This window comes from Actinokineospora globicatena (assembly GCF_024171945.1).
GTDB classification, from domain to species: domain Bacteria; phylum Actinomycetota; class Actinomycetes; order Mycobacteriales; family Pseudonocardiaceae; genus Actinokineospora; species Actinokineospora globicatena.
Map to the genome: position 1 here is coordinate 57,672 of NZ_JAMTCR010000007.1, position 57,671 is coordinate 115,342.

The 57,671-nt window shown below is 70.5% G+C and carries 54 protein-coding genes and 1 pseudogene (2 of these 55 cut by a window edge); 30 read left to right on the forward strand and 25 right to left on the reverse strand.

All coding sequences use genetic code 11. The annotated features are described in order from the left end of the window. The 3 genes and pseudogenes from LV79_RS31425 to LV79_RS31435 all read left to right on the forward strand — a co-directional run. Window positions 1–321 carry the final stretch of a carbohydrate ABC transporter permease gene (locus tag LV79_RS31425; protein WP_253841941.1) on the forward strand. The gene continues 528 nt to the left of window position 1, outside the view, so only the last 321 of its 849 coding nucleotides appear in the window; its start codon lies off the left edge, out of view; the stop codon is at window positions 319–321. 148 nt (window positions 322–469) lie between these two features. Continuing rightward, window positions 470–1,219 (forward strand): iron-containing redox enzyme family protein, encoded by a 750-nt coding sequence (locus LV79_RS31430; RefSeq protein ID WP_253841942.1) that lies wholly within the window; start codon window positions 470–472, stop codon window positions 1,217–1,219. A gap of 366 nt (window positions 1,220–1,585) precedes the next feature. Then, window positions 1,586–2,353: pseudogene (locus LV79_RS31435) on the forward strand (LysR family transcriptional regulator); the annotation flags it as partial. Between the two features lie 171 nt (window positions 2,354–2,524). On the opposite strand, the gene LV79_RS31440 reads toward LV79_RS31435, so the two are convergent. After that, complete coding sequence (locus LV79_RS31440) at window positions 2,525–3,397, reverse strand: EamA family transporter (protein ID WP_253841943.1); 873 nt, start codon at window positions 3,395–3,397, stop codon at window positions 2,525–2,527. A gap of 174 nt (window positions 3,398–3,571) precedes the next feature. On the opposite strand from LV79_RS31440, the gene LV79_RS31445 reads away from it, so the two are divergent. The 8 genes from LV79_RS31445 to LV79_RS31480 all read left to right on the forward strand — a co-directional run bounded on the left by LV79_RS31445 (window position 3,572) and on the right by LV79_RS31480 (window position 10,528). Then, on the forward strand, window positions 3,572–4,114 hold the full coding sequence (locus tag LV79_RS31445) for a CGNR zinc finger domain-containing protein (RefSeq protein ID WP_253841944.1): 543 nt from the start codon (window positions 3,572–3,574) through the stop codon (window positions 4,112–4,114). 102 nt (window positions 4,115–4,216) lie between these two features. Next, window positions 4,217–4,597, forward strand: coding sequence for a hypothetical protein (locus LV79_RS31450; protein ID WP_253841945.1), 381 nt, complete (start codon window positions 4,217–4,219; stop codon window positions 4,595–4,597). 112 nt (window positions 4,598–4,709) lie between these two features. After that, the gene (locus LV79_RS31455; RefSeq protein WP_253841946.1) at window positions 4,710–5,906 is read left to right on the forward strand and encodes an LLM class flavin-dependent oxidoreductase; all 1,197 of its coding nucleotides are present in this window, start codon (window positions 4,710–4,712) and stop codon (window positions 5,904–5,906) included. A 13-nt stretch (window positions 5,907–5,919) separates the two neighbouring features. Further along, window positions 5,920–7,269, forward strand: a complete 1,350-nt coding sequence (locus tag LV79_RS31460) for an NtaA/DmoA family FMN-dependent monooxygenase (protein WP_253841947.1) — start codon at window positions 5,920–5,922, stop codon at window positions 7,267–7,269. Next, on the forward strand, window positions 7,266–8,309 hold the full coding sequence (locus LV79_RS31465; RefSeq protein WP_253841948.1) for an LLM class flavin-dependent oxidoreductase: 1,044 nt from the start codon (window positions 7,266–7,268) through the stop codon (window positions 8,307–8,309). Before LV79_RS31460 ends, LV79_RS31465 begins: the two co-directional genes overlap by 4 nt. 50 nt (window positions 8,310–8,359) lie before the next feature. Continuing rightward, a complete protein-coding gene (locus LV79_RS31470; protein WP_253841949.1) occupies window positions 8,360–9,034 on the forward strand; it encodes a peptidylprolyl isomerase in 675 nt (224 codons plus the stop codon). 153 nt (window positions 9,035–9,187) lie between these two features. Further along, a complete protein-coding gene (locus LV79_RS31475) occupies window positions 9,188–9,781 on the forward strand; it encodes a hypothetical protein (protein WP_253842089.1) in 594 nt (197 codons plus the stop codon). A gap of 156 nt (window positions 9,782–9,937) precedes the next feature. Beyond that, complete coding sequence (locus tag LV79_RS31480; protein WP_253841950.1) at window positions 9,938–10,528, forward strand: TetR/AcrR family transcriptional regulator; 591 nt, start codon at window positions 9,938–9,940, stop codon at window positions 10,526–10,528. Window positions 10,529–10,652: 124 nt separating this feature from the next. Here LV79_RS31480 and LV79_RS31485 read toward each other — a convergent pair whose 3' ends face one another. The 4 genes from LV79_RS31485 to LV79_RS31500 form a co-directional block, all read right to left on the reverse strand. Further along, window positions 10,653–10,895 carry a hypothetical protein gene (locus tag LV79_RS31485; protein ID WP_253841951.1) on the reverse strand — a complete coding sequence of 81 codons (243 nt, stop codon included), beginning with the start codon at window positions 10,893–10,895 and terminating at the stop codon, window positions 10,653–10,655. Between the two features lie 28 nt (window positions 10,896–10,923). Next, window positions 10,924–11,337: a hypothetical protein gene (locus LV79_RS31490; protein ID WP_253841952.1), complete on the reverse strand. Its 414-nt coding sequence runs from the start codon at window positions 11,335–11,337 to the stop codon at window positions 10,924–10,926. A gap of 409 nt (window positions 11,338–11,746) precedes the next feature. Next, window positions 11,747–11,899, reverse strand: coding sequence for a hypothetical protein (locus LV79_RS31495; protein WP_253841953.1), 153 nt, complete (start codon window positions 11,897–11,899; stop codon window positions 11,747–11,749). A gap of 74 nt (window positions 11,900–11,973) precedes the next feature. After that, window positions 11,974–12,939 (reverse strand): aldo/keto reductase, encoded by a 966-nt coding sequence (locus tag LV79_RS31500; RefSeq protein WP_253841954.1) that lies wholly within the window; start codon window positions 12,937–12,939, stop codon window positions 11,974–11,976. 121 nt (window positions 12,940–13,060) lie between these two features. Between LV79_RS31500 and LV79_RS31505 the strand changes: the two genes are divergently transcribed. The 5 genes from LV79_RS31505 to LV79_RS31525 all read left to right on the forward strand — a co-directional run bounded on the left by LV79_RS31505 (window position 13,061) and on the right by LV79_RS31525 (window position 16,734). Then, the gene (locus LV79_RS31505; protein WP_253841955.1) at window positions 13,061–14,395 is read left to right on the forward strand and encodes an amidohydrolase; all 1,335 of its coding nucleotides are present in this window, start codon (window positions 13,061–13,063) and stop codon (window positions 14,393–14,395) included. 8 nt (window positions 14,396–14,403) lie between these two features. Further along, complete coding sequence (locus tag LV79_RS31510; RefSeq protein WP_253841956.1) at window positions 14,404–15,183, forward strand: dioxygenase family protein; 780 nt, start codon at window positions 14,404–14,406, stop codon at window positions 15,181–15,183. 156 nt (window positions 15,184–15,339) lie between these two features. Next, on the forward strand, window positions 15,340–15,915 hold the full coding sequence (locus LV79_RS31515) for a GtrA family protein (RefSeq protein WP_253841957.1): 576 nt from the start codon (window positions 15,340–15,342) through the stop codon (window positions 15,913–15,915). Window positions 15,916–15,982: 67 nt separating this feature from the next. Further along, a complete protein-coding gene (locus LV79_RS31520) occupies window positions 15,983–16,435 on the forward strand; it encodes a carboxymuconolactone decarboxylase family protein (protein ID WP_253841958.1) in 453 nt (150 codons plus the stop codon). Window positions 16,436–16,542: 107 nt separating this feature from the next. Then, entirely contained in the window at window positions 16,543–16,734 is a 192-nt protein-coding gene (locus LV79_RS31525; protein WP_253841959.1) for a ferredoxin, read from the forward strand. A 9-nt stretch (window positions 16,735–16,743) separates the two neighbouring features. Here LV79_RS31525 and LV79_RS31530 read toward each other — a convergent pair whose 3' ends face one another. The 3 genes from LV79_RS31530 to LV79_RS31540 all read right to left on the reverse strand — a co-directional run bounded on the left by LV79_RS31530 (window position 16,744) and on the right by LV79_RS31540 (window position 20,048). Further along, entirely contained in the window at window positions 16,744–18,084 is a 1,341-nt protein-coding gene (locus LV79_RS31530; RefSeq protein ID WP_253841960.1) for a cytochrome P450, read from the reverse strand. Between the two features lie 102 nt (window positions 18,085–18,186). After that, window positions 18,187–19,428: a DUF6297 family protein gene (locus tag LV79_RS31535; protein ID WP_253841961.1), complete on the reverse strand. Its 1,242-nt coding sequence runs from the start codon at window positions 19,426–19,428 to the stop codon at window positions 18,187–18,189. Beyond that, window positions 19,425–20,048 carry an ABC transporter ATP-binding protein gene (locus LV79_RS31540; protein WP_253841962.1) on the reverse strand — a complete coding sequence of 208 codons (624 nt, stop codon included), beginning with the start codon at window positions 20,046–20,048 and terminating at the stop codon, window positions 19,425–19,427. Before LV79_RS31540 ends, LV79_RS31535 begins: the two co-directional genes overlap by 4 nt. Before the next feature lie 47 nt (window positions 20,049–20,095). Here LV79_RS31540 and LV79_RS31545 point away from each other — a divergent pair, with 47 nt between their 5' ends. Next, window positions 20,096–20,428 carry a hypothetical protein gene (locus LV79_RS31545; protein ID WP_253841963.1) on the forward strand — a complete coding sequence of 111 codons (333 nt, stop codon included), beginning with the start codon at window positions 20,096–20,098 and terminating at the stop codon, window positions 20,426–20,428. A gap of 16 nt (window positions 20,429–20,444) precedes the next feature. Then, a complete protein-coding gene (locus LV79_RS31550) occupies window positions 20,445–21,266 on the forward strand; it encodes a hypothetical protein (protein ID WP_253841964.1) in 822 nt (273 codons plus the stop codon). Window positions 21,267–21,311: 45 nt separating this feature from the next. Here the strand turns inward: LV79_RS31550 and htpG are convergent, their stop codons facing one another. The 8 genes from htpG to LV79_RS31585 all read right to left on the reverse strand — a co-directional run bounded on the left by htpG (window position 21,312) and on the right by LV79_RS31585 (window position 28,966). After that, on the reverse strand, window positions 21,312–23,180 hold the full coding sequence (gene htpG, locus LV79_RS31555; RefSeq protein ID WP_253841965.1) for a molecular chaperone HtpG: 1,869 nt from the start codon (window positions 23,178–23,180) through the stop codon (window positions 21,312–21,314). 199 nt (window positions 23,181–23,379) lie between these two features. After that, window positions 23,380–24,114: a hypothetical protein gene (locus LV79_RS31560; protein ID WP_253841966.1), complete on the reverse strand. Its 735-nt coding sequence runs from the start codon at window positions 24,112–24,114 to the stop codon at window positions 23,380–23,382. Next, window positions 24,107–24,646, reverse strand: coding sequence for an RNA polymerase sigma factor (locus LV79_RS31565; protein WP_253841967.1), 540 nt, complete (start codon window positions 24,644–24,646; stop codon window positions 24,107–24,109). The genes LV79_RS31560 and LV79_RS31565 overlap by 8 nt, the downstream gene beginning before the upstream one ends. A gap of 138 nt (window positions 24,647–24,784) precedes the next feature. Then, complete coding sequence (locus tag LV79_RS31570; RefSeq protein ID WP_253841968.1) at window positions 24,785–25,294, reverse strand: DUF305 domain-containing protein; 510 nt, start codon at window positions 25,292–25,294, stop codon at window positions 24,785–24,787. A gap of 54 nt (window positions 25,295–25,348) precedes the next feature. Then, entirely contained in the window at window positions 25,349–25,711 is a 363-nt protein-coding gene (locus LV79_RS34865) for a DUF6153 family protein (protein WP_372495514.1), read from the reverse strand. Between the two features lie 73 nt (window positions 25,712–25,784). After that, on the reverse strand, window positions 25,785–26,627 hold the full coding sequence (locus LV79_RS31575; protein ID WP_253841969.1) for an FG-GAP repeat domain-containing protein: 843 nt from the start codon (window positions 26,625–26,627) through the stop codon (window positions 25,785–25,787). Between the two features lies 1 nt (window position 26,628). Next, window positions 26,629–27,498, reverse strand: a complete 870-nt coding sequence (locus LV79_RS31580; protein ID WP_253841970.1) for an FG-GAP repeat domain-containing protein — start codon at window positions 27,496–27,498, stop codon at window positions 26,629–26,631. Between the two features lie 112 nt (window positions 27,499–27,610). Continuing rightward, window positions 27,611–28,966, reverse strand: coding sequence for an MFS transporter (locus LV79_RS31585; RefSeq protein ID WP_308208977.1), 1,356 nt, complete (start codon window positions 28,964–28,966; stop codon window positions 27,611–27,613). On the opposite strand from LV79_RS31585, the gene LV79_RS31590 reads away from it, so the two are divergent. From LV79_RS31590 to LV79_RS31600, 3 genes are all read left to right on the forward strand, one after another. After that, window positions 28,938–30,440, forward strand: a complete 1,503-nt coding sequence (locus tag LV79_RS31590) for an alkaline phosphatase D family protein (protein ID WP_253841972.1) — start codon at window positions 28,938–28,940, stop codon at window positions 30,438–30,440. The genes LV79_RS31585 and LV79_RS31590 overlap by 29 nt on opposite strands. A gap of 11 nt (window positions 30,441–30,451) precedes the next feature. Then, on the forward strand, window positions 30,452–31,657 hold the full coding sequence (locus LV79_RS31595) for a hypothetical protein (RefSeq protein WP_253841973.1): 1,206 nt from the start codon (window positions 30,452–30,454) through the stop codon (window positions 31,655–31,657). A gap of 85 nt (window positions 31,658–31,742) precedes the next feature. Next, the gene (locus LV79_RS31600; protein ID WP_253841974.1) at window positions 31,743–32,672 is read left to right on the forward strand and encodes a toll/interleukin-1 receptor domain-containing protein; all 930 of its coding nucleotides are present in this window, start codon (window positions 31,743–31,745) and stop codon (window positions 32,670–32,672) included. A gap of 704 nt (window positions 32,673–33,376) precedes the next feature. Here LV79_RS31600 and LV79_RS31605 read toward each other — a convergent pair. Continuing rightward, window positions 33,377–39,178, reverse strand: coding sequence for an ExeM/NucH family extracellular endonuclease (locus LV79_RS31605; protein WP_253841975.1), 5,802 nt, complete (start codon window positions 39,176–39,178; stop codon window positions 33,377–33,379). Between the two features lie 183 nt (window positions 39,179–39,361). After that, a complete protein-coding gene (locus LV79_RS31610; protein ID WP_253841976.1) occupies window positions 39,362–39,526 on the reverse strand; it encodes a hypothetical protein in 165 nt (54 codons plus the stop codon). A 1,086-nt stretch (window positions 39,527–40,612) separates the two neighbouring features. Between LV79_RS31610 and LV79_RS31615 the strand changes: the two genes are divergently transcribed. Then, window positions 40,613–42,085 (forward strand): aminotransferase-like domain-containing protein, encoded by a 1,473-nt coding sequence (locus LV79_RS31615; RefSeq protein WP_253841977.1) that lies wholly within the window; start codon window positions 40,613–40,615, stop codon window positions 42,083–42,085. Between the two features lie 48 nt (window positions 42,086–42,133). Here LV79_RS31615 and LV79_RS31620 read toward each other — a convergent pair whose 3' ends face one another. Then, the gene (locus tag LV79_RS31620) at window positions 42,134–42,724 is read right to left on the reverse strand and encodes a TetR/AcrR family transcriptional regulator (protein ID WP_253841978.1); all 591 of its coding nucleotides are present in this window, start codon (window positions 42,722–42,724) and stop codon (window positions 42,134–42,136) included. 383 nt (window positions 42,725–43,107) lie between these two features. Between LV79_RS31620 and LV79_RS31625 the strand changes: the two genes are divergently transcribed. The 6 genes from LV79_RS31625 to LV79_RS31650 all read left to right on the forward strand — a co-directional run bounded on the left by LV79_RS31625 (window position 43,108) and on the right by LV79_RS31650 (window position 48,420). After that, on the forward strand, window positions 43,108–43,374 hold the full coding sequence (locus tag LV79_RS31625) for an acyl carrier protein (protein WP_253841979.1): 267 nt from the start codon (window positions 43,108–43,110) through the stop codon (window positions 43,372–43,374). Window positions 43,375–43,384: 10 nt separating this feature from the next. Continuing rightward, window positions 43,385–44,383 carry a hypothetical protein gene (locus LV79_RS31630; RefSeq protein WP_253841980.1) on the forward strand — a complete coding sequence of 333 codons (999 nt, stop codon included), beginning with the start codon at window positions 43,385–43,387 and terminating at the stop codon, window positions 44,381–44,383. A gap of 138 nt (window positions 44,384–44,521) precedes the next feature. Beyond that, on the forward strand, window positions 44,522–45,877 hold the full coding sequence (locus LV79_RS31635; protein WP_253841981.1) for a TrpB-like pyridoxal phosphate-dependent enzyme: 1,356 nt from the start codon (window positions 44,522–44,524) through the stop codon (window positions 45,875–45,877). After that, window positions 45,870–46,508, forward strand: coding sequence for a phosphoribosylanthranilate isomerase (locus tag LV79_RS31640; RefSeq protein WP_253841982.1), 639 nt, complete (start codon window positions 45,870–45,872; stop codon window positions 46,506–46,508). The genes LV79_RS31635 and LV79_RS31640 overlap by 8 nt, the downstream gene beginning before the upstream one ends. Beyond that, the gene (locus tag LV79_RS31645; RefSeq protein WP_253841983.1) at window positions 46,505–47,191 is read left to right on the forward strand and encodes a beta/alpha barrel domain-containing protein; all 687 of its coding nucleotides are present in this window, start codon (window positions 46,505–46,507) and stop codon (window positions 47,189–47,191) included. The genes LV79_RS31640 and LV79_RS31645 overlap by 4 nt, the downstream gene beginning before the upstream one ends. Further along, entirely contained in the window at window positions 47,188–48,420 is a 1,233-nt protein-coding gene (locus LV79_RS31650; protein ID WP_253841984.1) for a UbiD family decarboxylase, read from the forward strand. The genes LV79_RS31645 and LV79_RS31650 overlap by 4 nt, the downstream gene beginning before the upstream one ends. Before the next feature lie 60 nt (window positions 48,421–48,480). Here the strand turns inward: LV79_RS31650 and LV79_RS31655 are convergent, their stop codons facing one another. Genes LV79_RS31655 through LV79_RS31670 form a run of 4 tightly spaced genes read right to left on the reverse strand, consistent with a single transcriptional unit; the run spans window position 48,481 to window position 51,181 of the window. Beyond that, window positions 48,481–48,870, reverse strand: a complete 390-nt coding sequence (locus LV79_RS31655; protein WP_253841985.1) for a DUF3037 domain-containing protein — start codon at window positions 48,868–48,870, stop codon at window positions 48,481–48,483. Then, entirely contained in the window at window positions 48,854–49,633 is a 780-nt protein-coding gene (locus tag LV79_RS31660) for a HipA family kinase (RefSeq protein ID WP_253841986.1), read from the reverse strand. The genes LV79_RS31655 and LV79_RS31660 overlap by 17 nt, the downstream gene beginning before the upstream one ends. Window positions 49,634–49,667: 34 nt before the next feature. After that, window positions 49,668–50,834, reverse strand: coding sequence for an RNA polymerase sigma factor (locus tag LV79_RS31665; RefSeq protein ID WP_253841987.1), 1,167 nt, complete (start codon window positions 50,832–50,834; stop codon window positions 49,668–49,670). Beyond that, complete coding sequence (locus tag LV79_RS31670; RefSeq protein WP_253841988.1) at window positions 50,831–51,181, reverse strand: YciI family protein; 351 nt, start codon at window positions 51,179–51,181, stop codon at window positions 50,831–50,833. Before LV79_RS31670 ends, LV79_RS31665 begins: the two co-directional genes overlap by 4 nt. Window positions 51,182–51,316: 135 nt before the next feature. Between LV79_RS31670 and LV79_RS31675 the strand changes: the two genes are divergently transcribed. Further along, complete coding sequence (locus LV79_RS31675) at window positions 51,317–52,240, forward strand: hypothetical protein (RefSeq protein WP_253842096.1); 924 nt, start codon at window positions 51,317–51,319, stop codon at window positions 52,238–52,240. Here the strand turns inward: LV79_RS31675 and LV79_RS31680 are convergent, their stop codons facing one another. Then, window positions 52,241–53,008 carry a pentapeptide repeat-containing protein gene (locus LV79_RS31680; RefSeq protein WP_253841989.1) on the reverse strand — a complete coding sequence of 256 codons (768 nt, stop codon included), beginning with the start codon at window positions 53,006–53,008 and terminating at the stop codon, window positions 52,241–52,243. It lies immediately after the preceding gene. Window positions 53,009–53,078: 70 nt separating this feature from the next. Here LV79_RS31680 and LV79_RS31685 point away from each other — a divergent pair, with 70 nt between their 5' ends. Then, entirely contained in the window at window positions 53,079–57,158 is a 4,080-nt protein-coding gene (locus LV79_RS31685; RefSeq protein WP_253841990.1) for a tetratricopeptide repeat protein, read from the forward strand. Between the two features lie 3 nt (window positions 57,159–57,161). Here LV79_RS31685 and LV79_RS31690 read toward each other — a convergent pair whose 3' ends face one another. Continuing rightward, window positions 57,162–57,671, reverse strand: partial view of a hypothetical protein gene (locus LV79_RS31690; RefSeq protein WP_253841991.1) — the 3' portion only. Its footprint extends 132 nt past the window's final position; 510 of the gene's 642 nt are visible here — the last part of the coding sequence; its start codon lies beyond the right edge, outside the window; its stop codon occupies window positions 57,162–57,164.

Sequence of the window (57,671 nt, forward strand, 5' to 3'; positions counted from 1 at the left end):
GCGGCCACCCTCGACGGGGCCAGCCGGTTCCGATTCCTCTGGGGGGTGCTGTTCCCGCTGGTGGCGCCGGGTCTGGTGGCGACCAGCGTGCTGTCGTTCATCCACGCCTGGAACGACTTCCTGTTCGCCAAGACGTTCATCATCTCCGCCGCCGACGCGCAGACCCTGCCGCTGGCGCTGCAGGTGTTCGTCAAACCCGACCAGAACGACTGGGGGGCGGTCATGGCCGGTTCGACGCTGATGACGATCCCGGTGCTCGTATTCTTCGTTTTGGTCCAGCGCAGGCTGGTGACCGGTCTCGCCGGATCGGTGAAGGGGTGAGCCGGAGAAGGGCTGACCGGCGCCGATAGCGGAATGGAATAATGGTCATCAGGCAATGCGACTGGACTGCGGAACCGGGCCGTGGATACCGTCGCCGAGCACGGTCGCCATTCGGGCGCCGCGCCGAGCGAAGGGGATACCGCTTCCGATGACGCTGGTCCACGACACCGCAGACCGCGCCGCGCGCATCGCCGCCGTCGTCGCCGACATCGACACCTCGGCGGCCATCGACAACGACTTCTACCGGCTCTGGATGGGCGGCCCGCTGCCCTACCCGGCGGTAGCGGTGTTCGCCAGGGAATACCTGGCGCGCACCAGGTTCACCGCCGTGATGGTCGCGCTGTCGGTGCTCAACACCACCGACCTGGCCGCCAGGGTGGAGTGCGTGAAGAACCTGTACTCCGAGTACGGCAACGGCAACGCCGAGAAGGCGCACCTGGTGCTGCTGGAGAACTTCCTCGCCGACCTGCTCTCCCGCCTCGGCGGCCGCGAGGTCAGCACCGGGGAACTGACCCTGGAGGAACCGCTGCCGAGCACCACCGCGTTCAGCGCGGGGCAGCGGGAACTGTTCTCCTCCACCGACCAGCGCGTCGTGCAGGGCGCGCTGCTGGCCCAGGAGCACCTCGCGTTCGCGATGCTCACCCGGCTCTACGAGGGCGTGCGCAACTACAAACCGCTGTGGCCGCGCGAGGACGACTTCCACGAGGCGTGCGAGTACTTCTACGTCCACATCGGCGAGGCGGAGAAGGAGCACAAGCGCGAGGCGGTGGTCTCCGCGGCCGCGGTGTCGCGCACCGAGGCGGACTTCGCGGTCGTGCTGCGCGCCTACGACGCCTTCCTCACCCTCACCGCCGACTACTGGCGCGGTGTGCACCAGGCGGTCGCCGCGGCCGGATGAGCGCGCCAGGTCAATTCCGGGTGACCTAAAGCACTATTTTTTGAGATAACTGGGAACGGGGCCGGAAAAAGGTCCGAATGCCACTGGCGGTCGTCGGGAAATACCTGGTCACGCCCCGTGCCGACAGTCCTACCCAGGGCCAAACAATCCGGCGGTCAACCGATGTGGTCACCCGATCGGCGGTAGCCGGGTGGAGTTCGGCGTCGATATTTTGAGCCACGACTCGCCCTTTTCGGTGGCGACTTCGCAAGCAGGGTCTACGGATTAGCGCGGACACATCGATCGGGGTCGTGGCGGACCCGTCGCGGTGGACGGCGCCGAGGCGGTGCGGTGGTGGTGAGCGACCGGTTCCCGGGTACCGAGAAGGTGCGGTCCTTCCTGGTGCTCGCCGACGAACTGCACTTCGGCCGGGCCGCGCGGTACCTGCACCTGAGCCAGCCCGCGCTGAGCCAGCAGATCGCCGCGTTCGAGCGGGAGATCGGGCTGCGGCTGTTCCACCGCAGCACCCGCCAGGTCCGGCTGACCGAGGCGGGCCGGGACCTGCTCGCGGTCGCGACGTCGGCGATCTCGGTGCTCGACACCGGACTCGCCGACGTGCGGCGGCGCGCGGGGGCGGGCAGGCCGGAGGTGCGCATCGGCCACGTCGGCTGGGGCACCGGGCAGGTGATCGCCAGGGCGGCGCGGGTGCTGGCGCCGGAACCGGTGCAGCTGGTGCCGACCTACACGAACTTCGGCAACCAGCTCAACCAGCTGCGGCACGGCAAGGTCGACACCGCGCTGCTGTGGCGGCCGTACCTGGCCAAGTCCCCCGGCGACGTCGAGGAGGCCACCGCCGCCGTCGTGCCGACCTGCCTGGTGGTGCCGTGGGACCACCCGCTGGCCGGTCGGGCGTCGGTGGCGATGACCGACGTCAGCGCGGAGCGGTTGATCCGCATCGGCGTGGAGGACGCCTTCCCGGTGGCGGGCATGCGCTTCGTCGAGCACACCGCCGACTACGCGGTGGACACCCTCGCCGCGGTCGCCGCCGGGATCGGGTTGGCGCTGTGCCCCCGGCTGGCCGAGTGGGACGCGGTGCACCGGGACCTGAGGTTCGTGCCGATCGACGGCGCGGAGTCCGAGCTCGTGGTCGCCTGGCGCTCGGCGACCGACACCGCCGACGGGTCGACGCTGCAGCGGGCGGTGCGCGGGCTGTGCCAGGCGGGGCGCGAGACCGCGGCGCTGCCGCCGCACAGCCACCCCGTCGGGGCGCACCCGGTGCCCGGACACCCCGGCTCGGTGCAGCTGCCCGCCGCCCCGGCGGAGGGGTCAGCCGGGCTCCTCGCCGACCCGAGGCGCGGTGAGCACGCTCGCGGTCCCCGCCAGCACGACCGCGCCCACGCCGCACCACTGCGGCGCGGAGAGGGTCTGCCCGAGCAGCACCAGACCCGCGAGCGCGCTCACCGCCGGTGAGAGCGCCAGCAGCACGCTGAACGAGGTGGTGCGCAGCCTGCGCAGCGACGCCATGTCGCACAGGTAGGGCACGGCCGAGGACAGCACCGCGACGGCGGCGGCGAGCCCGAGGACACCGACGTCACCGAAACCGGGCAGGGTGCCCACGGCGAACGGCGCGGCGACCAGGGTGCCCACCAGCAGCGCGACGAACAGCCCGGCCGCGCCCTCGAACACGCCGCCGACCGCGCGGGTGAGCAGGATGTAGCCCGCCCGGCAGCCCGCGGCGAGCAGCCCGAGGGCGAGCCCGAGCGCGCTGACCTCGCCGACCCCGGCGATCAGCACCACCCCGGACGCGGCGACCAGCGACCACAGCAGGTCCGCCGCCCGCCTGGCCGAGACCAGCGCGACCAGCAGCGGCCCGAGGTACTCCACGGTGGTCGCGAGCCCGAGTCCCAAGTGGACGACCGCGCCGAAGTAGGCGGTGTTCATCACCGCGATCACCACGCCGAGCGCGGCGGCCAGCAGCAGCGAGCGGCGGTCGGCGCCGCGCGGCCGGGGGCGCAGCAGCACCCCGACCACCGCGCAGGCCAGGGCGACCCTGGCGAAGGCCGCGCCGACGATGCCCACGTGCGCCATCAGCCCGACCGCGACGGCGGCGCCCACCTGCAGGCTCAGCATCTGGACCGCCATCAGCACCAGCGGGTTGGCCGCGCCCGCGCGCTCGGCCGGGGTCGGCACCCCGCTCACCGGCGGCCCCGTCGCCCCCCGTCGGGTATTCGGCCGCTGCCTGCCACTCGCCCGCGGCACCACCGGTCGCGGGGGGTTGACCGGCGTGGGACGGTCGGAGCACCGGGTAAGCCCGGGAGGTCGGCACCGGGTTGGTCATTGCCAAACACACCGGGAGTGTGGAGTAATGGCAATATGCGCTTCAACACTTATGGCGGAGCGGCCGCGGCGATGGCCGCGGACCTGGTCAACCTCGGCCGGGGCGGCACCTTCGACCGCGAGCAGGTGGCCGCCGTCATCAACCGCCACGCCCCCACCCTCCCCGAACCAGGCGGCCCCGAGGCCGCGCGGATCATGCAGTGGACCCAGCAGCTGGACGCCGCCTTCGGCGAGATGTCCCAGCAGCGCCGGGTCGACGTGATCAACGCGCTGCTGCAGCAGGCCGCCAGCCGACCGATGATCTCCACCCACGACAACCAGCCACCGCACCTGCACTACCACGGCGAGGGCGAGGGCGTGGTCAACCGGGTCCGCGCGGTCACCGCGACCGGGCTGGCCTACGTGCTCTGCGACGAGGGCGGCCACCGCCTCGGCCGGTGCGCCGACGACCGCTGCGCGGTGGTGTTCATCGACATCTCCAAGGGCGGCAACCGCCAGTTCTGCACCACCCGGTGCGCCAACCGGGTCAACGCGGTGCGGCACCGGGCCAGGCAGCGGGCGATGGCGATGGCGGGCTGAGCCCAGCCGCCCGGCGGCAGCCCCATCCGCGCCCGGCCGTACACTTCGGACAGTCTCAGTGGTGGTTGTCCGAACCACGCACGCCTCGGGGAGGGACGTCGGATGGGGTTGTTCGGCCGGGAGCGCAAGCTCGGGCGACACGCGGGTGAACGGCAGCCGAACACCGGTGCGGCAAGGGTTTCCGCGGCGGGGGCGCAAGTGGCCCAGACCACTTCGGCGTCGCTGCCCGCGACCGCGCAGCACCTGCTGGCCATGGGCGCGCCCGCGACCAAGGCCACGGTGGAGTCGGTCACCGCGACCGGGCACGTCGTCGACCACGACCCGGTGGTCGACCTGGTGGTCAGGTTGGACGCCGGGCCGCGGCGACCACTGCCGCTGCGCACAGTGGTGCCCCGCATCACCGTGCCGCGCCAGGGCGAGGCCGTGCTGCTCGTAGCCGACCCCAACACCGGCGCCTACCTCTACGCCGGTCTTTCGCTGTAGCCGTTTATTCCCGCTCTTGGTCGGCGTCCCACCACTTGGCCGTTCCCCCGTCCTCGCCCCCGCCCGGCGCACAATCCGGTCCGGGGACGATCACGAGGGAAGGGAGCCGCCGGTGACAACCGGACCACATCTGGCGGTGGCGTTGGACGGCGCGGGCTGGCACCCCGCGGCGTGGCGGGCGGCGGACGCCCGTCCTGGCGAGTTGCTCACCGCGGGGTACTGGGTCGACCTGGTGCGCGCGGCGGAGGCGGCGCGGCTGGACTTCGTCACCATCGAGGACACGCTCGGGCCGAGGGTGGACCCGTTCAACCCGTCGCGGGACGGGACCGACCAGGCGGTGGGGCACCTGGACTCGGTGCTGGTCGCGGCCAGGGTGGCGCCGCTGACCAGCCGGATCGGGATCGTGCCGACCGCGGTGGTCACCCACACCGAGCCGTTCCACCTGTCCAAGGCGATCGCCACGCTCGACTACGTCAGCTCCGGCCGCGCCGGGGTGCGGGTGCGGGTCGCGTGGACCCAGGAGGACAGCGCGCTGTTCGGCAGGCGCGAGATCGGCGAGGTCGACCTGGCCGACGCCAAGTTCCCCGACCTGCGGAGCCCGCTGTCGGAGCTGTTCGACGAGACGGCCGACTACGTCGAGGTGCTGCGCCGGTTGTGGGACAGCTGGGAGGACGACGCGGAGATCCGCGACGCCGCGACCGGCCGGTTCGTCGACCGCGACAAGCTGCACTACATCGACTTCGCGGGCAAGTGGTTCTCGGTCAAGGGCCCGTCGATCACGCCGCGGCCGCCGCAGGGGCAGCCCGTGGTGACGTCGTTGGCGCACGCGGTGATCCCGTACCGGTTGGCGGCGCGCGCCGCCGACGTCGTCTACATCACCCCGGCCGACCGGACCGAGTCCGAGTCGACGCTCGCGGTGGTGCGCGAGGAGCAGGCCGCGGCGGGTCGGGAAAGTGAGACGCTGCACGTGTTCGGCGACCTGGTGGTGTTCCTCGGGGAGACCGCGGCGGCCGCGCGCGAGCACAAGGCGCGCCTGGACGAGTTCGCGGGCGCCCAGTACGCCTCTGACACCCGGATCTTCGTGGGTACCCCGGCCGAGCTGGCCGACGACCTGCTCGACCACCACGCCGCCGGGCTCTCCGGGTTCCGACTGCGACCGGCCGCGATCCCGCACGACCTGACCGCGATCACCGAGGGCCTGGTGCCGGAGCTGCGCTCGCGGGGCGCGTTCCGCACCGACTACGAGGCGAAGACCCTGCGCGGGCACCTCGGTCTCGGCAGGCCAGCCAACCGCTACGCCGCGGTCTGAGGAGGACGAGCAGATGAGCAAGCCGGTCAAGCAGATCCACCTCGCGGCGCACTTCCCCGGGGTGAACAACACGACGGTGTGGAGCGACCCGGAGGCGGGCAGCCACATCGAGTTCGAGTCCTTCGTGCGGCTGGCCCAGACGGCCGAGCGGGCGAAGTTCGACTTCTTCTTCCTCGCCGAGGGCCTGCGGTTGCGCGAGCAGGGCGGCGAGATCTACGACCTGGACGTGGTCGGGCGGCCGGACACGTTCACCGTGCTGGCCGCGCTCGCCGCGGTCACCGAGCGGCTCGGCCTGGCCGGGACGATCAACTCGACGTTCAACGAGCCCTACGAGGTGGCCAGGCAGTTCGCCTCGCTCGACCACCTCTCCGCCGGGCGCGCCGCGTGGAACGTGGTGACCTCGTGGGACGCGTTCACCGGTGAGAACTTCCGCCGCGGCGGGTTCCTGCCCCAGGAGCAGCGCTACGACCGGGCCAAGACGTTCCTGGACACCGCGCTGGAGCTGTTCGCGAGCTGGCGCGGGGACGAGGTCGTGGCCGACGCGGCGAGCGGGGTGTTCCTGCGGGACGCGGCCGCCGGGTCGTTCCGCCACCAGGACGCGCACTTCGACATCACCGGCCGGTTCTCGGTGCCGCGCTCGCCGCAGGGCAAGCCGGTCATCCTGCAGGCGGGCGACTCCGACGGCGGCCGCGAGTTCGCCGCCGCCTCGGCCGACGCGATCTTCAGCAGGCACGGCACGCTGGAGGCCGGGCAGAAGTTCTACGCCGACGTCAAGGGGCGGCTGCCCAAGTACGGGCGGACCCCGGAGCAGCTGGTCGTGCTGCCCGCGGCGACGTTCGTGCTCGGCGACACCGACGCCGACGCCCAGGAGCGCGCGGTCGTGGTGCGCCGCCAGCAGGTCAGCGGGCAGACCGCGATCAAGCTGCTCGAGCAGCTGTGGAACGCCGACCTGTCCGGCTACGACCCCGACGGCCCGCTGCCGGAGTTCGACCCGGTGGTCGGCGAGAACACCATCGCCAAGGGCCGGGCCAGCGTGCGGATGCACCGCGACCCGCTGGCCACCGCGCGCGAGTACCGGGCGCTGGCCGAGGAGAAGAACCTGTCCATCCGCGACCTGATCATCCAGGTCGGCGGGCGGCAGACCTTCGTCGGCTCGGCGGCCACCGTGGCGGAGCGGATCAACGAGCTGGTGCAGGCCGACGCCAGCGACGGGTTCATCCTGGTGCCGCACGTGACCCCGGGCGGGTTGGACGAGTTCGCCGACACGGTCGTGCCGCTGCTGCAGGAGCGCGGGGTGTTCCGCGCGGACTACACCGGCACGACGCTGCGCGAGCACCTCGGGCTCGACGGCGGTCCGGCGTGAAGTTCCTGCTGATCACGCTGATCACCTACACCGCGGACCCGGTCACCGGCATCCAGCTCAGCCCGCGTGACCGGTTCCGCGAGGTCGTCGACACCGCGGTGCTGGCCGAGGAACTGGGGTTCGACGGCTACGGCGTGGGTGAGCGGCACGAGCGGCCGTTCATCTCGTCGTCGCCGCCGGTGGTGCTGAGCAACATCGCCGCCCGCACGTCCCGGATCCGGTTGTTCACGGCGGTCACCACGTTGAGCCTGCTCGACCCGGTGCGCGCCTACGAGGACTACGCGACGCTGGACAACCTGTCCGACGGCAGGCTCGAGCTGATCATCGGGAAGGGCAACGGCAGCGCGCAGCGGGAGCTGTTCCACGTCACGCCCGAGGACCAGTGGGACCGCAACGCCGAGGGCTACGAGCTGTTCCGGCGGCTGTGGCGGGAGGACAAGGTCACCTGGTCGGGCCAGTTCCGACCGGACCTGGTCGACGCCGAGGTCTGGCCGAAGCCGTTGCAGCAGCCGATCCGGGTGTGGCACGGCAGCGCGACCAGCCGCGAGTCGGTCGACCTCGCCGCGAGGTGGGGCGACCCGCTGTTCTCGGCGAACGTGACCAACCCGATCGAGCCGTACGCGGAGCTGATCGAGCACTACCGGCAGCGGTGGGCGCACTACGGCCACAACCCGGCGAAGGCGATCGTCGGCGCTGGTACGGCCGGGTTCTACGTGGCACCGACCTCGCAGGAGGCGCTGGCGGTGTACCGGCCGGTGTTCGAGGCCAGGCAGAACCTGCAGCTGCGGCTGGGGTTGGAGCCGGTGTTCACGACGCTGGAGGACTTCGTCGAGCGCAGTTCGGCGCTGGTGGGCTCGCCGGAGCAGGTCGTGGACAAGGTCGGGCGCTACCACGAGCGGTTCGGGCACCAGGTGCTGCACATCAGCGCCGACCGCGACGGGCTCACCCCCGCGCAGCACCGGGCCACGTTGGAGCTGTTCCAGTCGGAGGTCGCGCCGGTGCTGTCGAAGGCGATCCCGGACCCGCACTGGCTCAGCTGAACCGTTTCCGCGACCGGGTGGGGGTTGCGCTGGCCGCTAGCGTGCGAGGCATGAAGCGAATCCTGGTTGTCGCTGCCCTGGCGCTGGCGGCCACGACCCTGCCCGCCGTCCCCGCTGTCGCCGCGCCCACCCCCGCCCTGACCGGTGGCGGCGGGCACGTGCGGTGCCAGTTCACCCCCACCCCGGAGAACCCGGCGGCCCGCCCGGTCACCGTGCCCAAGGCCAAGGCCAAGGCGCGCGGCGATGTGGAGATCACCATCCGCACCAACTACGGCAGGCTGGACCTGGTGCTCGACCGCGACAACGCGCCCTGCGCGGTGCACAACCTGCTGCACCTGGCCAAGGCCGACTTCTACGACGACTCGCAGTGCTTCCGGCTCACCAACAGCCCGCGGCTCGGCGTGCTGCAGTGCGGTGACATCTACCGCGCCGAGGAGGGCGGGCCCGGCTACAAGTTCGACGACGAGGTGACCGGCGAGGAGACCTACCCGCGCGGCACCATCGCGATGGGCAACCAGGGGCCCGGCACCAACGGCAGCGAGTGGTTCATCGTGCACTCGGTGGCCAACATCAGCCCTGTTTACACCGTATTGGGCCACGTGACCCGCGGCATGGACGTCCTCGACCGGATCGTCGCCGCGGGCATCACCCCGGACGGCGCGACCGACGGCGCGCCCAAGCGGCCGGTCCGCATCCTCGACGTGCGCGTCGGCCGCGACTGCTGAGCGCGCGTCGGTCGGGACCGCTGAGCCGGACGCCCCGGGGGTCGGTCACCGCGACCGGCCCCCGATTTTTTTTCGCCCGGACGCGGGGAGGATCCGGTTCGGTCCGCCACTTCCAGGTCAGGGGCACCCGGGACGTGGGAGGAGCGGGACGTGATGCGTGAGCGGCGGGTTCGGCCGGAGCACCGGTCCATCGTGGTCGTGGACATGGTGGGGTCGTCGAAGTGGGGGAACCTGGCCCAGTTGCGGGCGCGGGTGGCGTTGCAGCGGCTGGTCAAGCGGGCGTTCCGGCGCGCCGGGATCGCCTGGTGGCGGTTGGCGGTGGCCGACCGGGGGGACGGGATGATCATCCTGGTGCCGCCGTCGGTGTCCAAGGTGGACCTGCTCGACCCGCTGGTCCCGGCGCTGGTGGCCGGGTTGCTGGCGCACAACGCGGGGGCGGGGCCGCGGATCCGGCTGCGGGTGGCGGTGCACGCGGGTGAGGTGCTGCTGGCCAGGACCGGCTGGGTGTCGGCCGATGTGAACCTGGCCTGCCGGTTGGTCGCGGGCGAGCCGCTGTACCGGGAGTTGGCGCGCACGGACGCGGACCTGGTGCTGGTGGTGTCCGAACGGGTGCACGACGGCGTGGTGCGGCACGGCTACCGCGGCATCGACCCGGCCGACTACGCGCCGGTGCGCATCGTGGTGAAGGAGGCCGACGTGGCCGCCCGGCTCGCGGTCCCCGGGGTGGGGTGGGCTTTGGGCAGGTGAGCGCCGGTGCGTCCCCGGGCGTGGACGTTCCCAGTGGACGGCGGGGACCCCCGGTCGGCGGAAATCCGGCGCGAGTCCCCCGGATGTGTGCGCACACCGGACCAGTTGACCGTTACACTACCGCGACTGATCGGCCGACACACCCGAAGGAGCACGATGCCCAAGGTCATCGACCACGACGAGCGTCGCGCGCACATCGTGGAGGTGACCTGGGGCCTGATCATGCGGGGCGGCCTGGAAGCCGCCACCATGCGCGAGATCGCCGAGGCCGCCGGGTTCGCCAACGGGGCGCTCAAGCGGTACTTCCCCAGCAAGGACGTGCTGGTGGAGGCCACCTTCGAGCGGGCGCTCGCGCAACTGGACACCCAGGTGGATGTCTCAGCGGGGCAGTCGGGTCTCGAGGCGCTGCGCGCGTTGTGCGATGTCACCATGCCGCTGGACGCCAAGCGGGTGACCGCGGGGCGAGTCCTGCTCGCGTTCTGGGAGATGTCGCTGTCGAACAAGCGGTTGCACGACCGCTACCTCACCCACCTCAAGGCCTGGCGCGGACTGCTGGCCACGCACATCCGCCGCGCCCGCGCCGAGGGCGACATCCGCACGTCCATCCCCGACGCGCAGCTGGTCGACGAGCTGGTGCTGCTGCACGCGGGCGCCAACGTGATGAGCCTGGTCGGCGCCAGGTACTCCACCCGCAAGCTGCAGAAAGCCCACCTGGACACCTTCTTCGAGCGGATCACCACGGCCTAGCGCGCCAGGGCGGTCGTCCGTCCACAGTGGAACCCTGGTTGGCCGCGCGCGGCGGTCCAGCCAGGACCCCGCTCGTATTCACTGTATGGACGCATTCTGTGTATGGCGGCGGTCCCCCTTCGGCTCACCGGTCGCGCAACCCGCGCACGTGGGCGCTCGCGCGCAGCACGGGCAGCGACAGCGCGGTGGCGACGAGGACCACGACCACCCCCGCGCCGTCGACCGCGCCGACGAAAGCCCAGTCGACGGCCGTGGGCGCGTCGAACCGGTGTGCGACAACGGCACCCGCGCCGACCCCGGCGAGATCGGCGAGCACGACGCCGATCCCCATCGGCAGCAGGTTCTGCCACAGCAGCGACAACGCCACCACCCGCCCCGGGACCGGCGACGAAGCGCTAGACGAGCCACGGGAGCAGAGCAGGTACGGATAGCACCAGGCACAGCACGCCCGCGGGCACGATGAGCACGATCAGCAGGATGTCCGTCGCCAGCCCGGTGGTGACCGCGCCGAGCTGAGCGGCACCCGCCACCAGCGGCACCAACCGCCACCACAGCTGTCGCCGCACGGGGGTCGCCTGCCGGACCACGCCGAGCGGTTCGATGAGGACACCGCGCGTACCAGCCAGCACGGCGCCGACGACCAGTGTCAGCACGACCGCCGACACCGCCGCGATCACGCTCCACGGCAACGGCATCTCAGCGACCCACCGCAGGCCCGGGACCACGGCGAGAGCGGGCACCGCGACCAGCACGAGCCCGACACAGGCGGCGATGGCGAGCACCACGAGCACGAACCTCGCCCACGCCAACCGAGAACCACGCCCCACCCCCACCGCGCGCCTGTCACTACGCACCGAGTGTATACACCAGGTGTGTAGCCGCCGACGGCGACCCGCACCGGCCGCGCGACAACGGGTTCGTCCACCGGGAAGTCCGAAAAGCGCTGGGCGCCAGGCGATACCGGGTGGGGGACCTGTTCGACAGGCAGGTCCCCCACCCGCCCCATCTCCGGCGACCACGAGTGCCGCCATCGAGGAGTGCCACGCCGACCGGCCCGGAAGTCACGCCCGGGGTCAGGAGGCGGTGTCCAGATCGCCAACCGTAGACGCACCCGGGGTGCCCGGCACACCGCGGACCACAGGTGCGCGCGGACGAGCACCGATCACCGCCGAACGGGTCTGCCGATTCCCGCCCGCCGCCGCTAAGGTGATCATGGGATCACGCCACCGCCCGACCGGGCACCTCCGGGTTGGCGACACCGGCCGCAGACGCGACGGCCGGGACATCGCCTTCTGGCCGCACGGCTGGGCCTGCGCGCCACACCCCGCGAAGCACGGCCAGGGTGCGGCGCTTAACGTCCACAGAGGACATAAGGCTAGGCCATCAGTTCCGCACATGGGTCGGCCGGACCGCGGGGCACACGGTCCGGCCGAGGTGCGGGGGAACTACCAGGAGCCGTCGGCGTTGATCGCCTTGTCGGCCCACAGGGGGTCGAGCGCGGTGCGCAGGGCGGGGCCGTGCTCGTCGGCGAGGCGGATCGCGGCGAGGTTGTCCTCCAGCTGCTCCAGGCGGCTCACGCCGAACAGGACGTTGGACACGGCCGGGTTGAGCAGGCAGAAGGCGATGGCGACCTGGGCGGCGGTGGCGTCGTGCGCCTTGGCGACCTCGGCGACGACGTCGGCGGCCGCGCGGACGCGGTCGCGGATGCCGCCCGGGTCGGCGCCGATCTTGCGCTCGGGGAACTTCCGGCCCGCGAGGATGCCGCCCTCGAAGACGTCGGAGGCCTGCAGCGCCAACCGGCCCTCGGTGAAGTGCGGGAGGTAGAACGGGCCCTCGGCCATGGTGCGCCGGGCGATGCTGTACTTGAGCTGCGCGAAGATCGGCCCGACCATGCCCTCGGCCGCGGCGAAGTCCAGCGCCCTGGCCAGGTCCGCGGCGACCCAGTTGTTGACGCCCCACACGGCGAAGCGGCCCGCGCGGATCTGCTCGTTGACGTCGGTGACGATCCGCTCGATGTCGGGCGGGGACATGTAGTCGCCCACCACGACGCTGTCGGCGCGGTCGGTGCCGATCCGCTCGAGCGAGGTGGTCATCTGCTGCTCGAAGCTGGTCGTGGGGTACTCCCACAGCCACAGCTTGCCGCAGAGGTGGTAGTCGGCGCGGTCGAGACCGGCGGCGCGGACGACTTCACCGAAGATGATGTCCGTGCGGGCCTGCTCGGCGTGCGGGCCCATGTTGTAGTGCGCGACGTCGAACAGCGTCACCCCGGCGGCCACCGCGCGGCGCAGCAGCACGACGGCGTCCTCGGGGGTCATCCGGTCCCAGGTGTTCCACGATCCGAGACCGAACAGCGACACCTGCGGCCCCCCTGGCCCCAGCGGCCGGACCGGCATGCCGTTGACCTGCGCCATAGCTCCTCCTCGGGCACGAATTCGTTCGGTTAGTCTACATGTATAGACGAAAAACGGGGATATCCGGTCCGATTGACCTATACTGAGCCGGCTTCATCTACGCCTGTTGACGGAGGACCCCGTGGCCGACAAGATCACCGCCGACCTCGTGCTGACCGGTGGCACGGTGCTCACCTTCGACGCCGCCGACAGCGAGAGCACCGCGCTGGCGGTGGCGGGCGGTCGGGTCGTCGCCCTCGGCGAGGTCGAGCACCTCATCGGCCCGGACACCCGGGTGGTGGACCTCTACGGCCGCACGGTGCTGCCCGGCATCAACGACTCGCACCTGCACGGCGCCTGGCTCGGCGCGCTGTGGCCGGGGACGCTGCTCGGTTCGGGCGGGATGGCGGGCGGCGGGGAGGCACCGCAGCTGAAGACCCCGGCCGAGCGCCGCGCCGCCATCACGCGCGCGGGCGACGTCATCGCCGCGCTGGGCATCACCAGCTACACCGAGCCGGGCCTGGGTCCCGGTGAGGACAGCGGGCAGACCGGCTGCTTCTCCACCGGCGTGCTCGACGAGTACGCCGCGATGGCCACCGAGGGCCTGCTGCGCGCCAGGGTCACCGTGCTGCGCCTGTTCGGGGAGCTGGACGGCCCGAGCACGCTGGCCGACTTCGAGCGCGGCATGGCCACCCGGGTCCCGGCGACCGACCCGAGCTGGCTCAACATCGCGGGCGTGAAGATCTTCGCCGACGGCATCCCGCCGATGCGCTCGGCGTGGACGCACCGCTGCTACGCCGACGGCACCCACGGGCACCTGCTGGTCGACGGCACCGACGCGACCGAGCGCGAGGCCAACCTGCGCAAGATGATCGACCTGGCGCACCGGGCGGGCGCGCAGATCGGCGTGCACGCCACCGGCGACCGGTCCATCGAGGCCACCGTCGCGGCGATGGCCGAGGCCATCGAGGCGCATGGCCCGGCGGGCAGGCACTACCTCATCCACGGCGACCTGGTCGGCACCGAGGTGCTGCGGCGGCTGCCGGGGCTGGGCATCGGCCTCAACACCCAGCCGGGCATCGCGGTGCTCACCGCGCCGTGGCTGGCCGCCGCGCTCGACGAGGACGCGGTGGCCGCCGCGTGGCCGCTGCGCCAGGCGCTGGAGCTGGGTGTGCGGGTGTGCCTGAGCTCCGACGCGCCGGTCATCGAGCCGGACTGGCGGCGCTGGGTGGCCGCCGCCGCCGAGTGGATGGGCGCCGAGGCGAGCCCCGAGCTGATGCGGCTGCTGCTGCGCGGCTACACCACGACCCCGGCGGTGCAGGACGGCGCGGAGGCGTGGAAGGGCTCGCTCGAGGTGGGCAAGGTGGCCGACCTGTGCGTGCTGGAGGCCAACCCGCTGCTGGTCGCGCCCGCCGACTTACCGCACGTCGGGGTGTCGCTCACGGTGGTCGGTGGCCGGATCGTGCACGAGCTCTGAGCACGCGGATGGACGATGACGACGAGCCCGTCGGCCGGGTCCTTGGCCGACGGCAAGCCCTGACCCTGCTCGGCCTCGCGGGCGCCGCGCTCACCCTGGCCGGGTGCTCCACACCGGACCGGCCGCCGGTGGACTGCGTGGCCAAGCCGGAGCAGAGGGAGGGTCCCTACTTCGTCGACGAGGGCCTCGACCGCGCCGACATCAGGTCCGACCCGGCCACGGGCGTGGTCGCGGCCGGGACCCCGTTGGCGCTGACGCTCACGGTGCTGCGGGTCGACGGTGGGCGGTGCGTGCCGTTGCCCGGTGCCGTCGTCGACATCTGGCACTGCGACGCGGCGGGGAACTACTCGGACATCGCCAGCGAGGGCACCACGGGCAGCCGCCACCTGCGCGGCCTGCGCGTCGCCGACCAGGACGGCCGCGTCGACTTCACCACCGTCCTCCCCGGCTGGTACGAGGGCAGGACTGTCCACGCCCACGTCAAGGTGCGCACGACCGGGACGGACGGGAAGGCCTACGAGTTCACCTCCCAGCTCTACTTCCCGGATGCCTTCACCGCCCAATACCTGGCCACCGGGCCCTACCAACCGCACGGCCCCGCGGACACGACCAACAAGACCGACCAGCTCTACGCGCTCGGCGGTGACCAGCTCCTGCTCTCCCCCGCCTCCGCCGACGTCGACGGCATCCCCGGCCACCGCGCGGCCTTCACCCTCGGCCTGGACCTCTCCGACACCCGGGTCGGCGCCGACGACGCCATGGGCCCCCTCCCGACCCCGACCCGCTGACCGCGCTCCCCCGGGTCCCGCGTCCGCCCGATCCGCCCGTTTCCGGCGGCCACCGGACCCCGCGAGCGCCTGACCTCAGCCGGACCCGGGTAATAGGTCTGGACCAATTTGCGTTCGCGCGGTTCCCCCGGGGTCGGGGTCGGCTAGCCTTGGCGCATGCCACTTCGTGACGCGGTGTTGCGCGTGCTGCCCGCCAGGGTGCGGCCGCTCGCGCTCAAGCACCGCGAGCTGCTGAAGTTCGCCGCGGTCGGCAGCGTCGCCTACCTGGTGGACAACGGGACCTGGTACCTGCTGAAGCTGACGGTGCTGGAGCCGAAGCCGGTCGCGGCCAAGGCCATCGGGGTCATCCTGGCCACGATCGTGTCGTACATCCTCAACCGCGAGTGGTCGTTCGACACCCGCGGCGGCCGGGAGCGGCACCACGAGGCGGCGCTGTTCTTCGCCATCAGCGGAGCTTCGCTGTTCTTCTACACCGCACCGCTGTATGTCTCGCGGTACGTGTTCGACCTGGAGCAGCCACACGTGAGCGCGGTGTCGCAAGAGGTCGCCGACTTCCTGTTCGGGTCCATCGTGGGCACGGTCATCGCGATGCTGTTCCGGTGGTGGGCCTTCAAGAAGTGGGTCTTCCCGGACGCGGGCGCCCGGGCGCCGCGGCGGGAGCGCAAGATCGGCAAGCTGGTCCCCTACCCCGCACCTGCCGGTGTCGTGGATCACACGCCCAGCAAGAACTGAGCTGTCACGCCCGCCTGCGTCGCCCCGTCTTCCCCGTGACAGCGACGAAAACCCGGAGGTAGCAGACATGCAGGCGCGAATGGACAACCCGGCCGTCATCCTCCCCGAGGCCATGAGGGCCCTGCTCGCCTTCGGCGACGCGGCGTCGGGCCAGGGGGTGCCGGAGTCCACCATCGAGCTGGTGAAGCTGCGCGCGAGCCAGGTCAACGGGTGCAGCGCGTGCGTCCACATGCACGCGCGGGACATGCGCAAGGCCGGGGAGAGCGACGAGCGGCTGTTCACCGTCGCGGCGTGGCGGGAGGCGCCGTTCTTCACCGAGCCCGAGCGGGTCGCGCTGGAGCTGACCGAGGTGCTGACCCGGCTGGCCGACTCGGCGAACCCGGTGCCGGACGAGCTGTGGGCGCGGGTCCGGGAGCACTACGACGAGCGCGCAGCCTCGGCGCTGCTGGTGGCCATCGCCAACATCAACGTGTGGAACCGGCTCAACGCCGCGGTGCACCAGGTCGCCGGCTCTTGGTGAGCAGCCGGTCTGGGTAGGCGGCCGGGTCCAGTGAGCACGGGGCGTGCTCGACCGGGCGCTCCGGGTGCATGATGGTGGGGTAGCGCCATCTCGGGGGAGGTCGGTCGATGAGGGTCGTGGTGGACAACCAGCGGTGCGTCGGGTCGGGCATGTGCGTGCTCACCCAGCCGGACGTGTTCGACCAGAGCGAGGACGACGGGACCGTGGTGCTGCTGCGCGCGGAGCCCGCGCCGGAACAGGAGCGGGACGTGCTCGAGGCCGTCCACACCTGCCCGGCGCAGGCGATCAGCACCAGCTGAGGTCCCCGCTCACGCCCGCGCGGCGTCCCAGGTGACCGGGAGTTCGTGCACGCCGTAGATGGCCATGTTCTCGCGCAGCGGCACCTGGTCGGCGGGCACGGCCAGCCGCAGCCCGGGCAGCCTGCGCAGCAGCTCGGTGAACGCGGTCGTCATCTCGACCCTGGCCAGCTGCTGGCCCAGGCACTGGTGGATGCCGTGCCCGAAGGCAAGGTGCGAGGCCCGCGGCCGGGTGAGGTCCAGCGTGGTCGGGTCCTCGTACTGCTCCTCGTCCAGGTTGGCCATCTGGGCGGAGATCAGCACGTTGGCCCCCGGCGGGATCCGGTGCCCGGCCAGCTCGACCTCCTCCAGCGGGGTGCGCCGGATGCCCAGGTGCAGGATGGTCAGGAAGCGCAGCAGCTCCTCCACCGCGGTGGCGGTGAGCGCCGGGTCGTCGCGCAGCAGCGCGAGCTGGTCCGGGTGCTCCAGCAGCGCGAAGGTGCCCAGCGCCAGCATGTTCGCGGTGGTCTCGTGGCCCGCGATGAGCAGCAGGTTGGCCATGCCGACGAGCTCGTCGTCGGTGAGCGGGTTGTCCGGGTCGGCGTGCACGAGCCCGGAGAGCAGGTCGTCGGTCGGCTCGGCGCGCTTGGCCCTGATCAGCGCCCGCATGAACTCGCGCAGCGCCTCGGACTGCTCGACGACCTCGTCGAGCGGGGTGTCGAGGTTGAGCAGCTTGGCGGTGCGCTGCTGGAAGGTGCCCCGGTCGGCGTAGTCCACGCCGAGCAGCTCGGAGATGACCAGCGACGGCACCGGCAACGCGAACGCGGACACCAGGTCGGCCGTGGGCCCGGCGGCGATGAGCGCGTCGAGGTGCTCGGTGACGATCTCGGCGATCCTGGGCTCCAGCTGCCGCATCCGGCGCACGGTGAACTGGCCGGTGAGCAGCTTGCGGTAGCGGGTGTGCTGGGGCGCGTCCATGCCCAGGAAGTTGCCCGCGCGGTTGCGCGGCGAGAGCAGCTGGTCGCGGATCTGCTCCGGCAGCCTGCTCATGGCGACCGTGGAGCGGGTCAGGTCGGAGCTGAAGCGCGGGTCGGACAGCACGGCCCGCGCCTCGGCGTGCCCGGTGACGACCCACAGGTCGTCCCCGTTGACGCCGTCGACCCGGTGCACCGGTCCGGTGGTGCTCAGCTCGGTGAGCCGGGTGGCGGGCGCGAACGGGCAGCCCGCGGCCCGTTCGGTGAGTTCGAGCGGGAGGCCGAGCAGCCGGAACGAGCGCGGCTCGTCGGTGGGCTTTCCCTGCGTCGGGATCGCGGGTGTGCTGGTCGACTCGGCCGATGTGGCGGTCGACTCGGGCGTGGTGGTCGGCGTGGCCATGGGAGCTCCTGTTCCCGGGCCGATCCCCAGCCGACCCGCAGCGTCTAGGGGCTGTTAACCCACGGTACCAGCGCGAGCACGCTGCGCTCCGGGATTTTCGGGCTAGCTCAGCAAGGCTGCCGCACAGAGGACCGCGACCACCGGCACCAGGCCCGCCGCGAGCAGAACGGCGCCCAGGACGAGGACGTCGATCCCGCGCGCGACCTGGACCACGAGTCCCATGGGAACCAGCACGCCGCCGAGGTCGACCATGCCCACGTTGGCGAAGTCGATCGGATCGCGGGTCACCGACCGCACGGCAGCAGCGGCCGCTAGCGGTACCGCGACTAGAGACGTGGTCGTCCAGTCGATGCCGAGCGCGGTCACGGCGGCCAGCCACAGGGCCGCCACCAAGGCGAGCACGGCGGCAGCGGTGAGCTTGACAGTGAGCGTGGAGTGGTTGAGCCAACGGCGAAGACCGGGCGTACGGCGGAGTTGGGCGACTGGCGCCGCGAACGGGATCGCCGCTAGATAGCCACCGATGGCGGTCCACCAGACAGGGGGAACTGCCGGGAAGACGCGGTGGAGAGCGGCCGCGATCACGGCTATCAACGCCGCTCCGACCAACGCTCTCGGGCGGGCCAAGACCCCAGCGAGCAAGTAACGCAGCAGGATCGGTCTACGGGCGAAGATCCCTCGTAGGGCAAGAGGTCGCGCGGGCGGGAGCAGACCCCAAACGTCCAGGAACGCGACCGAGACGCGCTGGGTCATCCGGGCGGCGAAGTTGCGCACCAGTTCTTGGCGACCGACGGCCTCGGCGAGCGGTTGCCTACGCAGCAACAAAAAGCCACCGACGAACGCTAGCCCCGAGCTGACCACGAGCGGGATTCGGAAGGCAGCATAAGAGCCTAGGGCTGCCAACAGAAGCGGGAGGGCGCTCTCCCATACCCCTGGCGAACGCACGCGTGCGGCCGATAGCGCCAAGAAGCCAAAAGCGGCGGAAAGGATTGCCGCATAGAGGAATCCGTCCCAGCCGAGCACAACACCCGAAACGGCGGCGCCGTACGCGAGAGCGGCCCACCTCGCGGCCCACCCGAGTGTGAGTCGCCTGCTCAGCGCGGCGGACCTCGGCGCGGTGAGGTCGTCCCAGGTCAGCTTGGCCGGATCCGCCCACAGGTAGCCGCGCCCCTGCGTCGACCACCACGCGACCGCGACACCGAGGCACACCACCACGAGGGCGGCGTTCGAGGGCGGGACCGTGTCACCCACAAGAGCGTCCCGGGTGGCTTCCGGCTGGTAGAACGGCGCTCCACCAATACCCACAGCGAGAACGACGGCCAGCGCCCGACTCACGGTGTCACTCACCCGAGATCGACCTCGGTCGCACCGACGCGCTCCGCCAGCCGCCGGTGGTGGCTGGCGACCACGACCGCCGCCCCGCGCCGGAGGTCCGCGGCGATGAGGCCCGTCAGCCACTCGCGGCCCGCGGTGTCGAGCGCGCGTTCGGGTTCGTCCAACAGGAGGACGCCGTGGTGACGGGCAACGGCCCCGATGAGCAACAGCCGTCGCCGCTGGCCCGCCGACAGGCCGATCGCGGGTACATCGGGCCGTTCGTCCAAGCCCGCCTCGACGAGCCACTTCGCGACCCCGCGTCCGTCCACGGCGGGGAAGGACCGCAGCAGGAGGTCGAGGTGCTGGCGCGCGGTCAGGTCGTCGAACAGGGCGGAGTCGTCGAGCAGCGCGGAGACCTGCCTGCGGAAACCCACCTTCCGCTCGTCCGGCGTCATCCCACCGACCCGGACAATCCCGGCGGAGACCTCGTGCGTGCCATAGAGGCAACCCAGCAGCGTCGACTTACCGGACCCGTTGCGCCCGGTAAGGACAACGCACTCCCCTGGCCCCGCGGTGAAGGTGACGCCGTCGAACAACAACGCGCCACCAGCCCACGCGGAGATGGCCAGCGCTTCGACACCCGTCCCTCGCACGGCCACCACCGTACGGCCGCCGGGGCCGGGGGGCGCAGAATGGCACCATGATCGTCTCCCGCGACGGCGCCGATGACCTGTCCCCGCAGCGGTACCCGAGTCCGTTCCCGCCGGTGGAACTGCGGGCCGAGGACACCGGGCACACCGAGGTCGTGGTGCCGAAAGCCGGTGTCTACGCCGAACCCGACCCCGGCACCCGGTTGGTCATCAAGCAGCAGGGCGAGGCCGTCACCTACCCGCGCGCGGTCGGGGTGGTCCTCGGCACGGACAACGAGAGGTACCGGATCGTGTGTACCCCGACCCGCACCGCCTCCGGCTACGCCTTCATGCGCGCCGACGCGCTGGCCCCGGCCGACGACGAGGGCTACGCCATCAGCTGACGGGATCGGAGCGACAGTGAACGAGCACGGCCTCTCCATCACGCGCGAGTTTCAGGCGCCCGGTCAGCGTAAGAGCTCCGGGTCACTCAAGGAACGGTTAGTCAAGGCTGACGGCGGCGTGCTCTTCGGGGCATTCCTCTGCGTGGCGGGCGTCGCGGGGGTGTTCCTGCTCGGCGTCAAGAAGGGCGAGGGCAGCACGACCGCTGTCCTCTACGCGATCCTGGCACTCGCCGTCGTGGCCTACGCCGCCGCACTGGTGGTCCGTGGCCAGGGCAAGGGCAACAAGCGGGAGTACCTCTCCGCGGCCGACTTCACCGGCTTCCCCTTGGTGCCCCGGGAACAGGCCAACGAGATCCTGCGGTCGTACCGGGCGATCAGGGACAGCCGGGCGGTGGCCGTTGGCGACATGGACACCGACCTGTTGCGGATGGCGCACTCGACCGCGTGGCACACCCTCGTGGAGACGCTGGGCACCCGCGAACTGCACACCACCATCGCCCTCGCGCGAGGCCTCGAGGACCTCTCCCCCGAACTCGCGGCGGCGGAACAGGCAGCGGCCGCGATCAGCGCGCGGGCCGGGGAGACCGTGCGGGGGCTGACCGACATCGCGGCCAAGGTCGCCCGGCTGGACGCGGTGATCGTCGAGCGGGACCGGTTGGTGGCGCGGCAGGCCCAGCTCAGCGACATCCGGTCACGGCTGGCCAGGGCGAGCGGGGCGGAGGTGTCCAGCGCGGCGGCCATCGTCGGCCAGGACACCATCTCGCTGCTGGCGCACCGGATCGACGTGCTGATCGAGCTGCGCGAGCGGGAACTGCGGATCGCCCGCGACGCCGACTGACACCCGGTGGGGCGAGCCCGGTGCGGGCCCGCCCCACCGGGGTGGCTACAGCGCCTTCTCCAGCTTGGTGGCCAGCAGCCGGACGAACCGGGTCGGGTCCGGCAGGTCGCCGCCCTCGGCCAGCAGGGCCATGCCGTAGACGAGCTCGGCGGTGTCGGCCAGGTCGGGGCGGTCCTCGGCGTGCGCGGTGCGCAGCGCGGTGACCAGCGGGTGCGTCGGGTTGAGCTCGAGCACCCGCTTGACCTGCGGCATCTCCTGGCCCATCGCCCGGTACATCTTCTCCAGGGTGGGGGTCAGGTCGAAGTCGTCACCGACGACGCAGGCCGGGGAGGTGGTCAGCCGCGAGGACAGCCGGACCTCCTTGACCGCGTCGCCGAGCTGCTCGGTCAGCCAGCCCAGCAGACCCGCGAACTCCTCGGCGCGCTCCTTGGCGGCGTTCTCGTCCTTGTCGTCGTCCAGGTCTACCTGGCCCTTCGCGACCGACTGCAGCTTCTTGCCCTTGTACTCGGGCACCGAGCCGACCCACATCTCGTCGATGGCGTCGGTGAGCAGCAGCACCTCGTAGCCCTTGGCCAGGAACGCCTCCAGGTGCGGGGAGTTCTCCAGCGCCGACCGGGACTCACCGGTCAGGTAGTAGACGTGCTCCTGGCCCTCGGGCATCCGCGCCAGGTAGTCGGCCAGCGTGGTCGGCTTCTCCTGGTCGTGGGTGGAGGCGAAGGAGGCGATGTCGAGGATCGCGTCGCGGTTGTCGACGTCGTCGAGCAGGCCCTCCTTGACCGCGCGGCCGAACTCCGACCAGAAGGTGGCGTAGGAGTCGGGCTTGTCGGTCATCAGCGACTTGACCGTGGACAGCACCTTGCGCACCAGTCGCCTGCGCATCAGCTGGATCTGCCGGTCCTGCTGCAGGATCTCGCGGGAGACGTTGAGCGAGAGGTCCTGCGCGTCGACGACCCCCTTGACGAAGCGCAGGTACTCGGGCATCAGCTCCTCGCAGTCGTCCATGATGAACACCCGCTTGACGTAGAGCTGCACCCCCCGCTTGCGGTCGCGCATGAACAGGTCGAACGGCGCGCGCTGGGGCAGGAACAGCAGCGCCTGGTACTCGAACACGCCCTCGGCGGCGAGCCGGATGGTCTCCAGCGGCCCGGTCCAGTCGTGGCTGACGTGCTTGTAGAACTCGGTGTACTCCTCCTCGGTGACCTCGCTCTGCGAGCGCGCCCACAGCGCCTTGCGGGAGTTGACCACCTCCGGCTCGCCGCCGCCCTCGGGCTCGACCCGGATCGGCCAGGTGATGAAGTCGGAGTAGCGGCGCACGATCTCCACGACCTTCGCCCGGGAGGCGTAGTCGTGCAGGTGCTCCTCGGTGTCCTCGGGCTTGAGGTGCAGCGTCACCGCGGTGCCCTGCGGGGCGTCGGCGACCGGCTCCACGGTGTAGGTGCCCTCGCCGGTGGACTCCCAGCGGGTGCCCTCGTCCTGCCCGGCCCTGCGGGTCACCAGGGTGACCTTGTCGGCCACCATGAAGCTGGCGTAGAAGCCCACGCCGAACTGGCCGATGAGCTGGTCCTGCCCGCCCTGGTTCTCCTTGAGCTTGCGCAGGAACTCCGCGGTCCCGGACTTGGCGATGGTGCCGATCAGCGACACCACCTCGTCCCTGCTCATCCCGATCCCGTTGTCGCGCACGGTCAGCGTGCGCGCCGCCGGGTCGAGCTCAAGGGCGATGTGCAGGTCGTCGGTGTCAGCCTGCAGTTCCTTGTCACGGAACGCCTCCAACCGCACCTTGTCCAGCGCGTCCGAGGCGTTGGAGACCAGTTCGCGCAGGAAGGTGTCCTTGTTCGAGTAGATCGAATGGATCATCAACTGCAGCAACTGGCGAGCCTCGGACTGAAACTCGAGCGTCTCGACATTCGCGCTCACGGGAAACCTCTCGTCCGGCCTGCGAAACAGCGCAGGCATCGTAGCGAAACCCGCCACCGGTCCTGGCCGGTTCCGCCCGACGCGCCCCCCGTGTGGCGCAACTCTCGCGCGCGGGTGGGGACGGGGACCGCTGCCCGCTCCCCCGCGGGTGCGGTCCCCGTCCCGGCGAGCGGTGCGCGCACCACCCGCCGCCCCCAGGTCAGGTGAGGTTCTCGGCGAGCGCGATCATGGTGTCTTCGGGGATGGTGCCGGACAGGGCGTAGCTGCTGCCGTCGAGGGCGGTCCAGGTGAGGCGGTTGCCGTCGCAGACGGTGGAGATGCGCTCCACCGTGCCGTTCTTGTCGGTGACCGACGTGTTGACCCGGTAGTACCGGTCGTGGCTCGGCCGGATCATCTCCGCGGCGTAGGGGCCGACCTGCACCACCGCGATGTCGCCGATCCCCATCGGGAGGGCGTCGGCGACGGCGTTGGGCGGGTAGTGCTCGACGCTGAGGGTGTCGTCGCCGTGGGTGTACTGGACCATGGCGGCGAGCTTGTCCGAGGTGATCCGGCGGGTGAAGTACTCCTTGGCGGTCCACGGCCCCAGCTCGCTCGGGGGTGACCAGCCGCTGCCGTCGGCCAGCTCCGAGCGGGTGACCACGTCCATCGTCGCCCAGGTGGCGCAGTCGCCGACCACGGGCGCCTGGGCGGTGCCCATGTCCTGCTGCGGGCCGCGGAACATGTCGTCGGTGTGGACGCTGAGCGCCAGCACCCCGACCACGGCGGCGGCGACCAGCAGCATGCGCGCCCGCGACGGGCGGGGCGGGGCCTTCTCGGTCGACTCGAGCGCCGCGGCCACGATGGTCGCGACGGCGCTCGGGGACGGCGGCCGGTCCAGGGCGCGCCCGAGATCGCCCAGGTCCCGGACCAGCGGTCCGTTCTCGTGCTCACCCATGCAGCCGCTCCCCAGCCAGTTCCGGTTCCACCAGGGCGCGCAACCGGGTCAGCGCCCGGGAGGTCCGCGACTTGACCGAACCGCGCGGCCACCCGAGGACTTCCGCTGTCTCGGCCTCCGACAGGTCGAGCAGGTAGCGGCAACCGAGCACCTGGCGGTCCTTGTCCGGGAGCGTGCGCAGCATCGCCCACAGCCGACGGTCCCGTTCGGCCTCTAGCACCACACCCTGCGGATCGACAGCGTCGCCGTCTTCGCGGAGTTGCGCGGCGCGGAACACGAGACCGGCCCTACGCATCCGTGAACGGTAAGAGTTGCGGGTCAGGTTCACCACGATGCGCAGCAACCACGGCCGGAACGCGGCGTCGGCATGGAAGCCCGCCAAGGCGTTGAACGCGCGGACGAAGGCCTCTTGGACCACATCGTCCGCGTCGTTGCCCGCGCCGGACACCAGAGCGAGCCTGCGCGCCGCCGAGTGGTGACGCCGCACGAGGTCGGCGAACGCGCTCACGTCACCGGCGCAGGTCCGCGCCACCAAGTCCCCATCGTCGTCCGTGACGCCCCCAACCCTCGGCGTAGTTGAGCCCCGCTCCAGCTCTTACACCAGGCACCCCACCTTGGTTCCACTCGGCTGGGTCCCGTTCACGACACCACGAGACCCAGCCGGGGCCGACTAGCTCAAGAGCAGGCGCATGTGGTCGATCTCGGCCTGCTGCGCCTCGATGACGCGCCGCGCCATGGCTTTGGCGTCAGCGTTCGCGCCCTGGGCGAGCTCGGTGCGGGACATGGTGACAGCGTCCTCGTGATGGGCGGTCATGAGGGTGAGCCACTCCTCGTCGAACGCGGCCCCCGTGCTCGACCTGAGCCGCGAGTCGTCCATGCCGTGCTCCCCGTGCCCAGTGGCGTGCCCGGTGGCGCCCCAGTCAGCCAGCCACCGGGTGAGGGTCGCGATCTCGGCGTCTTGGGCGGCGGCGATGCGGGCGGCCAGGTCGAGCACCTCGGGGTTGCTGGTGCGTCCGGCGACGAGACCGGCCATGTCGACGGCCTGCTGGTGGTGGGGCACCATGCCCTGCGCGAACGCGATGTCGGCATCGTTGTGGGTGGCCGGGTCGCTGTCGGTCGCGCACGCCGACAGGGTGATCAGGAGGGCGAGCGCCATCCTGATCAGGGATTTCCTGATCATGGGTGTGGGTCCTCTGGTGTGTTGGGCGAACAGGTCGGGTGAGAGACCCGCCTGTCAGCGCCGAGACACGCAGAGGGACAAGAGCAGATCTACCGGTGGCGCCCTAGGTGCTGTGACTATCGCAAGAGGCCGAGAGTGCCCTACCGGCTTCGTGACGACCACGACCGACAGCAGCAACCACACCAACCCGAGGCCCGCAGCAGCAGCTAGCACCGCTAGGCACAGGTGCAGGAGGTCGTGGCTAGACATCGGTTCATGCGGCGCGTCACCGGTGGTGTCTTGCTCTGCAGGTGGCATATGCGCCGCGTGCGACACCGGGTGGTCGGTAGGACCGGGCTCTCCGGTGAGGTGGTGCATGCCGACCACGCCCAACAGCAGGGCGCTCAACAGCACCCACCGCGCGATCGACCGGCCCACGCGGCCAATCTAGCCAGTTTGGGCTAACACCGCTGCCCCGGCCCAGGACGAGGGCAGCGGTGTTAGCGCTACCTCACGGCAAGAGGGTGAAGCCTCCGGTGCCGTCGTTGACGTATCGCTGGGTGACGCGGGTGTAGTCGGGTTGCGGCGCGCTCACGGTCAGGTCCGGGTACGCGTCGCTGTTGTGGTTGGCCAGGGAGACGACGAACGACGGCCCGGGGCCGCTGGCCGACCCGAGGCTCAGCGCTGCCTTGGTGCCGCCGAACAGGAGCTTGGCCGAGCGCGAGCCGCAGTTGAGCGCGGCGAGCATGTCCTGGCCGCCGTCCCCGTCGAAGTCGGCGAACACGTGCTGCGGCAGGCCCTCGCTGCACTCGTTGATGGAGCCCTGGACGAGGTCGCCGGTCGCGGTGTTGGTGAACGAGCGCAGGGTGAAGCTCTGGTCGCTGTAGAGCCAGACGTCCTGGCGCCCGTCGCCGGTGAAGTCGACCTGGCGGATGGCGTTGGGGTAGTTGACACCCCGGTAGGTGCCGAGCACGTCGGCCGCCCACCCGTTGGGGCGCAACGCGACGAGTGAGTACTCCTCACCCCAGAAGCTGGTGGCGACGACTTCCTTGGTGCCGTCGCCGCCGAGGTCGACGATCTCGCCCATGTCCGGGCAGTAGGGCTCGTACGCGAGTGGGGAGACGTAAGAGTGCGTGGTAGCGCTGCCGTAGCCGCCTCCCGTTAGGCCTGGCTCCACGGTGACCTGACAGTTGTTCGCCCAGGTCGCTTGGAAGGTCACCCGGTCCGCGACCCCGTCGCCGGTGATGTCACCGATGACAGGTTGCGCGCGACCCCCCGCGACGCTCGCCGTAGGGGCGAGCACGGGTACGAGTGCCGCTACCGCGACCACGGCCAACGCCCGAATCGCTCGCACCTTATGCCACCTCAAGGAAGCCGCCGACGCCGTCGTTGTGGAAGCGGCGGATGGTCGTGGGACCGTCGCCGCTGGTGATGACGCCGACGTCGAGGGCCTCGTCGCCGTTCTGGTGGTTCGCGTAGACCTCGTACTGGAGGATGCCTTCGTCGTCGCGCGCGAAGGTGACAGCGGGCTTACCGCTACCGAAGTTCAACTCGGCGGTGGTGTAAGCGAACCCGCACTGCCTCGACAGCAGGATGTCCTGCCCGCCGTCACCGTCGAAGTCCGCGATCACGTGCTGCGGGATCGGGCGGCGCGAACAGACATCGATGGCGCCGGGCGCGATGCCACCCGCGGCGGTGTTCGTGAATGAGCGCAGACGCACGCTCTGGTCCGAGGACGTCCAGATGTCCACGAGGCCGTCACCGGTGAAGTCCGCGGTGCGGATGGTGCTCGGGTAGGCCAACCCCGGGTAGGTGGTGACCAGGCGGACCGTGTTGTTGGTGGCGGACTTGCGCAGCACCAGGAAGGCCTTGCTCGCGTCGCCCCAGCTGAAGCCGGTGGTGACGATCTCGGGCTTGCCGTCGCCGCCGAGGTCGACCACGACACCCAGGTCCGGGCAGTACGGCGCGGCCACCAGCGGCGAGGTGTAGGTCGACTCGACCGGGGTGCCGAAGGTCCCGTTGGCGCGCCCGTAGGCGACCTTGACGCTGCACGTCTTGGTGCTGCCGTTGGGACCGAGGGTCACCTGGTCGGCGATGCGGTCACCGTTGACGTCACCGCGGAAGGTGCCCGCGGCGGTGGTGCCAGCCGCGGCGACACCCGCGAGGGCGGTCGGCAGAGCGAGCGCGATCAGGGCGGCTAAGGCAGCGGTTCTGAGCTTGCGCATGGTCTCCCCATGGTTGGCGACTCGGCACGGCCGCGGACGCGACCGCCCACCGCCAGGATCGTCGGCGCGCGGCCCGGCGTTGATCACTCCGGGCGGAGTTCGACCACCCGGGCTACGACCCCGCCGCACGCGCGGGCGGCCGCTCTTCCGCGCCGCCCAGGACGGTCCACGCCGCCCGACCAGCGGCACCGAGGCCGAGGACGCCGACGACCGCCAGGGGGATCCGGAAGTCCAGCACCCCGACCAAGGCCGCGCCGAGCGCCTGGGCCACCGCGCTGGGCGCGTACATGACCAACTGCACGGTGCCGGTGATCCGGGCGATGAGCTCGGGTGGGCTGTCGGTCTGCACCACCGTGCTCGCGGCGACAAGTGGCGCAGGTAGCCCTATCCCGGCCAAGGCGGTCCCGATGAGCACTAGAGGCAGCACACTGGTCATCCGCAGCAGCACACCGACCGCGAACAGTCCGAGCCCGAGGGCCGCGAACCCGAGCGGGGGCATCCTGCGCAGCACCGCGCCGGACACGAGCCCGGACACCACCGAGCCGGCACCCTGGATCGCGGCGAGTACACCAACGAACGCGGGAGCGAACCCCAGGCCCTCGTCGACGAGCGCGAACGTCATCGCACCGGCCAACCCGGCCAGGGCGAGCGCTACACCAGCAGAGACGACGACTCGGCGCAGGGACGGCATGTCAGCCAGGTAGCGCAAACCATCACGCACCCTGGTTCGCTCTCGCGTCGCCGGTTTGGCGGCGTGGGTGGGCTTCAGGAAGTAGAAGAGCAGGGCGGCTAGGCCGAAGGTGGCCGCGTCGAGCGCTGCTACCGCTCCCCCGCCCCACGCGGTGAACAATCCCGCACCCACTAGAGGAGCCGTCAGCTTGGTGCTCTCCGCCGCTGCCATCCGCATGCCGTTAACGTCGCCGAGCAAGCGCGCAGGTACCGCTGTCGGCAGCAGGGCGGTCTCCGCGGCGAAGATCGCGACGTAGGCGACGCCGTAGACGAGCATCACCGCGAGGATCAGCCACAACCAACTCGCCAACGCCAGAGTTAGCACTACCGCGCCGGTGATGAGCATCGTGGCTATCAGCACGGCACGGTGACGACCGATCCTGTCGATCACGGCACCGATCATCGGCCCGGCCAACGTCGGCGCCCACACCAGCACTGTCACCAGCGCGGCTAGAGCACTGTCACCGGTAAGAGTCATGACCCATACCCCGGCCACGAGCGTCATGGCACCACTACCGAAGCTAGACACGACAACCGCGCTCAGGTAGAGCGAAGCGTTGCGGTCGCGCAGTACACCCCCTACTCCCATAGTTCGATGATGCCGGCACCCGTACGGTCCACGACGGGCGAGCGAACCCGTTGTCGGGCATCGCGTGAACATCAGGTGCGGGGTCTGGCCCAGGCGGCGAGGGGGTCGTAGGAACGAATCCATGACTCTGCATCGAAGGACCTTCCTCATCGGTGGTCTGGCCAGCGCGGGGGTCGTGCTCGCGGGCTCGGCGGCCACCGCGGTGGCGTACCCGTTCACGCTGGGCGTGGCCTCCGGCGAGCCCGCCGCGGACGGCTTCGTCATCTGGACCCGGCTGGCCCCCAACCCGCTCAACGCCGACGGGCTCGGCGGCATGACGAGCGCGAACGCCGCCGTGGAGTGGCAAGTCGCCACGGACGCCACCTTCACCCAGATCGCCGCGTCCGGCACGGTCACCGCCACCCAGGCGTGGGCGCACAGCGTGCACGTCACCCTGACCGGCCTGCAGCCCGGTCGCGAGTACTGGTACCGGTTCCGGGCACTCGGGCACATCTCGCAGGTGGGCCGCGCGCGCACCGCTCCCGCTGTCGGGTCGAGCCCGGCGCTGACGATGCTGTTCACCTCGTGCTCGCACTACGAGGCCGGGTACTTCACCGCGTACCGCAGGATGGCCGAGGAGAACCCGGACCTGATCCTGCACCTGGGCGACTACATCTACGAGGGCGGCGCGGGGTCGGGGGTGCGCACCCACCAGCCGTCCGGGGAGATCACCAGCCTGGCGAACTACCGGGTGCGGCACGCGCTCTACAAGCGCGACGTCGACCTGCAGGCCGCGCACGCCGCCGCGCCGTGGGTCGTGGTGTGGGACGACCACGAGGTGGAGAACAACTACGCGAACCTGGTGCGCGCGGACAACTCCCCCGCCGGTGGCGACTTCGCCGCCCGGCGCACGGCGGCCTACAAGGCGTACTACGAGCACATGCCGCTGCGGTCCGCGCAGGCGCCGTCCGGGGCCAACCTGCAGCTGTACCGGCGGTTGCGGTGGGGCAGCCTGGCCACCCTGCACATGCTCGACACCCGGCAGTACCGCGACGACCAGGCGTGCGGCGACGGCACGAAGCTGTGCCCGGCCGCCGACGACCCGGGCCGCACGTTGACCGGAGCGGCGCAGGAGTCGTGGCTGCTCGACGGGCTGGGGCAGCGGCTGGGGACGTGGGACCTGATCGGGCAGCAGGTGTTCTTCGCGCAGAAGCTCGCCGCCGCCGACGGGTCTAAGAGCATGGATTCGTGGGATGGCTATACCGCCAACCGTGGCCGTCTACAGGCGGGGTGGCAGTCGCGCGGCAACACGCCGGTAGTCCTGACCGGTGACGTGCACCGGCACTGGGCGTCGAACATCATGGACAACTACGCCACGCAGAACAAGGTGATCGGGACCGAACTGGTCACCACGTCCGTCACCTCCAGCGGAGACGGCAACGCCGCCGACACCGGCACATCGAGCCTCAACCCGCACGTGAAGTTCTACAAGAACCAGCGCGGCTACGTCCGCACGGTGACCACCCCGACCCAGATGAACGTGGACTTCCGTGTGCTGGACAAGGTGACCGTGCGCGACTACCCCATCAAGACCGCGCAGAGCTACGTGATCCAGGCAGGCTCACCCGGCCTGCTGGCACCGTGAACAGGAGAACCATGCGTGCACTAGTCGTGGCGGGCGCCACCGCCGTCTGCTCTGTCCTGTTCGCGGGCACCGCGCTCGCCGATGGCACTACCCCGGCCGACATCACGTGGTCCACAGCGAACTCGGTCGCGACCGGCGACCAGGACAACTCGGCCGTTGCCACTGTCCGCACCGGTTACACCGCCGTCGTGTGGGAAGACGACCGCGATGACGTGACGCCTACCGACCCGGTCCACAGTGAGGTCTTCCTGCGCCTCTACAAGGATGGCGTGTCGCAGTACGAGAAGAAGCTGTCCGCGGGCGGTACCGGCAACTGGCGCCACGTCCAGCCGGACGTCGCGCTGCACGAGGACGGTAGCGCTGTCGTGGTGTGGTCGGAGGACCCGGACGCCAACGGGTACTACAACATCGCCGTGCGCGCGGTGAACACAGCGGGAACTGTCACAGGTTCCGCTACCGCCAACGCTAGCGCTGACGGGCAGCAGTTGAACCCCGCGGTGGCCGCCGACCCCGACGGCCCGGCGTTCGCGGTCGCCTTCGAGGACAAGCAAGGAACGGCCCCCGAGACGGTCCGCCTGTCCGGCTTCGCGTCGATCACGTCCAAGACCTACGAGGTCCAGGTCAACACCGCGGGCGGCACCCACCAGCACCCCGACGTCGCGATGGGCGCCGCGGGCAACGCCATCGTCGCCTGGTCCGAGGACGGCGACGCCAACGGCTCCTTCAACATCGGCCGCAAGATCCTCACCCCGACCGGCGGCGTGAAACTCGCCCAAGGCGTCGCCAACGCAGGCACAGCGGGCCAACAACGCCACCCCAGCATCGCCGCCACCTTCAACGGCGACTTCGCCATCGCCTGGGAATCCGGCACCCAGACCGCCGCCCGCTCCTTCACCCCCACCGGCACCCCCCGAGCCACCCCCGAAACCCCCCTCCCCGGCACCAACCCCCAAATCGGCATCGACGACCAACTAGCTGTCGCCATCGCCTGGACCGACGCCTCGGACATCTACGCCCAAGGCCTCAACCCCAACGGCACCACCACCGCCCGCCTCCCCCGCCTCCGCGTCCACACAGTCAGCACCGGCCCCCAAACCGAACCCGCCCTAGCCGTCAGCCCCTTCGGCCAAATCACCCTCACCTACACCGACGACAACGACGGCAACGCCTTCGACCAGATCTACCTGGGCACCGGCCTCACCAACTCCACCTGGTAACCCCACACCGCACCCGGCTACCCCCTCGGGCTAGCCGGGTGCGCCCATGTGCACTGACGTCACTATCTCGACTTACGATGTATCGATGGCAGAGCACACCCACACCTACGACATCGCGGTCTCGTTCTCCGGCAAGCAGCGCGACTACGTCGAAGCTGTCGTCAGGGAGTGTGAAGCCCTGGGGGTCAGGGTCTTCTACGACAGGAACGCGACGGTCGAGCTGTGGGGCACGAACGTCGTTCCCTCCCTGCGCGAGGTCTACGGCGGCATCTCGAGCCGCTTCTTCATCCCGTTCCTGTCCCACGACTACGCAGCCAGCGCGTACCCGATGGACGAGTTCATGACAGCCATGACCGCCGCTGTCGAGCGACAATACGACTACATACTCCCGGTGGTCATGGACGACTTCCGAATGCCCCCGCACCTCCTGAACCCAGCGGTGATCTACCTGGTGGGCAGCGACTACACCCCCGCCGAGCTCGCGCAAGCGATTCACATCAAGCTCAAGGGCGCCCGAGCGACCGGACAACAGACACGGGATGTGAGCAGCGCGCTGGCGCAGATGCTCGAGGTTCGGCTGCCAAAGCTTCCACCAGCCGACTTCAGTCCACAGGCCACCCTGGACGCGGCGCTCGCGCACGTGGGCGAGCGGTTCCGCGCCTCAGCGGACAACCTGCTGCAGCACGGCTACACCTGCCGCGTACGCGCTTCAGTCTCAGCGGTCACCGTCCTCGTCACGGCGCAGGGGAACTCTGTCTGCGAACTCGCGCTCCGCGAGGGCACGACCCTCGGTCCGGATCAACTGGACTTCGTCTTCGCCTGGCCGCGAATCTCGTACAACGGCATCAACGGGACCGTTGCAGCCACGTGGGACCCTGACGCGGGGCAACCAGCGTTGCTGTTCCACGACTACACCGCGTTCGGCTCCGGCAATCACTCCCTACCCGACGCTGACGCCCTCTTTGCCGCACTATGGGAAAAGATCATCCGACACCTCGAGAACACCCACCGATAGCCCCGGTGGGTGTGCCGATCCCACTGGACCACCTGGAATCGCCCCGCGCCCATCGCGCGAAGCGGTCGCTCCCCTGTAGCCCTCGGCACGCCGAGAGTCTCAGCCGATCACCTTCTCCGGTCCCATCGCCCGTCACCTAAGCACGACCAACCCGAGGTCGCTCTCAGGTCACGACAGGCCGAGGACGCTGCCGACCTCACCCGGCGAACCACCACGACGTCGAGCCCACGCGCCATCCGCCACACCACGCCAGTCGACGCGGGCCTGCTCTGGCTCGATCCGTTGCACATCAGCCGAAATCACGCTCGACCACACTTCGGCCGGACGCACCCTCGCTCAGTCGCCCACCCACACCGGGTCACACGTCGGTCACGATCCCGTCCCGCGCTTGCCTTTTCGGGGACCCACCCCAAGTCTGGCCTGGCCCCCAACCATCCCGGGGGACGTCCCTGGGCCAGTCTGTCGGAGCGCACCGACGGGCGATCTTGAAAGCACCCTGCTGGAGATCCACATGTGGACAACTTCTGTCGCCCGGCGGAGTGAACTTCCACAGCAGCAACGAAGAAACCGCCCTGGTGGAAAGAAGAAACCCAGCCGCGAGACCCCCAAACTGGTGAAGCAGCAGAAAGTAGGGCTGGACACAGCGGGTAGAGACGCCGATGGGGCGCACCCCGCGCCGGGTGCGCCCCATCGGACTGGGTGGGTTAGTTGAGGGTGAGGCGGACGGGGACCCGTTGGGTGGGGGCGTCCGGGTAGGTGATGGACACGGTGATCGTCGTGGTGCCGGTGGGGCGTTTGGCGGTCTTCCACAGGACCACGAACGAGTCGCTGAACGGGTCGTACAGCGGCGGGGTGCTGCGGAGCTGCTGCACACCGTCCGCGGAGACCGTGATGCGGCCGCTGAGCATGAGCAGGGCGGAGGCCAGCGGCGGGATCGGGGTGCCGTTGGCGTCGACCAGCTGGAAGCGGATCGGGACGACGTCACCGGCGCGGGCGGTGGCACCCGGGGACAGGATCTTGACCCCGATCTGGACGAGGTGCGTGACCGTGCCCGAGCTGGCGCCGTACGACGCGGTGCCGCTGTAGTCGGCGCGGACCTGGTGCTGCCCGATGGTCAACCCCGCCACCGGAGCGCTGACCGCGACCCCTGCGACAACGCTGACCGGCCCACCGACCGGTCGACCGTCCACAACGAACTGGACCGTGCCACCGGCGACAGTTCCAGGACCGGAAACCCGGGCCGTGAAACGGACCTGGCCGCCGATGACCGACGGGCTCGGGTCGCCGACGACGGCCGTGGTGGTCGCCGCCGCGAGGATCCGCAGCTGGAACGGCTTGGTCACCGACGACACCGCGTTGGTAGCGGTAACTGTCACCGTGAACGTGCCCGCGACGCTAGGCACCCCAGTGACCCGTCCGTCCTGCCCGATCGACAGGCCCTGCGGGAGACCGGTAGCGCTAACGGTCTGCGGCGACCCGGTGATGGTAAGAGCGCCCGAGTAGGGCGACCCCACGCGACCATCCGGCAAGGTGCCTTCGACCGTGACCGGCGCGAGGACCGACACCGTCACCGCGGCCGACGACGGCTCCAAGGCGTCCGAACCGGCGTAAGAGGCCGTGATCGCACGAGAGCCAGTAGACAGCGTCACCTTCAGAACCGCGTTGGTCACCGGAGCCTGCCCGAGGACCGTGTCACCATCCCGGAAGGTCACCACGCCCGTAAGAGGAACGGCCGCACTAACCCGAGCCGACAGCGTCAACTCAGCACCAGCCGCGACAGGGTTGGGTGTCGCAGTCAACGAGGTAGCACTAGCGCCCTTGGCAACAGGGACAGTCGCAACCAACGAGGTAGAGCCGTAAGCGTTGGTAGCGCGAACAGTGAAGGTCCGCTCACCGGCCTCGGTAGGCGTACCGCTCAGGACGCCTTCCTCGCTCAAGAACAGCCCTGCGGGCAGCGTGCCGTCCGCGAGTGTCACCACGGCCGGGCCGCTGAGGGAGAACCCGAAGGAGTAGGCCTCGCCGACGGTGGCCGGGGTGGGGGTGCCGGAGATCGCCGCGGGGGTGCCGGGGCGGATGCCGACCAGGACCGGGTCGTGGTCGCTGGTGCGGAACCGGTCCGGCGCGTACAGCGACTGGATCTGCGCCGCCGTCTTGAAGTCGGTGTTGTAGTCCAGCACCGACGGCTCGTCGGCGTTGGTGTGCGCCTCGCCCGCGCCGGTGACCTGCGGGGCCAGCGACCGCGACGCGAGCGCGTGGTCGAGGTAACCCCACTGGCCGTCGAACACGTAGGAGTACGCGTCAGCGCCACCGTAGGCCTTGGCCAGGTTGACGTAACCGGCCTCCTCCAGCACTGCGATCGGGTCCTCACCCGCGTACGAGTTGAGGTCACCGACGATCAGGACGTCCTCGTCGCCGGCGGCGGGGACGACGGTCTCCCGCAGCCACTTGGCCAGCTCGGTCGCCTGCGCGGTCCGGCGGACGTTCCAGCAGCTCTGCCCGTCACCCTGGTCGGTGTCGGGACCGGTGGTCGGGCAGGACCCCTTGGACTTGAAGTGGTTGGCCACCACGGTGAACCGGGCGCCGTCGGGGCTCGCGAAGGTCTGCGCGACCGGGCGCCGCTCAAAGATGGCGTTCTGGTCGACAGCGGTGGTGCCCGCGACCGGGGTCACGCGGTCGGCGCGGTAGAGCAGCGCCACCTTGATCGCGTCGGTCCCGGCCACGTCGACCACACCGGTCGCCGCGTCGGCGTCCACGAAGGACCACACCGACGCGCCTTCCGCGGCGTTGAGCGCGGCCACCAGGGCCTGGATCGCGCTGCCCTGGCCGTAGCCGTCGTTCTCCAGCTCCATGACGCCGGTGACGTCGGCGCCGAGCGAGCGGATCGCGGCGACCTCCTTGGCGAGCTGGCGCTGGTACTCGGTCTCGTCGCCCGCGCCGCGGCAGTCGGTGACCGCGCCCTGGGTGCCGAGCTTGCAGCCGGTGTAGGTGTTGAAGAAGTTCAGCAGGTTCGCACCCGCCACGTGCAAGCTGGCGTTACCCGTGTCCGGGCGCGCGGTCGGACGCTGGTTGACCGCGTCGAACACGGCAGCGCCACCGAGCGCGCCGATCGGACGGAGCCGGTATGCGTTACCGCTCGCGGCGTTGCCCGCCCACGTGTAGGTAAGAACGCCGACCGGCGAGGTGACCGTGTCGCCGCCGCGCAGGGTGTTCTGCGCGGACAGCGGCTGCCCGCCCCGGCCGAAGACGATCGGGTCGGGGTTCTGGCCGTTGGTCGCGTCGTCGATGATCAGCCGGTTGAGGTTGTTCTCGGCCTGCTTGGCCCGCACCGCGGCCTGGTCGGTGGCCCGGATGACCGAGGTCGGCTGCTGCAGCCGACCGCCGGAGGACACCACGACCTGGCCGAAGCGACCGAGCTGGAAGTGCTCGGTCACGGTGAGGGTCTGCGCGACCTTCACCAGCATGCCCTCGACGCGCTCCAGGTCGGTGGCGGTGGCCAGCGGCAGGGTCACCGCGGTCGGGGTGACCACGGCCTGGGTGCCGCACGCCTGCACGCCGGTGGTGGCCGCGGTGAGCTGGGTCTGCCCCTGGAACTCGGAGACGGAGCCGGTCACCTGCACCACGTCGCCGTTGGCGACCAGGTTGGCGCCGTTGTCGAACACGAAGATGCCGTCGGAGGTGGCGGGGTCGCCGTCACCGCTGTCCTGCAGGTAGAAACCACGCAGGGCGGGCTGAGCGCCCTCGTAATCACCGACGACCGTTCCGCGAACGGTGACGGTCTGCCCTGCCTTCGGCGTGATGTCGCCCGTGCCCTGGACCGAACCGATCGTGATGACCGGGGTAGAGCACACGGGGCCAGCACCGACGGCGACGGTGGCGCCAACGGCCTTGCGCTGCCACTGCGGCAGCTCCTTGGCGATGGTGCCGTCACCGTAGAAGACAGTGTCACCGTCGTCGGTAAGAACCTGGACGGTAGCGGTGTCCGTCAGCGGGTTCGGCACGTCCACGATGGCCTCGGGCTTGCCGACCTGGTTGAACGCGTCGAGCGAGCCCGCGCGCGGCTGCGGCTGGTGGGTGGCGTCGCCGTCCCAGGTGAAGAACTTGTACTCCCCCGCCGCACCGGTGCCCGCGTCGGACGGACCGGCGATGAGCAGGTACTGGTTGGCGGCGTTGCGGCGGATCTCCCGGACGCCACGACCACCGAGGTCCCAGCGCAGGGCCTGGCCGAACGCGGCGGTGACGCCGGTGGTCGGGTTGCCCGCGACGAGCGCGGCGGCGTTGGTCACCGGGACGACGATCGCCTTGCCGTCACTGGTGAGCGGGCCGCGGAAGGCCAGCAGCAGGGTGGTGCCGTCGGGGGCGAACTCGGCGCCCTCGATGTTGACGCCGGTAGGGCCACCGGAGCCGTCGCCCTCGGGGGCGCGGGTCGCCGCGGCGGCGATGCCCAGGGCGTCACCGTTGGCGCGGTCCCAGGCGATGAGGTCGTCGCGCAGGGTCTGGTAGCTGCCGCCGAGCGCCAGGGAGGCGCCCGTGCCGGTACCGGTCACCGTGGTGGTGAACAGCTCCTGGCGGTTGAGGCGGGTCTTGGCCGAGGAGTTCTGGCCGTGCGAGCCGACCCAGAAGATCGTGTCGCCGGTGCGGGCGGCGGCCTCGATGTCGATCTCGCGGGTCACGTCGGTGTCGCGCAGCGCGAGACCGGCGGCGCGGGCGTCGAACGCCTGCGCGGGGTAGCGGGAGTGCTCACGGTCGTAGACGCGCAGCACGTTGGTCTCGTCGTCGGACACGACCATGGCGCCACCGCCGAGGTCGATGGCAGTGCTCGCGTCGCTGGCGCCGTAGTAGCTGCGCTGGCCCGCGGGCAAGGCAGCGGAAACGGCGACAGGCAGGGTTGTCGAAGCGGTGGCCGCACCGTCGGAGACGGTCACGGTCAGCGTTGCCCGGCCAACAGCGGCCGGGGTGAAGGTGAGAGTGCGGACGTCACCGGTCCCGGTAGCGCCACCGGTCACGATGGCCGGGTCGCTGCTGGTGACGCTAACCGTCAGCCCACTGGACGGGCTCTCGGCGTCGCCTACGGTCACAGTGCGGACCGCGGGCGGGTTGTCCGGGTCTCCGACCGTCAGCGCCAACTCCTGGGTGCTGGTGATGGTCGGCGGGGTGTTCGTGGTGCCCGCGATGGTGACGGTGGCGGTACGGCTGTCTGCCTGGCCACCCGGGCCGGACACGCGAACCCAGTAGGTGGCGTTCTCGGTCAACGCGGGGGTCGTGAACGACGCGGTGGTGGCACCGTTGACCGGGTTGCTGGTGTTACCCGAAGCACCGGCGTACCACTGGTAGGTCAGCGGACCAGTACCCGAGGCAGTCACGTTAAGAGTTGCGGTGGCGCCGGAAGCGATAGAGGCGTCCTGCGGTTCCGCGGTGATCGCCGGTGCGGTCGTCGACGAGGCCGGAGCCAGCGCGATGCCGCGCAGCACGGTGTTCGCGGCGGCGGTGCGCAGCGTGGTGGAGGTGGCGGCGATAGGAGCGGCGGCGGCAGCGGTGTCGTCGACCTTGACCAAGAGGTTGTTCGTGGTCGTGGCGAAGAGGGTCGCGCCGGAGCCGGTCACCTCACCGGTGATGCCGCGCACGGCGTTGTTCGCGGGACGGAACGCCCCACGCGCGGTCCACGTGGTGCCATCGCTCGAGAACTTGAGGACGCCGCCGGTCGCGGAGTCGTCCGCGATATAGAGGGTGTCGATGCCCGGGACGGCCGGATCGCGGTCCAACGCGGCGATGCCGTACGGGCTCGCGGCGGGGACAGTCAGCGCCGGAGTCTGGCCGCCGGTGGTGGGGAGACCTGCGCCGACAGCGTAAACACCGGTGGTACCGCTACCGGTGCTGACGTAGAGCTGCCCGCCCGCGACAACCGCCGCACGCACGTTGGTGGGCGCGGCGGTGTTGATCTGCGTAGACGCGCCGGTGGAACCGAGAGCGGCCAAGCGAACGCCACCGTTAGCGCCAACGACCCAGAAGCGGGAACCGTCGTCGGTCACGGCGCCGCGCACGTTGTTGGCGCTGAACGTGTCCGTGACAGTGGTCGTGGTGTCGACCGCGCCGGACCCGTCGACACGGGCGACGACGCGGTTGACCGCGGCCGAGGTGGTCCCCGCCACGCTCGCGGTGCCGGGGTCGGCGTCATACCCGGCGATGGTCAGGTAGCGGCCGTCCGCGGAGCGGGCGAGGGCGCCCTCCGAGGTGGCCGACCCGCTCAACGTCAGGCGCTTGCCCGCGGCGGTGCTGGTGGGCAGCGGAACCGACTGCACCAGGGTGCCCGCCGGGGTGAACTCGTCGAGGAAGACCGCCGTAGCCGCGCTGCTGAGCGTGCCGTCACCGGTCCCCACCCTGGCCACCACGATGTTCCCTGGCGCGAACCCGACAGCCGCGGCGGACTGACCGGTCACCACGGCGACGACGGAGGCCGCCAGCGTGGTCACCACCAGTCCGCCGAGGAGACGTCGCGGACGTGAGCGCACGTCAACTCCCCTTCAGTCACACATCTCGTACACCGACATTGCCGGCTGAAACTAGATCGTGGAACGAGGGGGCGATAGACCTGTTCGGGCAACGTTCAACAGGCGTGCATCCACCGTCCGTGGCGGTGAACGGCCCACCAACCAGGTCCCGCTCGGCCAGGTGGGCCGCCGACGGGACGGCGGTCAGTCCCGGCGCTGCAACAGGCTCGGGCCGATGATCCGGCGCACCACGCGCCGCAGCAACGGTTTCTCCGCCTGGGCCGCCCCCGCGGGAGTCCCCTCTGGAGTGCCTACCGGCGGTGTGGCGTTAGAGGACGCGACAGCGCTAGCGGCCTGAACGGGTTTCACGGGGACGACGGTGTTCGGCGTCGGAACAGGACTCTGCACCGGTGCGGCGGCGACTGTCGGCAGCGGACCGACCGGCGGCGCGGGGACAACCGGGGCCGTAGGAGTAACCGGGGACACAAGGCTCACAGCGGGCGCGGGCACGACAGGCGGGGCAGGCACAACGGGCGGCGCAGCCACGATGGGCGGCGCGGGCGCGGGACGCACGGGCGCCTTAGGGCCAGCTACCGGCGCGGGGTTCCTCGGCGCGGCAGGAGTAACCGGTGGCATAGGGGCAACCGGTGGCGCAGGGGCCAGCACGGTTTCGATCGCGGTAGGTGAAACGCCGGCGGGGGGTGCGACGACACCGGTAGGGGCAGGGAGCGCCGACTCGGGTTCGGCGGGCAGTACCGGGGTGAACAGGTCGCGCTGCGGCGTGAACAAGTCCACGGTCGACGCCGAAGCAGACGGTCGTACCTGCGGCGAACGCGTCGGCAGCGCTGACTGCTGGGTCGCGGCCCTCTGCTGTGTGGGGATCACCGGTCCCCCGGCGCCCACCGGGGCGAACCGGACGGTGGCCGCGTGCTGGACCGGGCTCGGCGCGGACTGTCGGGGTGCGGGACTCGGGGTCGGGTTCGGCACGGCGTCGATCATCTCAGCTCGATCACGACGTGAGCAACCGGGGTCCGTGCGCCCCCGCGATACCCATCGGATAACAGGGCAATGGCGTCGGGAGCAGCCGGTATTCGGCCCAGGAGACCCATTCCCGATAGCCCTCGCACGGGCATTCCCGCAGTACAGCGGCCGTGCGCGCCCCGCGGCCCTACCGGCGAGCACGGCCGGGCAGGCTCCGGGATTGGCCTCGAATTGGCACTGCCGCCGAGACGAAATCCCCATCCGCGACAACGCCGCGTTCCCGCTGATCAGCACTGGCGGGGACGGCGGAAAGGCACGGCCACCGACCGGTCCACGACGGGGAGCGCCCAGCGAACGGGTGCCCCGCGTCCTCCGCCGCGGACCGGCTGGTTTCCGCCATCCACCCCAGGACCAGTCCAATACGCCCCGAAGTGGACCGGTTTACCCGGGCCCCGGACCGGTACCTTGATGATCATGGACCGCCTCTCCGACGCGCACGGCCTGGTTGAGCTGCTCGGCGACTGGACGACCGCGGGTGGTCCGCTCTACCGCAAGCTCGCGGGCGCGGTGGCCAAGTGCATCGAGGTGGGCGACCTGCCCGCGGGGGAACGCCTGCCGTCCGAGCGCGACCTGGCCAAGCTGCTCACCGTCAGCAGGGCCACCGTGGTCGCCGCCTACGACGACCTGCGCGGCAAGGGGCTGGTCGACAGCGTGCGCGGCAGCGGGACCAGGGTGAGCGCGCGGCCCAGGGTCAACGGCTCGCACGGGCGGGTGCCCGGCGGCCGGGCGACGTCGATCTTCCAGCGGCTGGCCGACGGCCCCGGCCCGATCATCTCGCTGGCCATGGCGATAGAGCCCGCCGCGCCGGAACTGGCCGAGGTGTACCGGGACCTGGCCGACAGCGGCGAACTGGGCGAGCTGATGAGCGACGTCGGCTACCACCCGCGCGGGTACCCCCCGCTGCGCACGGCCGTCGCCGCGCACTACACGGCGGTAGGCCTACCGACCGACCCCGACGAAGTGCTCATCACCACTGGTGCGCAACAAGTGATCGGGCTCGTCGCACAGATGTACTTGCGGCCAGGTAGCACTGTCGTGGTGGAGTCACCGAGCTGGCCGGGGTGCCTGGACGTGTTCCGAGCCGCCGGGGCGCGACTGGTGGGGGTACCGCTCGACGAAGAGGGCGTGCGCGCGGACCGGCTGGCGGCGGTGTTCGCCGAAGAGCGGCCGGTCTTGGCCTACCTGATGCCGACCTTCCACAACCCGACCGGGCGGATGATGTCCACCGCGCGGCGAAGACGGGTCGCCGAACTGGCCGCCCGGTACAACGTGCCGGTCCTGGAGGACAACGCCTACAGCGGCTTCCACAGCCGCACCGGTGCCGCGCCGCCGCCGATCGGCGCGTTCGCCAGGGGCAACGCCGAGATCCTCAGCGTTGGCTCGGTCGCGAAGTCGGCGTGGGGTGGGCTGCGCATCGGCTGGGTGCGCGGACCGTCGGCGATCGTGACCCGGCTCGCCCGCTACAAGGTCCGGGCCGACCTGGGCAGCCCGGTGCTCGACCAGGCGCTGACCGCGCACCTGCTGCCGCGCATCGAGGAGATCACCGCGGCGCGCGCGGCGACCATGCGGGCGAGGCTCGACCACACGCGGACGCTGCTGGGCGAGCAGTTGCCGCAGTGGCGCTGGCAGACCCCGGACGGCGGCTCGGCGCTGTGGGTAGAACTACCGGACACGAGCGCGCAGATCTTCGCCCAGGTCGCGCTGCGGCACGGGGTAGAGGCGGTGCCGGGCTCGGCGACCGACCCGACCGGCGCGCACGACAACCACATCCGGGTGCCGTTCACGTTCCCGATCGAGGTGATCACCGAGCTGGTCCGCAGGCTCGCCACCGCGTGGGCGGACCTGCAGCGGCACGGTCCCGTCACCGACACGCCCCCGGTCGTCTAGCCCCGCACGGCCGATATCGCCGAGGGGGCTAGACGCGAGCAGTCAGGCCTACCGGCGGATTCCGGCGATGGCGAGGTCTAGCAGCCGGGTGATGGTGGCAGGTTCGCGTTCCGCGGACAGGACGATCGCGTTCACCAGACGCAGCAGGTCGGCGATCGTGGCGTCAGCGTTGACCGCCTTGGCCTTCTGCGCGCGGCTGAGCAGCTTCTTACCCGTGTCGCGGACCTGGGCGTGCGCGCTCGTGAGCTCCTTGGCGCCCTCGGCCATGGCCAGGAACTTGGCCAGGCCCAGGTTGGCGGTGAAGTGCCGCACGAGGGTGCGCAGCCAGGTGATCAGCGCGTCGCCGGGGTCGGCCGCGCTCACCAGCGGCGCGGTCTCGGCGACCAGTGCCTCCACCCGGTCGTGGAAGACGATGTCGAGCAGGATGAGCCGGGTCGGGTAGTGCCGGTAGAGGGTCGCCGAGCCGAGACCGGCGCGCCGCGAGATCTCCTCGAGGGAGGCGTCGGCGCCCTGTTCGGCGACCACCACCCCGGCGGCGACCCGCAGCTTCTCGTGGTTGCGCTTGGCGTGCGCCCGCATCCCCTTCTCGAGCTCGGGGTCCTCGACCGGGGCTTGCTGCGGGGCTGGCTTGGACGCCACTGGGGTCCCTCCGTCGCGCGTTCTCGCGGGGTTGTCCCCCGCATCCTACCGGGCCGTCAACGGGGTGGTGCCCCGAGCGGTGGTCGAACCACTGGCGGTAAAGTCCTAATTGTCCTCTTAGGAGGAAGCCGGTGACGGGTCGGTGGGTGGAAACCACGCCCATTCCCGACTCCCGCCCAGCTGGGCGACACCCGATCAGGCGAGTCCGGCACCGCGGGTGGTGACGACCGGTGGGCACCGGGCGAATCTGGGTAGCCCGTACCCATGCCCGCCTCGGGCACCGGGCCTAGCTTGGACAGCCCGGCGGTCGGTGGGTCCGTCGGGGTGTCCACTGTGGAGACCGCGCCCGGGGTCCGCGCGGCGAGCGGGAGAGTAGGTCGTGCGTGAGCGGAGTGCCCGGCGGTGCGCGGACGATCGAGGCCGTCACGCGGTTCGTGCTCGAGCGGTTCCTGCCTGACGTACCAGCCGACGAACTGGACCCCGACCTGGACCTGGTGGCGGCCGGGGTACTCGACAGCCTCGGGGTGCTGCGGCTGCTCACCTGGCTGCAGGACACCTACGACGTGCCGGTGCACGAGGTGGACCTGGTGGAGCTGCGGTCGGTTCGCGCGGTCGCGCGGCTCGCCGAGACCCCGGTACGGGCAGGCTGACATGCCCGGGATGTCCACGGCGACGGCTCTGCTGACAGGGCTAACTCACCGGGCAGAGCCGGTAGGGGTACCGCAGTGGAGTGCGTTCCTGCACAGGTTGACCCGCGGGCGGTTGGCCACAGGCGAGGCCGCTGCGGTGTTGGCGTCGTTGTCGACGACCATGCCGGACCCGGGGACGCTGGCCGCGCTGTTCGACGCCGCGCACGACCGCGGTGGCGAGGACGCGGTGGACTACCCGGGGGCGGTGAACATCGTCGGCACCGGTGGCGGTCCGCGCACGGTGAACATCTCCACCGCGGCGGCCATAGTGGCCGCGGCGATGGGAGTGCGAGTCGTCAAGACAGGGTCACCTGGCCGCTCGAGCCAATCTGGTTCCTTTGACGTGCTCGGCGGTGCGCGGGTGCGATTGGCCGGTTCGCATACCGAGTTGGCGGACATGCTGGACCGGTTCGGCGTGGGGTTCGCCGGGTTCTTCGTCTACCCGGTCGAGGTGCCGCTGCTAGTGGCCGAGATCGTGCCGCTGGACCTGCGGGTCTTAGGGCGGTTCGTCAACACGGTAGGGCCGTTCTTGGCGCGGCTGTCGGTGTCGGCGCAGCTGACCGGGGTGTCGCGGCCGGACGACCTGCCCGCGTTGCGGACGCTGGCGGAGCGGCGAGTGGGGCAGCGGACGTGGCTGTGCCACAACGCGACCGGGGTGGACGAACTGGTCAGCTTCGCGGCGAACTGGGTGCACGAGGGCGGGTCAGGGCGCGGGCTGCGATTGGAGCCGTCCGGGAGGGGGGCGGTGGCCGACCTCGCGCCGGGGCCGGACCCGGTGGCGGACCTGCGGTCAGTGCTGTCGGGGCGGGCGCGGGCGACGACGGTCGAGACGGTGTGCCTGAACGCGGCGGCGTTGGCGGTGTTGTCCGGGGCGACCACCGACTGGGGACGGGCGCGCTACGACGCGACCGAGGTGGTGCGCGGTGGTGCCGCGCTCGCCTTGTTGGACCGGTTGGGCGGCGATGGCTGAGCCGACCACCCACACAGCGGCAGGCAGGGCTACCGACGGCGACCGCGCGCTGATCGGAAATGACCTGGTCGTGGACCTGTGTCGCGGCCCGTGGCCGCGCAAGCTGGGCGGAAGCGACCAACACCTTGGAGCCGTCCGATGAACCACCGTGTGCAGTTCCCGCTCGGCGCCGCGGACATCCCGCGCGCTTGGTACAACATCGCCGCCGACTTGCCCGACCTCGCGCCGCCCAGACACCCCGCGTCCGGTAGGGCTATCACGCCCGATGACTTGCTCGCGATCGTGCCCGAGGAGTTGGCGCGGCAGGAGTTGACGCTCGACCGCGAGGTGGAGATCCCCGAGCCGGTGCGGCAGCTCTATGCGCGATGGCGGCCCTCTCCCCTGATCCGCGCGCATGGGCTTGAGCGGTCGCTGGGTACACCCGCACGGATCTACTACAAGTACGAAGGCGTTAGTCCTACCGGCAGCCACAAGCCCAACACGGCGATCGCTCAGGCCTACTACAACAAGCAGGCGGGGATCACGAAGCTGGCTACCGAGACCGGCGCGGGTCAATGGGGGTCGTCTCTAGCGCTAGCGGGTGCGTTGTTCGACTTGGACGTCAGTGTCTACATGGTGCGGCTCAGCTTCGACCAGAAGCCCTACCGCCAGATGTTGATGCAGACCTACGGCGCCCGGTGTGTGGCCAGTCCTAGCACCGAGACCGAGACGGGTAGGGCGATCCTGGCTAGGGACCCCGACTCCCCCGGCAGTCTCGGGATCGCGTCTTCGGAGGCGGTGGAGGTAGCCGCCAACGACCCGACGACGAACTACGCGTGCGGCAGCGTCCTCAACCACGTGTTGCTGCACCAGACGGTGATCGGGCAAGAGGCGATCGCCCAGTTCGCGCTGGCAGACGACTACCCGGACGTGGTGGTGGGGTGCGCGGGCGGCGGCAGCAACCTCGGTGGTCTGGCTTTCCCGTTCCTCGGCGAGCAGCTGCGCGGGGGTAAGCCTGTCCACGTGATCGCGGCCGAGCCCGCCTCGTGTCCGTCGATGACGCGAGGGACGCTTGCATACGACTTCGGTGACACGGCTGGGTTCACGCCTCTCTTGCGTATGTACACCCTGGGTCACGGCTTCATTCCGCCGCCACTACACGCCGGTGGTTTGCGCTACCACGGCATGGCGCCTCTAGTGAGCGAGGCCGTAGCCCAGGGGTTGATCGACCCGGTCGCGGTAACGCAAACGGCGTGCTTCGCGGCTGGGGTCCGGTTCGCGCGGACGGAGGGGATCGTTCCCGCCCCGGAGTCCACGCACGCCGTAGAGGTCGCGATCCGCGAAGCGTTGCGGTGTCGGGAAGAGGGCATCGGCCGGACGATCCTGTTCGGGTTGTCGGGGCACGGGCACTTCGACCTGTCCGCGTACGAGGACTACCTCTCGGGCACCTTGCGGGACGGGGAGTTCGACCCGGGCAAGATGACCGCCGCGCTGGCCGAGTTGCCGGATGTCTGAGGTGCTCGTGAAGGTCTGCGGCGCCACCCGCGCCGCAGACCTCACCGCGCTGCACGGCGTCGACCTTGTCGGGTTGTGGTGGGGTGTTCGGGGCGGTCACGCGGACCTCTCGCGGTCGGCGTTCGTCGAACTGGCCGCGCGCGGTGGACCGGAGCCGGTGATGGTGACCTTCGCTGATGACGTAAGCGAGCTCGCACGGGCTAGCGGAGTCCGGTGGATCCAACTGCACGGGTTCCAGTCACCCAAGACGGTTGGAGAACTCAAGGAGGCAGGGCTAACTGTGGTGAAAGCCCTGCACTTCCAGGATGGGACGTGTGTGGAAGGCCCGCTGGTGGGTGCGTACGAGCGTGCGGGGGCGGATATGTTCGTGCTCGACCAGGTAGGGCCAGATGGGACGTTGGGCAGTACGGGCCAGGTCTTGTCGGAGTCTGCGGTCCTGGGGATCGCGGACCGGCTAAGCCAGCCGTTCTTGCTGTCTGGCGGAGTCAGCCCTCACAACGCCGATGCGTTCCGCGCGGTGCGGCGGCACCCTAGGTTCGCGGGCGTGGACGTCGACACCGGCTGTCGCGACCGCCGGGGGCGGATAGACCGCGACCGGGTTGGTGCCTTGGTGGCCGGGTGGCGACGATGAGCCGGTTCATCCAGGCCGTGTTGGGCGCGTCGATCCCGGTGATCCCCGAGGTGAAGGTCCGGGCGGCCGATGGGGTGTCATTGGTCGGCGAGCGGTCCCCGGTGGCGATCGCAGCGGCTTACAAGGAGGCGGGCGCGGGCTGCCTGTCGGTGGTGACGGGCCGCTGGTTCGGCGGTGACCTGCGGTTGCTGGCCGACATCACCGCGCGGTGCGACCTACCGGTGCTGCAGAAGGACTTCTTGACTAGAGAGGCGCAACTAGACCAGGCGTGTGAACTCGGCGCGGCGGCGGTACTGCTAACAGCGGCGCTCCTACCACGGCGGGTGCTGGCGACTCTGGTCGACAAGGCGTTGGTGTTAGGGCTGACGCCGTTCGTTGAGGTGGTGAGCGAGACGGAGATCGCGGCCGTACCGCACGCGAGCGACTGCGTGATCGCAGTGAACAACAAGGACATCCAGGTTCGCGAACAGGGCCCAGCTGATCTCAGTCGTAGCGAGCGCCTGCTGCCCGCGGTCCAGGCGACTGGGTGCCGCGCGCCGGTCAGTGCGAGCGGCATCGACCACCCGGCGCAGGCGACCCGGCTGGTGCGGGCCGGGTTCGCGGCGGTGCTGGTCGGCACGGGGTTGTTGCGCTCGCCCGATCCCGCGACGTGGTTGTCCCGGCTCGCCGGGGCGCCGAGGTGACGGCCATCCCCGCGCCGCGTGCCCCGCTCACCGACGACCCGACGGCAATGTCCCTGCGGGCGGCCGTGCGCCGTGTCCCGCCCGCGGCGCACCGGATCGCGGGGCGGCTGTTCGAGCGTCACGAGATCGCGGCGGACTTCGCGGAACGGTTCACCGGTGTGCCCGCGAACCTGTCGTCCCGGTCGGAGATGGTCGTGCGATACCGGGTGCCGGACTCGCCGATCCCGGTCATGCTCGGGTTCTACGGTGACGCCTACCGCGTGCGGTCTTGCCTACCTGGTCTGCCCGGTCAGGCAAATCAAGAGTCTGTCGCCGCGTTGACTGATGCGGCCACCGCACCTGTTCAGGTGATGCGCCCGAGGGAGCGTTGGCCGGAGGTAGACCTATGTGCGTTGCCGGTGCTCCCCAGTCGCGACGGGAAGCCCTACATCACGATGGGCGTCGTATACGCGAGTCAGTGCGGCGCCACCACGATGTCGGCACACCGGATGCAGGTGCTCGACAAGAACCACCTAGCACTGCGGGTAGGACAAGAGCACGAGCTTCAGGCCCTTCACGCGCACGCGGTAGCTGCTGGAGAGCGGCTGGCTGTGTCCGTGAACCTCGGTCCACCGCCCGCAGCGATGGTGGCGTGCGGGTTGCCTCCTTGGCTATGGCCAGTCGGTAGACCTGCCTTGGCTGGAGCGCTGGCTGGCGCCCCGTTAGCGCTGTCGGCTGGAGTCAGGACCACCGTGCTCGCGGACTCCGAGATCGTGCTGGAGGGCTATCTCGACGGTACGAGGACCGGGGACGCACCGGTGCTCACGGTCACGGCGATGACAACCCGGCCTGACCCCGTCTACCACGCGCTGTTGGACCCGGGTAGGGAACGCTCCGTCATGCTGGGCCTGGCGGGAGCCCTGTCGGTGGCGCGAACCCTGGACGACGACTTGGTCACCGATGTCCACCACAGCCCGGCGGGCGGCGGCACCCTGTTGCTGGTGATCGCCGTCCACAAGCGCTCCCCCGCCGACGACCACCGGCTCTCGGACATCGCACGCCGGGTGTTCGACCGGCACCCGCTCGGCGAGCTGATCGTTTTCACCGACGACGACGTGGACATCTCCTGCGCCGAGGATGTCCTCTGGGCGATAGCGACTAGGGGCACGCACCGCTCGGAGTGGTCACGCGGGCGGACGTTCGTGGACGCCACCGTCCCGTTCGGACGTACCGCGTTCCAGGGCCGCTAGGCGAAACAGCTCAGTCGCTAGGCGCAACAGCTCAGCCGCTAGGGCGCACTAGGTCAGCCGCTAGGTGCCAACGGGCAGTACCAGCCGTTGGAACAACCGTTCCAGGTCAGCGTCAGGGTCGGTGGTGAGCCCGGGGTGGGTCGGCGAGGTCTGCACAAGAGTGCTGCGGGGCGCGGTGAGCCAGCGGAAGCGCTGCCCAAGAGAGATCCCGGTGACGGGGGCGCGCTTGTCAGTACCGTCGCAGGCACCACAGAGGAGGGTCAACGCGGCGGCGAGGGTGTCGACGTCCAGGTCGGGGTCCAGTGCGCGCAACCGGTCCGGGTCGACGTGCGTGCGGCAGCGCAGGTAGTCCAGGTCGGCGCAGTAGAGCAGCACGCCGACGTTCATGGCCTCGCCGCGGTCTTGTCGGGGGATGGCCCGCAGCAGCGCGTACTCAAACACGTGCGACACGAGCCGCCTCCAACTCACTGACCCAGCGTGGCGCGTCCGCCAGTCTTGCCTCGAAGTACGCCCGGTAGGCGGCCCTGGTCTGGTCGGGTGTCCCGAACACCTCGTCGAGCCAGTCATCGGGGATCAGCGCTAGGACGTCGTCGAGCACGAGCAGCACCTTAGGTCTAAATATCGCGTCGACCTCGGCCACCGGGCCTGCCACGGGCAGCATCACGTGGTCGGCCGCGTCGTACCGGTAGGTCTGTGCGGGCTTCCACCCTTCGGCGAAGCGGTGGTGGAAGTACAAGGCGGCGCCGTGGTCGATGAGCCACACCTCGCGGTGCCAGAGCAAGAGGTTCGGGTTGCGCCAACTGCGGTCCACGTTGAGAACCAGGCCGTCCAGCCACAGCACCCGGGCGGCGAGATCGGGCCCAGGGTCACGCACCAGCGGCGTGAAGTCGAACGAGCCGGGTAGGTAGTCCAGGCCGAGGTTGCGCCCACCGCTGGCCCGCAGCAGCGCTTGCACCTCTTCGTCCGGCTCGGCCCTACCCAGGTCCGGGTCTAGATCGATGAGTACGAGCTCTGGCACCGGCAGGCCCAACGCCCGCGCCAGCTCCCCCACCAGGACCTCGGCAACCAACGCCTTGAGCCCCTGGCCCGCGCCGCGGAACTTGAGCACGTACATGCCCAGGTCATCGGCCTCCACCAGCCCGGGGAGCGACCCGCCTTCACGCAGCGGGGTCACATACCGGGTGGCGGAGACGGCACGCAGCGGCGAGGACACCTCCGAATCATGCCGTGCGACCACCGATACCGCGTCACAGGGCATCCCGCATGCGCCCTAGGTGGTCACGCTCGATGTCATCCGGGGTTAGCTCTATCGCGCGGGTGTACTCGGACGCCGCTTCCGACGCGCGTCCCAGTCTCCGCAGTAGGTCAGCTCTTACGGCGTGGAAGACCGGGTAGCCGTCCAACTCCAACTCGTCGACCAGTGCTAGAGCCGCGCCAGGACCGGAGACCTCGGCGACCGCAACCGCCCGGTTGAGCGTGGCAACAGGTGTTGGCGCTATCGCGATGAGTTGGTCATAGAGCGCCACGACCTGGGTCCAGTCGGTAGGCGGGTCTGTGTGAACGGCGTTGATCGCGGCCTGGATCTGGTACGGACCGGGCGCCCCGCGCCGGAGGCACCGGCGGACGAGGTCATGCCCCTCGGCGATCATCGCGTGGTCCCACCTGGTGTGGTCCTGCGCGGTAAGAGGCACGAGCGCGCCGTCGTCGTCCACGCGCGCGGCACGACGGGCGTCGGTGAGCAGCACTAGAGCGAGCAGACCGAGCGCTTCCGGTTCGTCCGGCATCAGCTCGACCAGCAACCGGGCCAGTCGGATCGCCTCGTCGCAGAGGTCGGTGCGGCGGCGCGCGTGGCCCTCGGTGAACACCAGGTACACCACGGCCAGCACCGACCGCAGTCGCTCCGGGAGGTCCGCGTCGGCAGGCACCCGGTAAGGGATGCGCGCGGCGCGGATCTTCGCCTTGGCCCGGACCAGCCGCTGGGCCATGGTCGGCTCTGGCACCAGGAACGCGCGGGCGATCTCGGCCGTAGTGAGCCCACCGAGCAACCGCAGCGTTAGCGCTACCTGCGTCGGTCTAGCCAGTGCGGGGTGGCAGCAGGTGAAGACCATCCGCAGGCGGTCGTCGCGCACTGGGCCCTCCTGCTCCGGTTCGGTCGTCGCGTGCAGGAGGGCGGCTTGGGCGTGCCGGTCGTCGCGGTCGGCCTCGCGGCGCAGCCGGTCGATGGCCCGGTTGCGGGCGGTCGTGATGATCCACCCGGCCGGGCTCGGCGGCACCCCGCGCTCCGGCCAGGTGCGCAGCGCCTGGGTGAAGGCGTCCTGCACCGCGTCCTCGGCGATGTCGATATCGCCGAAGACGCGGGTCAGCACGGCCACCGCCCGCCCGTACTCCTGGGCGAAGACCTCCGCGGCGCTCACCCGCAGTGGTCGCCGATGGGGCGCACCTCGATGGGCAGGGTGATCGCCAGCGCCGCCTTGCGGCCCCACGCCAGGGCGGCGTCCAGGTCGGGCGCGTCGATCACCCAGAACCCGCCGACGTGCTCGCGGCCCTCGGCGTAGGGGCCGTCGGTGACCAGGACGTCGTCGCCCTTGGGCCGCAGCACGGTCGCGGTGTGCGCCGGGTGCAGGCCCGCGGTGAAGACCCACGCCCCCGCGGCTCGGATCTCCTCGTTGAGCGCGGCCACGTCGCGCATGATGGGGTCGAGCACCTCCGGCGGCGGCGCGTCGCCGTCGGGCTGCTGGATGCTGAGCAGGTAGTGCGCCATGTCGGCTCCTCTGTGTCCGGTTCGTCGGGGCCGGTCTCGCGTCCGGCGCCCGCACCACCTACACGAACGGCTACGTCGCGGATCGACACCTCGGGGACAGCTGTTTTCGACCGGTCCTGACTGTACGGTTCGGTCATGTCGCTACCGCCGCCACACGACCCCCGGTTCCCGAACCAGGGTGGCTACGGTCCGCCCCTGGGCGGCGGCCCGTACCGACCCGGCCCGCAGGACCAGCCCCAGCCCCGTGAGCAGGGCGGATACCCGCGGCCGGGCTACCAGCAGGGCGGGTACCCCGAGCCCGAGTACCAGCCCGGGTACCAGCAGCAGGGCGGGCAGCGGGGCCAGTACCGGGAGGAACCCGGGCAGGCGGCGCGACCGGCCCAGCAGCGGCAGGCGCAGGCACCCCAGCGGCAGGCACCGCAACCGTCCCGGTCGTCGGGGTCGTCGGGGCCGCGGCGGATCCCGGGCGTCGGGCTGGTGCTGGCCATCGTCGGCTCGCTGGTGCAGCTGCTGAGCCTGACCCTGCTGCCGTGGGTCGCGCACGGCGGTGACCCGAAGTCGCTGGTCAGCCTGGTCGGCGACCTGTCGGACGGTCAGCCGCACGGCTTCGGCGACTGGTACGTGGTGCTGTTCAGCTACCCGCTGGTGGTGCTCGGCGTGCTGCTCTCGTTCTCCGCGGTGCTGGAGTCGGTCGCGATGAAGGTCGTCTGGGCGGGCCTGGTGCTGCTCGGCGTCGGGTTCCTGCTGCTGCGCTTCGGGGTGGGCCCGATGACCGGCCTGTTCGGCGTCGAGCAGGACTTCAGCACCCGCGACGTGGTGGTGGCCGTCGCGGCGGTCGGGGTGGCCGTGGTGGTCATCTTCGTGTTGAAGACGGCGGTGAGCATGTTCCGCCGGGTCGCGGGTTTGATCCTCTTGGCGCTATCCGGCGTGCACGTGGCAGCGGTGGCGGACCTCGCGGACGGTTTCAGCAACCTCAGCGTCGGGTCGTTCGGTCCCGTTGTCGGCTACCTGCTGATCGGTGTCGCTGCCTTGGTCGGGCCTAAGAGGTTCGCGCCGTAGCTACCAGTGGCGTGGGCGGTTCAGCGCCGAAGGCAGCTTGGTGGTCGCGTCGCCGCGCGCGGAGTCCACTTGTGACTGGATGAGGAACAGTGCCCCGGTGAAGTCCGCGCCCCGCAGGTCGGCGCCGCGTAGGTCCGCACCGATGACGTCGGCACCACGCAGGTCGGCTTCTCTTAGGTCTGCCCCGATCAGGTAGGCGCCACGGAGGCTGGCGCCGCGTAGGTCTGCGCAGCGGAACTTAGCGCCCATCAGGTCGGCGCCGCGGTGGTCCTTACCCCGGGTTCCCGCACGGGCGAACTCACTCGCTTTGAGCAGGAGCGCGTTGACCATGTGCCGGTGCGCGTGGACATCGAGCGCACGCAGCACGGTCACGCTCGCGTCGGTAAGAGCCTCGGTCTCCGCTATCGCGCGAGCGATGTCCTTGCGCAGCGGTGGGGCTATCTCGCGGGCCTCGGTGAGGTACCAGAGCAGCTCGTGCAGGTCGCGCATCACCGGGAAGACGGTCTGCGCCGCCTCCGGTGCGACCCTGGTGACCTTCTGGCCCGCGCCGAAGCAGTCGTAGACCGTGCAGCCGGTGAACCCCTTGGGTCGGAGCTGGTCGTGAATGCCGCAACGGTGGTCGGCGAGCAGGTTGGGGCACGCGCGGCCAGCGGGCTTGTCGATCGCGAAGTCCGCGGAGGCAGAGAACGCGGGGACCCGGCAGCACAGCGCGTGGCAGTTGGCGCAATCCGCCCGCAACGCACCGAAGGGATCTTGCGATTTTGGCACAGCGCTCCCGTGCGGTAACGGAACGTGAGAGGGTTCACGACCAGATGGGAGACCGAGCGTAAGGGGCGCCGTGACCACTGCCGACATCGACCTCCTCCGTCGTCGCTGGGAGCTGCCGACGGCTCTTGCGGCAACTGAGCGGGCTCTGGCGGAGTCTCCACACGACCCACAGGTGGTGGTAGCCCACGCCCGGGTCTTACTCGCGATGAGCCGGGAGGACGAGGCAGCCGAGGTCACGTCGCGGCAGCTAGAGGACCCCGCTGTCTCAACCTGGCATCTAGTGGCGCTCGCCCACTCTGGCGCCTACGGGGACGCGATCGCGTTCGGCTTAGAGGCTGTCAAACGGTTCCCTGACTACGCCTTGGTGCGTGTCGCTCTGGGCCGTGCCTACGCCGAGAGCAACCGCGAAGAGGAAGCGCTGGAGCAATACCTCGCCGCGATGGTCTTATCGCCCTCCGACTGGCGTCCCGCCCGCTGGTACGCGCTAGGGCTCGCCGACCTCTACCGGTGGTCCGAGGCTGTTATCGCCGCCGAGGAGTTGGTCGCGAAGTACCCCACGGTGGCGAAGTGCCACCACACGCTCGGACAGGTCCACCTCAATCGCGGCGCGCCAGAGGACGCCCTCCCCCACCTCGACGCCGCGATCGAACTCGACCCCGACTTCTCTTATCCCTACCAGTACCGGGGCACAGCACTCATCGATATGTCGCGGTTCGCTGAGGCACAAGAGTGGGAGGCCAAGGCTATCGAGCGGTTCCCGCGTTCGGTAGACCTGCTCATCTCGGCGGCGTGGACGTTCAGCATCCAGGACCGCGAAGGTGAGGCAGTCGAGCTGGCGGAGCGCGCCATCGCGCTCGACGGTCGATCCAGCTGGGGGCTGGGCAGCCTGGCGGACTTCGAGAGCTACCGGGACAACCACGAGCGGGCCACGACGACGATCGACAGGGCGATCACCCTGCGGCCGCTGGACGTGCAGGCACGCGTGACGGCCGCGTGGATCGCCATGCGGGACGAGGATCCGGTGGCCGCCGAGGCCGCCACGGACCACGCGCTGGCCCTCAACGGCCGCAACAGCCGGGCGCTGACCTCGCGGATCAACATCCTGCGGCTGGTGGGCAGGCAGGACGACGCGATCGCCGTGGCGGAGGAGGCGTTGCGGGTGCGGCCGCCGACTCCCGCCGTCGCCGTCGCCGCGGCGACCACGTTCCAGCAGGCAGGCCACTCGGACCGCGCACTGGAGGTGCTCGCGAACGCGCTGGAGGTCCACCCGCTGGACTCGACCCTGCTGCGGACGCGGATCAGGCACCTGCAGGCCGCCGAGCGCACCGAGGACGCGGCCGAAGCGGTCGCCACGGCTCTGGCACGGCGTCCGGACGATGTCGCGGTGAATGTCGTGGCAGCGGCGCACTTCAGCGCTCTAGACGACGACGGCCGCGCGCTCGAACTGGTCGATCGCGCGCTAGGGGTCCGCCCGGACCACGCCGCCGCACTGGTTGCCCGCGTCGACTACCTGCGTTACCTCTCTCGCTACAGCGAGGCCTGTGACGCTGCCGAGCACGGTCTCTCTCTACACCCGGACTCGACCACCATGCAGCTAGCGGCGATGAACGCCTTAATGGCGCATGATCGCTATAGCGATGCGTTAGTCCAAGCCGAGAAGGCGTTGTCGGAGGACCCTAGCAACGAGGGCGTGCTGGTAAGGCAGGTCGACTGTTTGCGCTACCTGTGCCGGTTCGCCGACGCGCACAAGGTCGCGGAACCGGCCTTGGCCGAACAGCCGGACAGCGTTCTGCTGCGGATGGCCCACGCCGAGGTGTTCAACTCGGAAGGGCGCCACACCGAGGCGATCGCCATAGCGGCTCAGGTCCGTGTCGACTGTCCCGACTACGCGTGGGCCCTCCGGCGGCAGATCACCTTCCTGGTCAACGCGCACCGCTTCTCGGAGGCACATGCCTTGGCCGCTGAGGCACTCGCCAAGTACCCGGACGACACGGGTGTGCTGTTGGGCGTCGCGTGGCTCAACAGCATGCTCAGCCACGAGCGTGTGGCCGTGGAGCTAGCGCAACGCGCGGTCGCGGTAGCGCCTACCAACCTGTGGGCGCGGCAGAGCTTGGTCCAATTCTTACGCTATGCGAGGCGTTTCGACGAGTCACTCGCGGCGTGGGAACCGTTCACTGGCACCAGCGACGCCGATGCGCTCGTCACGCGCGCGTGGCTGGCGTCCGACATGGGGCAAGACGACGCCGCGATCTCTTGGTGCGAGCAAGCCCTCCAGGCCGCACCGCGCTATGTGCGAGGGTTAACCACTCGGATCTGGCTGCTACATAAGGCTGACAGGCTGGTTGACGCTAAGACGGCCTCAGCAGCCGCGCTGGCACTACGACCAGACAACGTCGACATCCATTCGACGGACGCGTGGCTGAGGCTGGAGCTGGACGACGCCGAGGGGGCGCTCGTTGCCGCCAACCGCGCGTTGGAGATCAGCCCACGGGACGACGACGCGCTGGAGCACAAGATCCTGGCCTTGTTCCGGTTGCACCAGGTCGATCAAGCGGAGCGGGTGATCCGCACGGGCCTGGAGCGGCAGCCGACCAACCTCGGGCTGCGGCTCGCGCTGGCGAAGGTGCACGAGCACCGGTTGGCGTTCGACGCGGCGGCGCAGTGCACCACCGAGGCGATGCGGGAGGTGCCGGACGATCCGGATTGCGGGGTGGCGCTCTCGACGACGCTGCGGTCGCTGCGCCGGTACGGGGAGGCCGAGCGGGTCGTGCTGGGGGTGGTCAGGACACATCCGCACCGCCGGGACGCCCGCGCGGAGCTGGGGTGGATCCACCACGACGAACGCAGGCTCGCCGATGCGCGACGGGTGTTCCAGGACCTGCTCGACGACGCCGCCAACGAACGGGAGCGGCGGTCAGCGCGCTACGGGCTAGGGTGGGTCGCGTTCAGCGCGGGCGAGCACTCGAAGGCGGAGGCCGAGTTCCGGGCGCTGCCCTCGTCCGACTTCGCGTACCGGTTGGCTTTGGCGTGGGCGCTAACTCGGCAGGACGGAGTAAGCCGGTGGCGCGAAGGTGAGGCTATCGCGGCATCGTTGGTCAAGCTGCGGGATGACCCTTCGGCGCACATATGTCTAGGGGTGGCGGCGTTCCGGCAGGGTCAACTCGCGTCCGCCGAGTACCACTTCAAGCGCGCGCTGGACATTGACGCGTACCACGGCAGCCACACGGACCTCGGGGCACTCTATGTCCAAATGGGACGCTATGAAGAGGCTGAGGTAGAGCTGAACAAGGCCATCTCTCGCGATTGGTACGACGCGGCGGCCCATGTGGAGCTGGGTTCGCTTCTGCTGCGGACTGATCGTCTCCCAGAGGCCGAACGCGAGTTCCGCCAAGCCCTCGCCGTTGACCCTGCCTCCGGAGCAGCGGCTATCGGCGCCGCGCAAGCCCTTGCAAAGACAGGCGACGAGGCGGAGGCAGAGTCCACGCTGCGTGCGGCCCTCTTGCGCCAAGACAGCCCGGCACGCTGGCGGACGAACTTGGCCTTGGCCCGCCTCTTAGTCCAACGCGGCGACAAGCAACAGAACGCTGACCTTCACGCTGAGGCCTACGCGCACGCCCAGGGCGCCATCGAGTCCGCCCCGGACAACGAGGCCGACCCCCACTTCGTCGCCGGTGTAGCCCACCACCGCATGGGCTCGCTAGCGGCGGACGCGCGCGGCCGCTTCTGGTACCGCCAACGCGCCTTGGCCCACCTCCGCGAATGCCTCAAACGCGAACCCGGCCACGCCGACGCCCAACGCAACCTCCACCTGCTGGAACGCGAACTCAAGGCCGTCGCCCCCGCCATCTGGGGCGGCTACGCCGTGGCCGTGGTCTCCATCGCCCTCCTCGCCACCCTCTGGATCACCTTCTTCACCACCACCAAGGTCACCGCGGTGATGCTCACGACCACCACCCCCGTCCTCGTGGGCCTCTTCACCATCGCCGTCCTCCTCCCCTCCCTCATCCGCCTCAAACTCCCCGGCTTCGAAGCCGACCTCCAAGCCGGAACCGGCCCCATCACCCCAGGCCCCACCGGCCAAGTAACCTTCGCCCCCGGCCGCTTCACCGTCACCACCGGCCCCACCGGCCAACTCCCCCGCCGCGAGTAACGCTCACGAACCCCCGCCGTCCGACGGCGGCGCCGTAGTCACCTCATGCTCACCGAGCTTGGCCATGAACCGGGACTTCACGACCTCGGCCACCACGGCCTGAGCGATGATGTCCCGGGACTGGATCGCCCTGCGAACTCCTTGCCGGAAGAATAGGAAAGCGGCGAGGGTCGTCGCCACGGTCACGGTGACCTTGATCGAGACCGGGATATGGGCGTTCCACACTACCAAGAGGATCAACGCGAGCAACGCGGGCGCGACGTTGATGCGGAAGGACGCCTCAGCCAGCAGGCGGTCATACCTGTTGAACAGCTCGACGTTGGCGGCCTGCAGCCGGGTAGCGAGTTGCCGCTCTTCACGCATGAGCCCCGCGGCGACAAATGACCGGGGGTGGGCCGCCCCGTCGAACCCGTACTCCTCGGCGGTGTACTCGTCCAGGTCACGGAGCGTCTGGTCCGACATGGGGTACACCTGGACACGGTCGAGCGCCCGCGTCCTCGCTCGATCCCGCAA

Coding starts and splice junctions, on each gene's coding strand:
- LV79_RS31430 (WP_253841942.1), top strand. CDS start 470: ATGACGCTGGTCCACGACACCGCAGACCGCGCCGCGCGCATCGCCGCC.
- LV79_RS31445 (WP_253841944.1), top strand. CDS start 3,572: ATGCGCTTCAACACTTATGGCGGAGCGGCCGCGGCGATGGCCGCGGAC.
- LV79_RS31450 (WP_253841945.1), top strand. CDS start 4,217: ATGGGGTTGTTCGGCCGGGAGCGCAAGCTCGGGCGACACGCGGGTGAA.
- LV79_RS31460 (WP_253841947.1), top strand. CDS start 5,920: ATGAGCAAGCCGGTCAAGCAGATCCACCTCGCGGCGCACTTCCCCGGG.
- LV79_RS31470 (WP_253841949.1), top strand. CDS start 8,360: ATGAAGCGAATCCTGGTTGTCGCTGCCCTGGCGCTGGCGGCCACGACC.
- LV79_RS31475 (WP_253842089.1), top strand. CDS start 9,188: ATGCGTGAGCGGCGGGTTCGGCCGGAGCACCGGTCCATCGTGGTCGTG.
- LV79_RS31480 (WP_253841950.1), top strand. CDS start 9,938: ATGCCCAAGGTCATCGACCACGACGAGCGTCGCGCGCACATCGTGGAG.
- LV79_RS31495 (WP_253841953.1), bottom strand. CDS start 11,899: ATGTCCTCTGTGGACGTTAAGCGCCGCACCCTGGCCGTGCTTCGCGGG.
- LV79_RS31500 (WP_253841954.1), bottom strand. CDS start 12,939: ATGGCGCAGGTCAACGGCATGCCGGTCCGGCCGCTGGGGCCAGGGGGG.
- LV79_RS31510 (WP_253841956.1), top strand. CDS start 14,404: ATGGACGATGACGACGAGCCCGTCGGCCGGGTCCTTGGCCGACGGCAA.
- LV79_RS31515 (WP_253841957.1), top strand. CDS start 15,340: ATGCCACTTCGTGACGCGGTGTTGCGCGTGCTGCCCGCCAGGGTGCGG.
- LV79_RS31520 (WP_253841958.1), top strand. CDS start 15,983: ATGCAGGCGCGAATGGACAACCCGGCCGTCATCCTCCCCGAGGCCATG.
- LV79_RS31525 (WP_253841959.1), top strand. CDS start 16,543: ATGAGGGTCGTGGTGGACAACCAGCGGTGCGTCGGGTCGGGCATGTGC.
- LV79_RS31530 (WP_253841960.1), bottom strand. CDS start 18,084: ATGGCCACGCCGACCACCACGCCCGAGTCGACCGCCACATCGGCCGAG.
- LV79_RS31545 (WP_253841963.1), top strand. CDS start 20,096: ATGATCGTCTCCCGCGACGGCGCCGATGACCTGTCCCCGCAGCGGTAC.
- LV79_RS31560 (WP_253841966.1), bottom strand. CDS start 24,114: ATGGGTGAGCACGAGAACGGACCGCTGGTCCGGGACCTGGGCGATCTC.
- LV79_RS31570 (WP_253841968.1), bottom strand. CDS start 25,294: ATGATCAGGAAATCCCTGATCAGGATGGCGCTCGCCCTCCTGATCACC.
- LV79_RS31580 (WP_253841970.1), bottom strand. CDS start 27,498: ATGCGCAAGCTCAGAACCGCTGCCTTAGCCGCCCTGATCGCGCTCGCT.
- LV79_RS31590 (WP_253841972.1), top strand. CDS start 28,938: ATGACTCTGCATCGAAGGACCTTCCTCATCGGTGGTCTGGCCAGCGCG.
- LV79_RS31585 (WP_308208977.1), bottom strand. CDS start 28,966: ATGAGGAAGGTCCTTCGATGCAGAGTCATGGATTCGTTCCTACGACCC.
- LV79_RS31595 (WP_253841973.1), top strand. CDS start 30,452: ATGCGTGCACTAGTCGTGGCGGGCGCCACCGCCGTCTGCTCTGTCCTG.
- LV79_RS31600 (WP_253841974.1), top strand. CDS start 31,743: ATGGCAGAGCACACCCACACCTACGACATCGCGGTCTCGTTCTCCGGC.
- LV79_RS31615 (WP_253841977.1), top strand. CDS start 40,613: ATGGACCGCCTCTCCGACGCGCACGGCCTGGTTGAGCTGCTCGGCGAC.
- LV79_RS31630 (WP_253841980.1), top strand. CDS start 43,385: ATGTCCACGGCGACGGCTCTGCTGACAGGGCTAACTCACCGGGCAGAG.
- LV79_RS31635 (WP_253841981.1), top strand. CDS start 44,522: ATGAACCACCGTGTGCAGTTCCCGCTCGGCGCCGCGGACATCCCGCGC.
- LV79_RS31640 (WP_253841982.1), top strand. CDS start 45,870: ATGTCTGAGGTGCTCGTGAAGGTCTGCGGCGCCACCCGCGCCGCAGAC.
- LV79_RS31645 (WP_253841983.1), top strand. CDS start 46,505: ATGAGCCGGTTCATCCAGGCCGTGTTGGGCGCGTCGATCCCGGTGATC.
- LV79_RS31670 (WP_253841988.1), bottom strand. CDS start 51,181: ATGGCGCACTACCTGCTCAGCATCCAGCAGCCCGACGGCGACGCGCCG.
- LV79_RS31675 (WP_253842096.1), top strand. CDS start 51,317: ATGTCGCTACCGCCGCCACACGACCCCCGGTTCCCGAACCAGGGTGGC.